This window comes from Candidatus Thiodiazotropha endoloripes (genome assembly GCF_001708965.1).
Classification (GTDB): Bacteria; Pseudomonadota; Gammaproteobacteria; order Chromatiales; family Chromatiaceae; genus Thiodiazotropha; species Thiodiazotropha endoloripes.
The window spans coordinates 575,219-632,889 of the sequence record NZ_LVJW01000006.1 but is presented as its reverse complement, the minus strand read 5'-3'; the positions used below and the strand labels follow the sequence as shown (position 1 = coordinate 632,889).

General features: G+C 52.9%; 56 protein-coding genes and 1 tRNA gene (2 of these 57 running past the window's edge). 28 read left to right on the top strand and 29 right to left on the bottom strand.

The genetic code is table 11. The annotated features are described in order from the left end of the window. Window positions 1–229 carry the end of a DNA-directed RNA polymerase subunit alpha gene (locus A3193_RS13455; protein WP_069003731.1) on the top strand. The gene continues 770 nt to the left of window position 1, outside the view, so 229 of the gene's 999 nt are visible here — the last part of the coding sequence; its start codon lies beyond the left edge, outside the window; it ends in the stop codon at window positions 227–229. A gap of 51 nt (window positions 230–280) precedes the next feature. Then, window positions 281–682, top strand: a complete 402-nt coding sequence (gene rplQ, locus A3193_RS13450) for a 50S ribosomal protein L17 (RefSeq protein ID WP_069003732.1) — start codon at window positions 281–283, stop codon at window positions 680–682. Between the two features lie 115 nt (window positions 683–797). Here the strand turns inward: rplQ and A3193_RS13445 are convergent, their stop codons facing one another. Further along, window positions 798–1,454: a cytochrome b/b6 domain-containing protein gene (locus tag A3193_RS13445; protein WP_071932360.1), complete on the bottom strand. Its 657-nt coding sequence runs from the start codon at window positions 1,452–1,454 to the stop codon at window positions 798–800. A 178-nt stretch (window positions 1,455–1,632) separates the two neighbouring features. On the opposite strand from A3193_RS13445, the gene A3193_RS13440 reads away from it, so the two are divergent. After that, window positions 1,633–2,187, top strand: a complete 555-nt coding sequence (locus tag A3193_RS13440) for a TrmH family RNA methyltransferase (RefSeq protein WP_069004130.1) — start codon at window positions 1,633–1,635, stop codon at window positions 2,185–2,187. A gap of 378 nt (window positions 2,188–2,565) precedes the next feature. Here the strand turns inward: A3193_RS13440 and A3193_RS13435 are convergent, their stop codons facing one another. From A3193_RS13435 to A3193_RS21040, 7 genes are all read right to left on the bottom strand, one after another. Continuing rightward, on the bottom strand, window positions 2,566–3,168 hold the full coding sequence (locus A3193_RS13435; RefSeq protein ID WP_069015070.1) for a histidine phosphatase family protein: 603 nt from the start codon (window positions 3,166–3,168) through the stop codon (window positions 2,566–2,568). Window positions 3,169–3,185: 17 nt separating this feature from the next. Next, complete coding sequence (gene ampE, locus A3193_RS13430; protein ID WP_069003735.1) at window positions 3,186–4,070, bottom strand: regulatory signaling modulator protein AmpE; 885 nt, start codon at window positions 4,068–4,070, stop codon at window positions 3,186–3,188. A gap of 378 nt (window positions 4,071–4,448) precedes the next feature. After that, window positions 4,449–4,997: a 1,6-anhydro-N-acetylmuramyl-L-alanine amidase AmpD gene (gene ampD / locus A3193_RS13425; RefSeq protein WP_305782037.1), complete on the bottom strand. Its 549-nt coding sequence runs from the start codon at window positions 4,995–4,997 to the stop codon at window positions 4,449–4,451. Next, window positions 4,994–5,371, bottom strand: a complete 378-nt coding sequence (locus tag A3193_RS13420) for a CBS domain-containing protein (protein ID WP_305782036.1) — start codon at window positions 5,369–5,371, stop codon at window positions 4,994–4,996. The genes ampD and A3193_RS13420 overlap by 4 nt, the downstream gene beginning before the upstream one ends. Before the next feature lie 32 nt (window positions 5,372–5,403). Continuing rightward, on the bottom strand, window positions 5,404–5,754 hold the full coding sequence (locus tag A3193_RS13415; protein WP_068989885.1) for a P-II family nitrogen regulator: 351 nt from the start codon (window positions 5,752–5,754) through the stop codon (window positions 5,404–5,406). Window positions 5,755–5,772: 18 nt separating this feature from the next. Continuing rightward, window positions 5,773–6,534 carry a DUF1538 domain-containing protein gene (locus A3193_RS21045; RefSeq protein WP_069003738.1) on the bottom strand — a complete coding sequence of 254 codons (762 nt, stop codon included), beginning with the start codon at window positions 6,532–6,534 and terminating at the stop codon, window positions 5,773–5,775. Next, window positions 6,531–7,262 (bottom strand): DUF1538 domain-containing protein, encoded by a 732-nt coding sequence (locus A3193_RS21040; protein ID WP_069003739.1) that lies wholly within the window; start codon window positions 7,260–7,262, stop codon window positions 6,531–6,533. The genes A3193_RS21045 and A3193_RS21040 overlap by 4 nt, the downstream gene beginning before the upstream one ends. Window positions 7,263–7,874: 612 nt before the next feature. Between A3193_RS21040 and A3193_RS13400 the strand changes: the two genes are divergently transcribed. The 3 genes from A3193_RS13400 to nadC all read left to right on the top strand — a co-directional run bounded on the left by A3193_RS13400 (window position 7,875) and on the right by nadC (window position 11,561). Continuing rightward, window positions 7,875–10,220 carry a DUF1631 domain-containing protein gene (locus A3193_RS13400; RefSeq protein ID WP_069015069.1) on the top strand — a complete coding sequence of 782 codons (2,346 nt, stop codon included), beginning with the start codon at window positions 7,875–7,877 and terminating at the stop codon, window positions 10,218–10,220. A 154-nt stretch (window positions 10,221–10,374) separates the two neighbouring features. Next, the gene (locus tag A3193_RS13395; RefSeq protein ID WP_068989894.1) at window positions 10,375–10,722 is read left to right on the top strand and encodes an FKBP-type peptidyl-prolyl cis-trans isomerase; all 348 of its coding nucleotides are present in this window, start codon (window positions 10,375–10,377) and stop codon (window positions 10,720–10,722) included. Next, the gene (gene nadC / locus A3193_RS13390; protein ID WP_069015068.1) at window positions 10,719–11,561 is read left to right on the top strand and encodes a carboxylating nicotinate-nucleotide diphosphorylase; all 843 of its coding nucleotides are present in this window, start codon (window positions 10,719–10,721) and stop codon (window positions 11,559–11,561) included. The genes A3193_RS13395 and nadC overlap by 4 nt, the downstream gene beginning before the upstream one ends. Window positions 11,562–11,602: 41 nt before the next feature. On the opposite strand, the gene A3193_RS13385 is transcribed toward nadC, so the two are convergent. The 4 genes from A3193_RS13385 to A3193_RS13370 all read right to left on the bottom strand — a co-directional run bounded on the left by A3193_RS13385 (window position 11,603) and on the right by A3193_RS13370 (window position 14,046). Continuing rightward, window positions 11,603–11,839, bottom strand: coding sequence for a hydrolase (locus A3193_RS13385; RefSeq protein WP_068989900.1), 237 nt, complete (start codon window positions 11,837–11,839; stop codon window positions 11,603–11,605). Between the two features lie 482 nt (window positions 11,840–12,321). After that, window positions 12,322–12,621, bottom strand: coding sequence for a TusE/DsrC/DsvC family sulfur relay protein (locus A3193_RS13380; RefSeq protein WP_069003743.1), 300 nt, complete (start codon window positions 12,619–12,621; stop codon window positions 12,322–12,324). 217 nt (window positions 12,622–12,838) lie between these two features. Then, on the bottom strand, window positions 12,839–13,540 hold the full coding sequence (locus A3193_RS13375) for a HugZ family pyridoxamine 5'-phosphate oxidase (protein ID WP_069003744.1): 702 nt from the start codon (window positions 13,538–13,540) through the stop codon (window positions 12,839–12,841). Window positions 13,541–13,731: 191 nt separating this feature from the next. Next, a complete protein-coding gene (locus A3193_RS13370) occupies window positions 13,732–14,046 on the bottom strand; it encodes an MTH1187 family thiamine-binding protein (protein WP_069003745.1) in 315 nt (104 codons plus the stop codon). 809 nt (window positions 14,047–14,855) lie between these two features. On the opposite strand from A3193_RS13370, the gene A3193_RS13365 reads away from it, so the two are divergent. The 11 genes from A3193_RS13365 (at window position 14,856) to clpB (ending at window position 29,888) form a co-directional block, all read left to right on the top strand. Further along, window positions 14,856–15,674 carry a mechanosensitive ion channel family protein gene (locus A3193_RS13365; RefSeq protein ID WP_069015067.1) on the top strand — a complete coding sequence of 273 codons (819 nt, stop codon included), beginning with the start codon at window positions 14,856–14,858 and terminating at the stop codon, window positions 15,672–15,674. Window positions 15,675–15,724: 50 nt separating this feature from the next. Further along, window positions 15,725–16,555, top strand: a complete 831-nt coding sequence (locus A3193_RS20970) for an OmpA family protein (RefSeq protein WP_069003747.1) — start codon at window positions 15,725–15,727, stop codon at window positions 16,553–16,555. A 355-nt stretch (window positions 16,556–16,910) separates the two neighbouring features. Next, window positions 16,911–17,597 carry a response regulator transcription factor gene (locus tag A3193_RS13355; protein WP_068989922.1) on the top strand — a complete coding sequence of 229 codons (687 nt, stop codon included), beginning with the start codon at window positions 16,911–16,913 and terminating at the stop codon, window positions 17,595–17,597. Beyond that, the gene (locus tag A3193_RS13350) at window positions 17,598–18,998 is read left to right on the top strand and encodes a FecR domain-containing protein (RefSeq protein WP_069015066.1); all 1,401 of its coding nucleotides are present in this window, start codon (window positions 17,598–17,600) and stop codon (window positions 18,996–18,998) included. A gap of 146 nt (window positions 18,999–19,144) precedes the next feature. Continuing rightward, complete coding sequence (locus A3193_RS13345; RefSeq protein WP_083218179.1) at window positions 19,145–21,805, top strand: CHASE2 domain-containing protein; 2,661 nt, start codon at window positions 19,145–19,147, stop codon at window positions 21,803–21,805. A gap of 243 nt (window positions 21,806–22,048) precedes the next feature. Beyond that, a complete protein-coding gene (gene ilvD / locus A3193_RS13340) occupies window positions 22,049–23,896 on the top strand; it encodes a dihydroxy-acid dehydratase (RefSeq protein ID WP_069015065.1) in 1,848 nt (615 codons plus the stop codon). A gap of 47 nt (window positions 23,897–23,943) precedes the next feature. Beyond that, window positions 23,944–24,408 (top strand): hypothetical protein, encoded by a 465-nt coding sequence (locus tag A3193_RS13335; RefSeq protein WP_069015064.1) that lies wholly within the window; start codon window positions 23,944–23,946, stop codon window positions 24,406–24,408. An 85-nt stretch (window positions 24,409–24,493) separates the two neighbouring features. Then, on the top strand, window positions 24,494–25,201 hold the full coding sequence (locus A3193_RS13330; RefSeq protein WP_069003751.1) for a Crp/Fnr family transcriptional regulator: 708 nt from the start codon (window positions 24,494–24,496) through the stop codon (window positions 25,199–25,201). A gap of 148 nt (window positions 25,202–25,349) precedes the next feature. Further along, entirely contained in the window at window positions 25,350–26,507 is a 1,158-nt protein-coding gene (gene purK, locus A3193_RS13325; protein WP_069015063.1) for a 5-(carboxyamino)imidazole ribonucleotide synthase, read from the top strand. Next, a complete protein-coding gene (gene purE / locus A3193_RS13320; RefSeq protein WP_069003753.1) occupies window positions 26,504–27,010 on the top strand; it encodes a 5-(carboxyamino)imidazole ribonucleotide mutase in 507 nt (168 codons plus the stop codon). Before purK ends, purE begins: the two co-directional genes overlap by 4 nt. Before the next feature lie 283 nt (window positions 27,011–27,293). Next, entirely contained in the window at window positions 27,294–29,888 is a 2,595-nt protein-coding gene (clpB, locus tag A3193_RS13315; RefSeq protein WP_069015062.1) for an ATP-dependent chaperone ClpB, read from the top strand. A 226-nt stretch (window positions 29,889–30,114) separates the two neighbouring features. Here the strand turns inward: clpB and coaE are convergent, their stop codons facing one another. The 8 genes from coaE to A3193_RS13275 form a co-directional block, all read right to left on the bottom strand. Beyond that, the gene (coaE, locus tag A3193_RS13310; protein WP_201258716.1) at window positions 30,115–30,711 is read right to left on the bottom strand and encodes a dephospho-CoA kinase; all 597 of its coding nucleotides are present in this window, start codon (window positions 30,709–30,711) and stop codon (window positions 30,115–30,117) included. A gap of 5 nt (window positions 30,712–30,716) precedes the next feature. Then, a complete protein-coding gene (locus A3193_RS13305) occupies window positions 30,717–31,592 on the bottom strand; it encodes a prepilin peptidase (protein ID WP_069015061.1) in 876 nt (291 codons plus the stop codon). Window positions 31,593–31,629: 37 nt separating this feature from the next. Then, the gene (locus A3193_RS13300) at window positions 31,630–32,859 is read right to left on the bottom strand and encodes a type II secretion system F family protein (RefSeq protein ID WP_069015060.1); all 1,230 of its coding nucleotides are present in this window, start codon (window positions 32,857–32,859) and stop codon (window positions 31,630–31,632) included. Between the two features lie 3 nt (window positions 32,860–32,862). Then, window positions 32,863–34,578, bottom strand: coding sequence for a type IV-A pilus assembly ATPase PilB (gene pilB, locus A3193_RS13295; protein WP_069015059.1), 1,716 nt, complete (start codon window positions 34,576–34,578; stop codon window positions 32,863–32,865). A gap of 366 nt (window positions 34,579–34,944) precedes the next feature. Next, window positions 34,945–35,328, bottom strand: coding sequence for a pilin (locus A3193_RS13290; RefSeq protein WP_069015058.1), 384 nt, complete (start codon window positions 35,326–35,328; stop codon window positions 34,945–34,947). A 369-nt stretch (window positions 35,329–35,697) separates the two neighbouring features. Then, the gene (locus A3193_RS13285; protein ID WP_069015057.1) at window positions 35,698–37,044 is read right to left on the bottom strand and encodes a sigma-54-dependent transcriptional regulator; all 1,347 of its coding nucleotides are present in this window, start codon (window positions 37,042–37,044) and stop codon (window positions 35,698–35,700) included. Then, window positions 37,041–38,684 (bottom strand): two-component system sensor histidine kinase NtrB, encoded by a 1,644-nt coding sequence (locus A3193_RS13280; protein ID WP_069015056.1) that lies wholly within the window; start codon window positions 38,682–38,684, stop codon window positions 37,041–37,043. The genes A3193_RS13285 and A3193_RS13280 overlap by 4 nt, the downstream gene beginning before the upstream one ends. Further along, on the bottom strand, window positions 38,677–38,925 hold the full coding sequence (locus tag A3193_RS13275) for a PP0621 family protein (protein WP_069015055.1): 249 nt from the start codon (window positions 38,923–38,925) through the stop codon (window positions 38,677–38,679). Before A3193_RS13275 ends, A3193_RS13280 begins: the two co-directional genes overlap by 8 nt. 180 nt (window positions 38,926–39,105) lie before the next feature. On the opposite strand from A3193_RS13275, the gene A3193_RS13270 reads away from it, so the two are divergent. Further along, a complete protein-coding gene (locus A3193_RS13270) occupies window positions 39,106–40,716 on the top strand; it encodes an NAD+ synthase (protein WP_235615001.1) in 1,611 nt (536 codons plus the stop codon). Between the two features lie 262 nt (window positions 40,717–40,978). Next, a complete protein-coding gene (locus A3193_RS13265) occupies window positions 40,979–41,317 on the top strand; it encodes a P-II family nitrogen regulator (RefSeq protein WP_068989963.1) in 339 nt (112 codons plus the stop codon). Window positions 41,318–41,420: 103 nt separating this feature from the next. On the opposite strand, the gene A3193_RS13260 is transcribed toward A3193_RS13265, so the two are convergent. Next, on the bottom strand, window positions 41,421–42,191 hold the full coding sequence (locus A3193_RS13260) for an outer membrane protein assembly factor BamD (protein WP_069003762.1): 771 nt from the start codon (window positions 42,189–42,191) through the stop codon (window positions 41,421–41,423). A gap of 134 nt (window positions 42,192–42,325) precedes the next feature. On the opposite strand from A3193_RS13260, the gene rluD reads away from it, so the two are divergent. From rluD to A3193_RS13220, 8 genes are all read left to right on the top strand, one after another. Then, window positions 42,326–43,324 (top strand): 23S rRNA pseudouridine(1911/1915/1917) synthase RluD, encoded by a 999-nt coding sequence (gene rluD / locus A3193_RS13255; RefSeq protein WP_083218763.1) that lies wholly within the window; start codon window positions 42,326–42,328, stop codon window positions 43,322–43,324. Beyond that, complete coding sequence (gene pgeF, locus A3193_RS13250) at window positions 43,314–44,054, top strand: peptidoglycan editing factor PgeF (protein WP_069015054.1); 741 nt, start codon at window positions 43,314–43,316, stop codon at window positions 44,052–44,054. Before rluD ends, pgeF begins: the two co-directional genes overlap by 11 nt. A 141-nt stretch (window positions 44,055–44,195) precedes the next feature. Continuing rightward, window positions 44,196–44,714 (top strand): glycine cleavage system transcriptional repressor, encoded by a 519-nt coding sequence (locus tag A3193_RS13245; protein ID WP_069003764.1) that lies wholly within the window; start codon window positions 44,196–44,198, stop codon window positions 44,712–44,714. Between the two features lie 3 nt (window positions 44,715–44,717). Then, window positions 44,718–45,242, top strand: a complete 525-nt coding sequence (def, locus tag A3193_RS13240; RefSeq protein ID WP_069015053.1) for a peptide deformylase — start codon at window positions 44,718–44,720, stop codon at window positions 45,240–45,242. A gap of 95 nt (window positions 45,243–45,337) precedes the next feature. Further along, window positions 45,338–45,997 carry a lysophospholipid acyltransferase family protein gene (locus A3193_RS13235; protein ID WP_069003766.1) on the top strand — a complete coding sequence of 220 codons (660 nt, stop codon included), beginning with the start codon at window positions 45,338–45,340 and terminating at the stop codon, window positions 45,995–45,997. Window positions 45,998–46,125: 128 nt separating this feature from the next. Beyond that, window positions 46,126–47,451, top strand: a complete 1,326-nt coding sequence (locus A3193_RS13230; protein ID WP_069003767.1) for a UDP-glucose dehydrogenase family protein — start codon at window positions 46,126–46,128, stop codon at window positions 47,449–47,451. A 302-nt stretch (window positions 47,452–47,753) separates the two neighbouring features. Continuing rightward, on the top strand, window positions 47,754–48,449 hold the full coding sequence (locus tag A3193_RS13225) for a GNAT family N-acetyltransferase (RefSeq protein ID WP_162272431.1): 696 nt from the start codon (window positions 47,754–47,756) through the stop codon (window positions 48,447–48,449). Between the two features lie 227 nt (window positions 48,450–48,676). Next, window positions 48,677–50,986, top strand: a complete 2,310-nt coding sequence (locus A3193_RS13220; protein ID WP_069015051.1) for a Tex family protein — start codon at window positions 48,677–48,679, stop codon at window positions 50,984–50,986. A gap of 31 nt (window positions 50,987–51,017) precedes the next feature. Here A3193_RS13220 and A3193_RS13215 read toward each other — a convergent pair whose 3' ends face one another. Beyond that, complete coding sequence (locus A3193_RS13215) at window positions 51,018–51,647, bottom strand: LysE family translocator (RefSeq protein WP_069003770.1); 630 nt, start codon at window positions 51,645–51,647, stop codon at window positions 51,018–51,020. A gap of 259 nt (window positions 51,648–51,906) precedes the next feature. On the opposite strand from A3193_RS13215, the gene A3193_RS13210 reads away from it, so the two are divergent. Beyond that, window positions 51,907–52,182 carry a hypothetical protein gene (locus tag A3193_RS13210; protein ID WP_069003771.1) on the top strand — a complete coding sequence of 92 codons (276 nt, stop codon included), beginning with the start codon at window positions 51,907–51,909 and terminating at the stop codon, window positions 52,180–52,182. A 154-nt stretch (window positions 52,183–52,336) separates the two neighbouring features. Here the strand turns inward: A3193_RS13210 and A3193_RS13205 are convergent. The 7 genes from A3193_RS13205 to A3193_RS13175 all read right to left on the bottom strand — a co-directional run. Then, window positions 52,337–52,413: transfer RNA gene (locus tag A3193_RS13205), tRNA-Pro, on the bottom strand. A 69-nt stretch (window positions 52,414–52,482) separates the two neighbouring features. After that, the gene (locus A3193_RS13200; RefSeq protein WP_069015050.1) at window positions 52,483–53,451 is read right to left on the bottom strand and encodes a polyprenyl synthetase family protein; all 969 of its coding nucleotides are present in this window, start codon (window positions 53,449–53,451) and stop codon (window positions 52,483–52,485) included. Between the two features lie 67 nt (window positions 53,452–53,518). Then, window positions 53,519–54,334 carry a bifunctional DNA-formamidopyrimidine glycosylase/DNA-(apurinic or apyrimidinic site) lyase gene (mutM, locus tag A3193_RS13195; RefSeq protein ID WP_069015049.1) on the bottom strand — a complete coding sequence of 272 codons (816 nt, stop codon included), beginning with the start codon at window positions 54,332–54,334 and terminating at the stop codon, window positions 53,519–53,521. Beyond that, window positions 54,327–54,803 carry a hypothetical protein gene (locus A3193_RS13190; RefSeq protein WP_069015048.1) on the bottom strand — a complete coding sequence of 159 codons (477 nt, stop codon included), beginning with the start codon at window positions 54,801–54,803 and terminating at the stop codon, window positions 54,327–54,329. The genes mutM and A3193_RS13190 overlap by 8 nt, the downstream gene beginning before the upstream one ends. A gap of 16 nt (window positions 54,804–54,819) precedes the next feature. After that, window positions 54,820–56,151 (bottom strand): GldG family protein, encoded by a 1,332-nt coding sequence (locus tag A3193_RS13185; protein ID WP_069003775.1) that lies wholly within the window; start codon window positions 56,149–56,151, stop codon window positions 54,820–54,822. After that, on the bottom strand, window positions 56,151–56,876 hold the full coding sequence (locus A3193_RS13180; protein ID WP_069003776.1) for an ABC transporter permease: 726 nt from the start codon (window positions 56,874–56,876) through the stop codon (window positions 56,151–56,153). Before A3193_RS13180 ends, A3193_RS13185 begins: the two co-directional genes overlap by 1 nt. Then, on the bottom strand, window positions 56,873–57,671 hold the 3' portion of the coding sequence (locus A3193_RS13175) for an ABC transporter ATP-binding protein (RefSeq protein ID WP_069015047.1). Its footprint extends 113 nt past the window's final position; only the last 799 of its 912 coding nucleotides appear in the window; the start codon falls outside the window, past its right edge — the gene reads right to left on this strand; it ends in the stop codon at window positions 56,873–56,875. The genes A3193_RS13180 and A3193_RS13175 overlap by 4 nt, the downstream gene beginning before the upstream one ends.

Sequence of the window (57,671 nt, the reverse complement as noted above, 5' to 3'; positions counted from 1 at the left end):
AGACGATCTGGAATTGACCGTTCGTTCTGCAAACTGCTTGAAGGCAGAGAATATTTTTCTTATCGGTGATCTGATTCAGAGAACTGAAGTGGAACTGCTCAAGACACCTAACTTGGGTAAGAAGTCACTGACTGAGATTAAGGATGTGCTCGCACGTCGAGGTCTGTCACTGGGTATGCGCCTGGAGCACTGGCCGCCAGAGAACATCGAGGAGCAGCTTGCCCACTGAGGTAGGTCGCTATTAACCGTTAAACAATTTTGAATTTGGGAAAGTCGACTCATGCGTCATCGCAAATCAGGACGGCAGCTAAATCGTAACAGCAGCCACAGGAATGCCATGTTCAGAAACATGGCGGTCTCTTTGATCAATCATGAGTTGATCAAAACGACTGTGCCTAAGGCAAAAGAGCTTCGTCGCGTAGCTGAGCCACTCATCACCATGTCCAAGACAGACAATGTTGCCAAACGTCGTCTCGCCTTCTCACGCCTGCGTGATAAGTCAGCGGTAGGCAAGTTATTCGCTGAACTTGGCCCAAGATACCAGTCCCGCCCTGGTGGCTATGTCCGCATTCTGAAGTGTGGCTATCGTCCAGGTGACAAGGCGCCAATGGCTTTTGTGGAGCTGGTTGATCGTCCGATCGAAGAGCCTGTTGCTGAGGAAGAGGTCGCTACTGAAGAGTAACGACTGAGCTGCTGGCAGCAGAGTTGAAAGACCCACGCTGAAAAGCGTGGGTTTTTTTGTGCCTGACGTTTTTTATTAACAAATCAGGTGGTTCGCTGCGGTTGTTCCAAGAGGGCTATTTTTTTATGGTCTTCATGAGGTCGTTCAGATCAACACTGCTTGTGCCGGGCTCTGAAGGTTTCTCTGAATGTTGAAAGATCCGATGGCCATTAATCATGCCGGATATATCGGATCCACTGCCTCCGAGATCGTGTGCGAAAACCGCAAGGATATGCAGCAGGCTGAACCAGGCAATGATCACATAAGTCAGGTGGTGCAGGTCCGCCATGACGATACCGAAGAGAAATTGCTGTTCATTGAGCAGTGCGTAACCACTGATCAGGCTGAGTAACAGAATAAAGAACAATCCGAGATAGATGGGTCCCCAGAATGGATTGTGGCTGAACCAGTTGGGCAGAGGTGCTTTCCCCAGGGTCAGGTAGAATTTGGCAACCTGCCAGGCCTGTGACAAGCGGTGGGCATCCGGCTCGCAATCGCTGATATGGTCTGTTCCTTTGCCAAACAGCAACAGATAGAGTCTGATCAGAAAGCCGGGGAGCAGGAGCGCACCGAACAGATAGTGTATATCCTGGTTGATGGTGCTCAGAGTGGTCTGGATGGATAGGAGATAACCACTGCCGATCAGGACCAGTGTGGAGACCCCCATCAGCCAGTGGGAAATCCTGAGCCAGCGGCTCCAGACGGAAACACGGGTTACGCTACTCTTTTGCATGGTTACTCCGAGCGGGGCAGATCAATCTGATATCTTACGCTGGATGGCTACTTTAGATTGATACTTTTGGTAAGGTTATTTGTCGGCAGTAAAGTGGAAATTGACTCATTTGAGCTCTGCAGCAGTCAACAGCTCCTAGTATGATTGGGTGGAAGTCTATTTTGCATTGATAAATAACATGTTACGTCAAAGAAAGAGTAAACGGGAAAAACGTGAAGCCAGGGATCAGGCACTGCTGCGCTATACCAAGCAGCGTCAACGCAACGTGCTGGCCAAGCCGGGCGTCAATGACTTTATTCTGGTTCTGGATCATATGAAGGCGGGATTCAATGTAGCCAAGATATTTCGCAGTGCTGAAGCTTTTGGCGCTGCCGAGGTCCATTTGATCGATATCGGCCCATTCGATCCCTCTCCGGGTAAAGGGGCCTTCAAAAAGGTCCCGGCAAAGTTCTACGACAGTTTCGAGCAGAGCTATCAGGAGCTGGTGAAGCGGGATTACAAGATTGTTGCATTAAGCGGTGATTGTGAGCATCTGTCGACTGAGTCCGTACTGGATAGCAAGACCGCCTTCGTGCTGGGGCATGAGGAGTGGGGGCACAGTTTTGAAATGGCTGACTATCCAGATATTCGCTGTCTGGCGATTCCGCAATTCGGTCAGGTTGAGAGTCTGAATGTGGCTGTCGCCGCCTCAATCATGATGTATGAGTACATACGCCAACACCCTTCGAGATAAGCGACTCGATGAATGTTTCAGAGTGGTTGGTATTAGCCGTACGATTATCGGTCGGGCAGCTCAACACTCTTTGTAGAAAGAACGGTAACGACAATGGCTGTCAGTGCAGCGAGTAATAACCAAGACATAGGTTGCCTCCTCTTTTGTCTTGAACCGGTACATTGCCGGTTGATTTGTAGTGTGTTGTTAAGACTAGGGTATAAAATTCGTTGTTACTGAGACTTGTAACTTATTTGTATTAAAGAAAGCTTAAAAAAGGTGAGACTTTGTTCACAAAATTTTACGCTCTAGATTCTCCCAGTGCTTGTCTGGATGCCCAGGATCTTGCGAGTACTTGGAAGATAGCGGCAAGATAGCGTGAAATAGTCTCGATTTAGCTTAATATAGGCTCGTTTTGCCAATGAACATAATGGTGGGAGGGCGCTCGGTTTCAATCTTAATTCGGGAGAGACTGGCCGTGCCAATAGAGAAGCGGTACATGGAACCCAGCGGGGCATCCAGCAGATTAGCCAGGATGGAACGAATCACCCCGGCATGGGTGATCAGCAGGATGTGTTGACCCGAATTCTCCCTGACCGCCTGGTTGTAGGCCTGGGAAACCCTTTGACTGAAATTTTCCAACGGCTCGGCGTTCTGCGGCCGATGCCCTATGGGGTCGTGATAAAAGCGCTTCATCTGGTGCGGGTCCTGGGCGCGCAGCTGATCCCCGGAAAAGCCCTCCCAGTGACCAAATCCAACCTCCTTGAGTCGGTCATCATATGAGAGAGCAATATCCATTTGATCGCTGAGCTCAGCTGCAAATGCAGCGCAGCGTTTGAGCGGTGAGCTGATGATGGCCTGCCATGGCCTTTGCCCGGATACCGCATCACGCATCTCCTGCCAGCCGGTTTCACTCAGAGGGTCATCGATCTGTCCCCGATAACGTCTACCCCCGACGGGTTCACCGTGACGTAACAGATCAATGGTTGTTGTCTCACTCATCGGCGTAAAACAGAGAATCAGATCAGGCCGGTAAAGGTGAGAAAGGCGAGGATCACCAGAAAAACGATCAGGCTCCTCCAGATCAAAGCCATGGCGGCTTTCGGCAGGTAGGTATAGAGATGGGCTCCGGCGTAGGCTTCATCCAGTAACGTGGTCAGACGCATGGCGCCGCTTCCGGTGCAGATCAGGGTGCCAGCGTTACTGTCGCTGAATTCACTCTGCCGGCTCTCCTGGTAGCTTCTCCAGCCGTACAACGCATCCTCAAAACTGCCGGCGATAGCATAGCAAAAGGCGGTGATTCTGGCTGGTAGCCAGTCCAGTATGATGACCAGTTGCCTGGTGTTGAGTTTGAAATCGATATCCTGTGCGGCCTGGTCCGATTGAGGCATCCATGTTGCCAGTCGGTAGAGGATGGCGCCGAGCGGGCCGAGTAGGATGAACCAGAAAAGCACAGCTACCGTTCTCCGGTTTGCTTGTTGCAGTGCCGCTTCAGCAACAGCCTGTGAGCGGGCAGGCTCGCTGGTGGGTGGCTCATCTTCGATGATCTCCCGGGCGATCCGCCTCGCTTCACCATCATCGGCTTCCGCCGTCTCGACATACTGGTTGATCTGGCTGTCCAGATCCTGTGGTCCCAGGGCGTAGAGCAATACCCCGATGGATAACAGCAGGCTGGGTAAACCCAGTAAACTGTCGGCGAACAGATGTTGCAGCGCTGCGATTGCCAGCAGGGGTGGGAGCAGCAGTAACAGCAGACCTATGATGCCTTGCTGCATCCATTCAGGCAGGTTTTGCTGCTGGTGCCACTGACAATACCGGGTGAACCAGCGATTGCTTCTCAGGTGGCGGTGCTCAAGTAAAAATCGCTCTGCTATCAGGCAGATAAGAATGATCGTCAAGGTCATTGCGAGAGTTTCACCGAATCAGCTGCAAGTTTCAACCTGGAATCAGCAGTTGGACAGGTTGAAGTGTGCGCTTGTGGGGGTAGAGGGCAAGGCGTCATGACACGCAATAACCCGCTATTGCAAGGAGTTGCAACGCCGTCATGCGCCGCCACAAGCGTGCAATTCGCCCTGTAGCGTGACTCACCCAGCGAGGGATACCCTTTATCGAACACTTTTTTCATCTCATTCAACAGCTTGGTAACAGAATGGAGCGGTCAACTGCGGAATCTAGGTTCAAATTATCCCCAACGGTTCATCTCGGTTTCATTGATGGATGTCTGCTTGGATCTGTAGAGGTGGTCCGCTTTCTTATTCAGCATGGAATATCCGTGCTTTCTCTCAAGAATGCAATAAGCGGAAGTAGTTTTGCCAATCGAACATCGGACCGGGATCGGTCTTACGTCCAGGGGCAATCGCTGCGTGACTGGTGATCCGCTCCTGAGTGATGTTCGGATAGATCGCCATGATCTGTCGGGTCGCTTCCACCAGGCTGGCGTATTGGGCATCGGTGAAGGGTTGCTCATCACTGCCTTCCAACTCGATTCCGATGGAGAAGTCGTTGCAGCGTTCGCGCCCACAATAGTTGGATTCACCGGCATGCCAGGCCCGATGGTGCAGGGGAACATACTGCACCTGGGAGCCGTCCCGTCGGATCAGCAGGTGGCAGGATACTTTGAGACTGCTGATCTCCTGGAAGTACGGATGGGCATCCGCATCCAGGCGATTCATGAACAGATCATCAATCCAATCACCGCCGAACTCCCCCGGTGGGAGACTGATGCTGTGGATCACCAGCAGGTCAATGTCGCAATCGGCGGGGCGCTGATCCTGGTTTGCGGAGTTATGAAACTGAGCGCCGTCGAGCAGTCCAGTCTGTCCGTGCTTCAAGATTGATCCGCAGCAGATGGAAAACCTTTCAGGACCATATCGGCATAACTGACGATACCGATCACTTCGCCATGCTCCACGACCGGCGCCCGGTTGAGTTCAAAGCGGCCAAACAGTCTGGCGCAGTAGCGGATGTCCATATCAGCCGATACCGTGAAGGCTGGTTTGCTCATGATCTCGTAAATATTCACCCGTTCCGGAGCCCGGTCTTTTGCCAATACCTGTCGTGCGATATCCGATAGGGTGACAATACCGAATTCATCGTTTTCATCACGCTTTTTGACGATCAGTGACTTGGTTTCCACGTAGTTCATCTTCTCCAGGGCGCTTTCAACGGTATCCATCCCTTCAACCAAATCAAAATCATTCTTCATTACGTCTCGAACTCGGACTAGTTTGCGATCGGTCATAATTCCTCCTCGACCACTTGTGAAAGTGAGGCTATCTGATGGCTGACACCGACAGCATCCTCGATGTCGATCTGAAAGGCGATGCCGCTGCCTGACTGGTTATCGAACTCTCCGGCCTCGGAGATCTTTTCCAGAATCGTCCGGCTTAGATGCTCCTCCACCAGCAGCAGTAGAACATCCCGTTGTGTATCCAGGGTCAGGCCGAGGAAGGTTTTCGACTGCTCGATACCTTCACCCCGTGCGTGGTTGATGACGGTTGAACCTGTCGCCCCGGCGGAGCGCGCAGCCTCAAGCACTTTTTCCGTGGTGCTGTCTTCTACCAGGGCGATGATGAGTTTGAAGTGCATCTCAATACCTCGTGTGAATCATTGACGACTGCGCCACTCACTGAGCTGGGCGTAAGCCATAACGGACATGATGGGAAACAGACTGGCAAAGGCGATCAGACCAAAGCCGTCAATCAGTGGGTTACGTCCAGGTATGTTACTGGACAGGCCAATCCCGAGAGCAGCGACCAATGGAACGGTCACTGTGGATGTGGTTACGCCACCGGAATCGTAGGCCAGGGCGATGATGGTACGGGGGGCGACCATGGTTTGAAAAATCACCACCACATAGCCGGCGATGATGTACCAGTGCAGGGGTGTACCGGTGATGATCCGATAACTGCCGAGCGAAATGCCGATCGCGACCCCGATGGCCACTGCAATCCTCAAGCCCCATTGACTGATCGCCCCGGCGGATACCTGGTTGGCCTTGATTGCAACGGCAATCAGGGAGGGTTCCGCAATGGTGGTGGAGAAGCCGATACTGGCGGCAAACAGATAGACCCAGAAGTAGTGGTGCCACTGAACTGTCTCTCCGGTAGTCGGGACATTCAACAACTCAGGCGAGGTGAGCTGGCTTGCCATCAGTTCACCCAAGGGGAAGAGGGCAAGATCAAGACCCTCAAGAAACAACGCCAGACCGAACAGCACCATCAGGAAACCAATCCCGATCTCCTTGGCATTTTTCAGTGGCCTGCGCAATACGAAGATCTGGAAGCCGAACAGGATCGCGGCAATCGGCAGGATGTCCAGCACAGTGCCTACCAGGACGTTGAGAAAGTGTTCGATACCTGCAGTCATAACATGATTCCGTAGAACATGACGAATATCATTGGTGTCAGGGAGGCAAATGCAATCAGACCGAACCCATCCGTCATCGGGTTGCGCCCTTTGATACTGGAAGCCAGGCCCACACCGAGAGCTGTCACCAGGGGAACGGTCACGGTGGATGTTGTGACACCTCCTGAATCATAGGCGATACCGATGATCTCTTTGGGTGCAAAGGCGGTCATGATCACCACACCGATATATCCACCGATGATCAGGTATTGTACCGGCCAGCCTTTGACGATCCTCAGGACACCCAGCACGATGGCGAACCCTACTGAAAGGGCCACGGTATAGCGAAGTCCCTGGGCATATTCGTGCATGGCCTCGATGGAGTCTTCGATCATGCCGCCATTCGCAGCAATTTTTGCCGCCTCCTCAGCAATCTTGATCAGTGCGGGTTCCGCCACTGTGGTACCGAATCCAAGCGCAAAGGCAAATATCAGGAGCCAGCTGAGGCTGCCTTTGCGGGCAAAGTTCCAGGCCATCGTCTCACCGAGGGGAAAGAGACCCAGATTCAGGCCTTCGATGAACAGGCTCAAACCCAAAAGCACCAGAACCGTACCGATCAACAATGAACCCAGGTTGGGAATCGGTTGTTGCAGGACCACCAGCTGGAAAAAAGCGATAACGATGAAGATCGGCAGAAGATCTCGAAAACTGCTGATAAGTGATGCGAATAGGCGCCGGACTGTATTCATATTATTCGGGCCGGTTACTATGAATAGTTGGTTGTTATTGTTTCATGACTGGTGATAGCCCCAGTTCACTGATATTGAACCATACAATAGATTGAGTTGAGCATCTATTACATTAAGATTGCATTCGACTGGCGTCCACTGGAGATCGGTTGGCCCGGTTGGAACGATCATGCAAAAGGTGAAACGTTAATAGATACTGATGGGTGACAGGTGAAGAGATTGAGTCGATGCAAGGGTCTGGTCATGGGGTTGAGACAGTACCCTGGGTTAGGGGTTAACTTCCTGAATATTTGAAAATTAGTCCAAAAAGGGGTTGATAATGGAATTAATTTCCCAAAATCTTCCATTATTGATCAAATACCCATGCTGAGCTTTAGTCTGTATTATCTTTGCCGATATGTAGCAAACTATTGATTGGACAGACACTTGGTGCTAGTTTTTGAATAGTGTATCCAATGGTGATGTGGAAAGGCCCCAAAATGATCATGGTTCTTTTGTGAGGCTTTTCTCAGACGCTTATCTTTTACTGTCATAGCCTCTTATTAGGTGCAGGCTAAAGGGAATTTGTAAGCATTTGCTTGGGTATGTGTAGGATTTTTCAAGTGATTTTAGATGCAAAGGCAAGACAACATTATTACATTCGGCTCAGCTGTGCCTCATCAGAAAAACATTTCGCTGGATGCTAACGGGCGAAGGGTTTCGTCTGAGTGCCGAAATCTGGTCATTAAGGCCATCCCCAAGTTAATGAATGATTTGTTCGAGAATCTGGACGATTCTCTCTATGAAATGGCGAACAAATCGGATAATAACGCACTGCAGAACGTCTATTTCGATTCCATGAGGGAGCTGCGCAAACAGCGCGCAGGAATCGATCGCGCCTTCACCCAGGAGTTGCTCAGCATCTACGATCGCTATTGGCAGACCGGTGAGATCCATATCAATCAGCCAACCCTGGATGAATTGAGCCGGGACTCAGAGATGTCGCTGGTGGAAAATGACGATCTGGAAGAGTCTCTGGCGATAACCAATATGGTCAGTAAATCGGAAAGTCGGTTTACCCGGGAACTCTATGCCATGGGGCAGCGTTTCGCATATGTCATGGGTGGTGGCAATATCAATGAGCAGATCGCCCAGCGATCGCCATTGGAACCCGGTGTTGTCTGCAATGCATTTCAGTTCGCAATGTCGAATGTGCCGGTTGAGCTGCCGGTCAAGCTGGTCGTTTACAAACTCTTTGACCGCCATGTGATGCACTATATCGGTGGTCTGTATGATGAAGTCAATCTGTTGCTGGGCCGCGCCGGTGTGATACCCAAGTTGACACCGAAAGTGCGTCGCAACCCGATTGCTCCCAGCATGCGGGGTGATGCGGGTGAGAGCTACATGGCCAGTGACTCATCCTATGTTTCAACCTCTCCACCTTCCGCCTACCCTGAGAGTCAGATGAGCTCGAGCGGTAGTGAAGTGCAGGCGGAGGTGTTTGCCACACTGCAGCAGTTACTGGGCACACGTCGTGCCAGCAGCGGAAGCAGTATGCTGACATCCAGCCTGATGCTGACCACGCCGAACGGTAATATCCCGGTGGTGGATACCGGCGAGTTGCTTGGTGCCCTTTCAGCAATCCAGCAGTCCAATGTGGTGATGTTACCGCAAGGCAAACGAATCGATCGAACCCTGACTCCGGAAGAGATGCGGACCCGTCTGGTAACTGATCTGAAGATCGCAAAGGATGGGCAGCTGACCCGCTCCCTGGGCGACGCGGATAACGATACCATCGATGTCATCTCCATGCTGTTTGAGTTCATCCTCGATGACTACAGCCTGCCCGATGCGATGAAAGCCTTGATCAGCCGTCTGCAGATACCGATGCTGAAAGTGGCAATCATCGACAAGAGTTTCTTCAGTGAAAAGGTGCATCCGGCGAGAAGATTGTTGAACTCACTGGCCCAGGCGGCAGTAGGCTGGAATGATACCGGTGACCGGGTCAACGACACCCTCTACACCAAGATCGAATCGACCATCAAACGGATCCTGAATGAGTTTCATGATGATCCGGAACTGTTCGCCGAATTGAATGATGAGTTCTCCAAATGGTGGGAGAAGGAGCAGCGCGGGGCACAGATCGCTGAAAAGCGCACCAACCAGATCACCCGGGGCAAGGAGCAGCTGAAGTCTGCCAAGCAGATTGTCTCCGAAGAACTCAATACACGGTTACGTACCCAGAAGCTGGTACCACAAGCGGTGATGTCGATCCTGGAAGATGGCTGGAAGGATGCATTGCTGCTGATCTATCTGCGCGAAGGTGATCAGAGTCAGGACTGGACCGAGGCGCTGGAGATCGTCGATCGGTTGTTGTGGAGTGTACAGCCGAAGTCCGAGTATGGTGAACGGCAGCAACTGCTGCGTGGGATACCGGAACTGCTGCGCAATGTACGTGAGCGTCTGAATAGCATCTCCTTTGATCAACACAAGATGGCACGCCTGTTCAAAGAGTTACAGAATTGCCATATCCAGGTGCTGCGGGGCGGGGATGGTAGTCAGATGAATACCTCCGGTACCCAGCCTGTCAGTCAATATGAGATTCACTTCCCGGACAGTCAGCTGACCAGCGATGACAACAGTCAGCTGATGGAGATGGCGGATGAGGCAATATCCGACACTGATGAGTTTTCAAAAATGGCCACCGAACTTGAACCGGGCATGTGGCTTGAGATGGCGGATGGTGCCAGCAAAGTCCGTGTTAAACTCTCCTGGAAGAGCAAGGTGACGGATACCTATATCTTTGTTAACCGCAAGGGTATGAAAGCTATGGAGCTGACATCTGCCGGCGTGGCCAAGCAGTTGCGTGAAGGCAAAGCCAAAACGGTTGAAGTCTCATCCACACCAATCATGGATCGAGCACTCGATGCCATGCTCAGCGCGCTGAAGAATACCGACGCTTCATCCGCTTCAGCCTGAAGCAGGAATCATTCTGATAATCGATGGATCTGACTGCAGTCAGCAGGCGGGCATGCTTTGGCTGAAAGTAATATAATGGGGTCCGCCAGAGCGGGTCGGTCGATTGGAAACAACAAGCCCTGGTTAAAGATTTCCTAAACAATGAGAGAGAACAATGAGTGAAAAGATCACCGATTCCGGATTGAAAATTGAAGACTTAGTTGAGGGTGATGGCCAGCTTGCAGAGTCTGGTCAACGTGTCTCTGTACACTATACCGGCTGGTTGCTGGATGGGGATAAGTTTGACTCCTCAGTCGATCGGAATCAGCCGTTTGATTTCGCCTTGGGCAAAGGCATGGTGATCCGTGGTTGGGATGAAGGGGTTGCCGGTATGAAGGTAGGCGGTAAGCGCAGGCTGACCATCCCTCCTCAGTTGGGTTATGGCGCGCAAGGTGCCGGTGGTGTGATTCCGCCCAATGCAACGCTGGTATTCGATGTGGAACTGCTTGCCATATCCGGATGAATCTACACAGCAATCACTTTCTGATCAGCGGCCAGGTCAGTCAGGCGCTGGCCGAGGATCTGGGCAGTGGTGATCTGACTGCCGCCCTGTTGCCAGCAGATGCGGTTACCCAGGCTCAGATCATCAGTCGGGAACAGGCTGTGATATGCGGGATTCCCTGGGTAAATGAAGTTTACCGGCAACTGGATCCGGCTATCGGGCTGGAGTGGTTGGTTGAAGATGGTGAGATGGTCACTGAGAATCAGCAGTTGTGCCGGCTCAGTGGTAACACCAGGGTATTGCTGAGTGGTGAACGTTGTGCCCTGAACTATCTGCAAAGCCTGTCGGGAACCGCAACCCTTGCCAGAAGTTATGCAGAGGCAGTATCCGGCATTGATGTGCGGATTCTGGATACACGCAAGACGGTGCCGGGACTGCGCCAGCAGCAGAAGTATGCGGTCCGTTGTGGTGGCTGTCATAACCACCGGGTGGGGCTGTATGATGCCGTGCTGATCAAAGAGAATCATATCCGGGCTGCCGGATCGGTCGATGCCGCGTTAGCCCGATCCAAGGAGCTGGTGCCGGATGGGGTGTCTGTCGAGATCGAGGTGGAGACGCTGGATGAGTTGCAGCAGGCGCTCAAGGCGGGTGCTCAGCGTGTGTTGCTGGATAACTTTACGCCCGAACAGTTGCGTGAAGCAGTGAAACTGGCGGGTGGGCGTGCAAGGCTGGAGGCCTCCGGCGGCATCAATTTAGCTACGATAAGAGAGATCGCCGAAACCGGAATCGATGATATCTCGGTTGGCGCTCTGACCAAGGATATCCGTGCCATCGATCTGTCGATGCTGTTTGAGCAGTAGATTCTGGCAATGGATTGGTGTTAGCAGGCCCTGGTGGGGTGTCAGACCTTCTCGTCAATCAGGGTACCGAGAGTTTCGTCAGCCGCTTTTAAGGTTTTTACCTGGGCCTTGACCAGATTGGCTTGCTGCTGCATCTCCACCATTGAGCGGGAGAGATCCTTGGGATTCGATTGTTGAACCTGATTGGCACTGGCAATATCAGAGGCCACACGGCGCATTCCCTGAAGGCCTTTGTGGATGCCCTGCAGTGCTGATCCAGTGATTGAATTGATGCCCATAACTACAGCAAACCCTAACAATTTCGGTGTTCCCTACCTGCTTAGTTGGCAGTTTTTTACAATTCTTTAATAGTTTCATTCTCAGGCGTGACCGATACCCCCATGTTTATGAATTCACTTCCTGTATGGGGCTGTTTTAAACGTCCGACTAGCAATCAGTTCTACTTATGGATTGCCGGGAAGCCCCGGTTGGTAGCGGCCAGATGGCATCGCTTGGCCGGTATTGTAGGGTGTCTTGATTCCCAGTTGGCTGGCGTTCGGGATAGCCATGGAGAGGGTTACTGCGTGAATTACTGGACCGGACCGAGTTGGGTAAACAGTGCCACTGCGAACCGTCATATCCCACTGGTCTGGCTTTGCACAGAGTCCACTGCTGTGGGATTCGAGAAGATGCTGCTGTATCTTCAGCTGAGACGTTTATGGGTTACGCTGAGATGGAAGGGAGGCAAGCTCCCTTATTAACGGCCTATGACAGGGGATGTCTAGACACAACCGGTAGGTTTGGGCAATCCACCATACTTGGTAATCGGTTTCATCGGTCCTGTCAGCCACAGTTGAAACATCGCTTTCTTGTCCTCACCCAGATATTTGGAGAACTTACGGATCGGTGGGACAACATTGAATTCATTGTAATATTCTCTGGCTTTCAGGATCTGCTGCCACTTCTCGTCGGTCATCTCAAACTCATCCTCCTGCGCCATCGCCTTGGCAATTTCAGGTGTCCAAGCATTCATATCGGTGAGATAGCCGTCCCCATCTCGTTCTGGAATTTGGGTATTCATCTGTCCTGCTCCTATTACCAAGTGAAAAGGTAGGTTATTGCTTGGTGAGGAGTTTAAAGGTAATCAGGCTTGTTTATCTACCCCAAACTTTTTACGGGTTTGTCTGGGTTGTGGGCTACCAGGCAGGGTGGAATCCGATAACAGCCCGGCGTCTCGCCTTATCTTGGGGACAGGTCAAGCCTCTGATAGCACGAATTTGTATGAGGCAGTAGACGATTCAGCCAGTTTCAATCATCTGCAGGAAATCGTCCACACTTTCGCAGGCCTGCTGGGCGTGTACACGCCGTAAGTTGTCACCATCCCGGATATCCAGCCCCATGGGATCTGCACCAACGGCTTCCACCCCAGCCGGGTTGCTCGGGAATCCCCGTTTCCCAAGGTATTGAATCAACAACTGGTGGTTATGCGCGTTCAGCTGATAGAGTGCTTCCGCCTCATCCGAGGTCGAATAGGCACAGCTTGGTTCGATTCGGCTGCTGTCAAACCAGCGCGCTGAGCCGAATCCGCCAATAAAATAGTATTGCTCAACGCTGAGCTTATAAAAGTTGAAGTTGAGCTCCTTGTGATATCGACGGGCAGTGGGATAGTAACGGAAATAGCGCTCTGATGCGGCGGTGGAGTTGAGTGGTTCTGCCTTGGTCAGGCAGGTCAGTCGCGCCAGTTGCTGCACATCGCCGTTTCCGCATTCACTGAGTGTCATTGAACAGTGAGGGTCGCTCTCCAGATTTCTGGTATGTTGGGCCAGATGGGAGATCAGCAGCAGCATGTTACCCTTTTGGTCTCTGCAGGTCGGCAGTAGCGAACCGAAAGGATAGCCTGGGAATTTAATCGAGTGGGTGGACAATAGACCGCTAAAGCTCTCATTCCAGAGCCGCTTGATACTCTGCAGCAGATCTTCTGATGATGTTTCGTTGTTCATCTTATTCTCGTTTTCTTAGCCGCAATCCATTGACAGATTTGTATCCTGAGTAAACTGGGAATCCCGGATTTATGACAACCGGGGCAGTTTACCTTGGTTTTCTGATCGGCCCGGTTTTTTCAGTAATCAGAACAAACAGGGCTCACCCTTAAAGTTGGAAATGAAAAAAATGGGGCTGGGTGGTCATCAGTTCAGGTATTTACCTCTCCGATATGTTTCCGGATAGAACCTGGTTTGCTCTCCATGCGATTCGCCTTGCCGCTTCTGATATCCATTTTTATTGCGCTGTAGATGCGATTGCAACCTGCCGCGCTGAGTTGTTGTGTGGCTCTTTCAACGATTTCCAGGGCCTGACTGACATTGTCGGTTTCGATCAAAGTGCCCATTGCGGTCAACTGGTAGCTGACACCGCTCTCCCTGATCATTTCAATTACCTTGCTGACTTCCCGGCTGACGCTCTCCCCTTGGTCGAGGGGAAAAATACTAAATTCGAGTAATACTGACATTAGCCAATCCTGCTGCCTTAGCGTGTGTTAACAGGCCCTAATTCAATTCATTTAAGCTTATGAACCTGGCGACCGAATCGTTCACTTTCAGCCACTCTGTCTCTCTCTGCAGTGAGTGTTCCAGCAAACAGCCCAGGCTAGCCAACCACAACCTCTCTCCAATATTAGTCACAATGCTAGGGGCTTCAAGCATGCCCTGATTGTGGGCTAGTTGGTAACCAGGTCAATAATGTACATAAAAAGTGGTTTATTTCATTCATTGTACGTGAATTTTCGTTATCCCCTAACCCGTCTCTTCGCCCCACGAACAGGGTGTCTGCCGGCCATTGCTTTTAAGCAGGAATCAAGTCGTTGCTTTTTAACATTGCCTATTGATTTGGCAGTCAGAAAGAGAGAGGTTATTAACCCGCCCCGCAATTGTATACCTGGCAATCGGACATCTTGTTTCCTGGGCACAAAAACCGCATTGAGCAAGATTTACCGCTGCAGCAGGATTTGTTCACCAGCAGCAGTTGTCTGGTTAAGCCGGTATGAGGATCGCAGGTTATGTCGTTTCAGAGTGAGTTTACAAATCTTAACAGCCGGCAGCTTTATTCGAAATGAGTGATTGCATAAGCTGCTTCATCAAGAGCGGTTTCTGCTTATTGAAGATGGTTGCGTCTGAATGCTTTGGAATAACCAGTTATTCTCATGGGAAATCCACAGCCGATTATTTGTTAACAAATAGAGGCTGAAGGGGCGGGGTGGTCAACAATCCTGTCGTTAATATCGATTTGATCTAACAACGAAAACAGTTTGGGAGAGAAAACGTGGATATCTCATTAGATACATTACTGAATACTTATGTCATTCCCTGGGGCACGAAGTTCATTATGGCGGCGCTGGTGTTTATCATCGGCCGCTGGATTGCCAAGGCATTGACCAAGGCCATGCAGAAGCTGATGACCAAAAGCGATGTCGATCCGATGTTGGTCAGCTTTCTGGGCAATATCGTCAATGCGGCACTGCTGGCTGTTGTGGCGCTGGCGGCGTTGGAGCAGTTGGGCGTCAATACCACCTCCGCACTGGCCATTCTCGGTGCTGCCGGCCTCGCCGTCGGTCTGGCTCTGAAAGACTCGCTCGCCAGTTTCGCTGCGGGAGTGATGCTGATCATCTTCCGTCCATTCAAACTGGGAGATTTTGTTGAGGCTGGCGGTGTTTCAGGTGTGGTAGAGGATATCCGCATCTTCCACAGTGTACTGAAGACCGGTGATAACCGGGAGATCACCATGCCCAATGCGCAGATCTACAGCGGCACCATTATCAACTACTCAGCCCGTGAAACCCGTCGCATCGATCTGGTGATCGGGATTGGTTATGAAGACGACATCAAACAGGCCCGCGATCTGTTGACACAGATTCTATCGGCTGATGAGACGGTTCTCAAAGACCCCGAACCAACCATCATGCTGTTGGAGCTGGGTGAGAGCAGTGTCGATTTCGCAGTTCGACCCTGGGTTAAGAGTGGGGACTACTGGACTACCAGAGCAGCGCTACTGGAAGCCATAAAAACCCGCTTTGACCAGGAAGGTATCAGTATCCCCTATCCACAAAGGGATCTGCACATGATTCAGAAGAGTGCTGCCTGATATTCAGTACTCAATTTAGGACGGATGAATCGTATAAAGAGGAACATTCTATGAAGATTAGTGTGAATCGTACTCTGATTTTGGCTATGACAGGCTTGCTGTTCAGCGGCTCACTGCATGCCGAGAAGGGGTTGGCTTACAATCCGACTGGTAACGTCTGGCGGACCAGTTCAGGTGAGTGCTGGACAACATCCTATCGGGATAAGGCGACGCAGGAGAGTGGCTGTTTCGGCGAGCCGGTGGTCGCGGTCAAAGAGGATCAAACCGAAGCAGACAGTGATGGCGACGGTGTGGTTGATTCACAGGATAAGTGTCCAAACACCCCCGCCGGGGTCAAGGTTGGTGCTGATGGATGTCCTCTGGATAGTGACGGTGACGGTGTCATCGATGCTGAGGATAAATGTCCCGATACAGCCCAGGGTCTTCAGGTTGATGCCATGGGTTGTGAAGTGGACAGCGATGGTGATGGCGTTGCGGATAGTCAGGACAGCTGTCCGAATACCCCGTCGGGTGCGACGGTCACTGCTGATGGGTGTGCTGTAAAAATCGTCTTGCAGAATATCCAGTTCGAGTTAAACAGTCACCAGATCATCGGAGCGTACAGCCAGGTCATCGAAAAGGTAGCCACCTCGTTGAAGTCTCGAAGTGATATCAAGGCATTGACGGTGGTTGGTCATACCGACTCCTTGGGTAGTGCGGATTACAATCAGTCCCTGTCGGAAAAACGTGCGCAAGCGGTTGCAGATGCCTTGGCCGCACAGGGAGTCGACCAGGGAATGATGACGGTCAAGGGGATGGGGGAGAGCTCTCCTGTCGCTGATAATGAGCGTGCCGAGGGAAGAGCGGAGAACCGTCGGGTCGAGTTAAAACTGGCCAACTGATCCGTCTGGTGAAGTGTGGCCCTGATGGTACAGATTCCAGTATCACGGGGCCTTTCGCCATGGCGGAGTATCATCTTTTGCCAGAGTGAAGGTAAAAAAGTTAAGGATAGGGAAAATATTAAACTATTCGCTGGCCGTAAGGCTGGATCCATGTCTGAGTGCTGATTTGTTGTTTCATTGAATAGGAATAGCGAATAATATGACAGAACGGTTTAATTTTGGTTGATGTTTGGACGACTTGTATGGGGCTGTAGATTTTTGGATATGGCGGCATCAGGGTGTTTCCCAGCGCCTATAGTCGTTTCGTGATACGTCAGAGGGTCTCGTCGGCGTATTGCCTGAGTGGGAGTAGCTTATGCGAATAGCCTATTTAGAAGACGACAAAGTGCAATCGGGTGTTATGAAGGAGTGGCTGGAGGCTGAAGGATATGTCTGCCGGGTATTCGATAATGCGGACGCTTTTATGCGTGAACTGCGCCATGAAACATACGATTTATTGATTATGGATTGGGAGTTACCCGGCAAGAGTGGTGTCGAGGTGCTTTCATGGGTCAGAGGAGAGCGGGAGTGGGATCTGCCGGTTTTTTTCATCACTCACAGGGATGGTGAACAGGATATCATCGAGGCCCTGGACAAAGGTGCCGATGACTATCTGGCCAAGCCGGTTAACCGTGAAGTCATGTTGGCAAGAATCAAGGCCCTGGTCAGGCGACACAGCGGGCGACGGGATCTCATCCGGATTTCCAATTTCACTCTGAATAAAGAGAACAAAACCCTTACGCTCAAGGATGTACCGATTGAAATGACTGAAAAGGAGTTTCAGCTGGCATGGATGTTGTTCACCAATATCGGGCGACTGCTTTCCAGAGACCACCTGTTAGAGAGTATTTGGGGATTCGGTCCAGGGTTGATGACTCGTACCGTCGATACCCATATCAGCCGTTTGCGCAGAAAGCTGGGCTTGACTCCGGAAAACGGCTGGCGATTGAAAGCGGTATATCATCAGGGATATCGACTCGAGCAGCTTGAAGACGAAGGGTGAATGGTTGTTGGTTTAGTTATCCGGAAAAAGGCAGTACCGAACCTGATCGGTATGGTATTGCCATTTGATATGTTTTTTATCAGTCGAGCTTCAATACTACTTCTCTTGCTGTTGTCCACACTCTCGACCACGGTCTGGTCGGAGGATTGGATATACAAGTTGCACGAAGGTGAGAACCTGACCCTGGTTAAGGAGCGTTTTCTCAAGCCTGAATTCACCGCCTGGCAGTTGCAGGTCTACAACAGCATAGAGAAGGACAGGGAGATTCCGGTTGGCACCGAGATCCGGGTACCCATCGACTGGATGAGGGACCAGCTTGCCGGTGTTGAGGTCAGCTATGTCTATGGTGGTGTGTTCATCCTCCGCCGAGGGGATGAGGCTGAAAATGAGGCTCTGAAAGGCGATATTCTTAAAGCCGGAGATCGCATTAAAACGGCTGAAAGGTCTGCCGCTTCCCTGCGCTTTGCGGATCAATCCGTGCTGCTTATCGGTGAGTCCAGTGAGGTCGTCTTTGATGCACTCTCTTCCTATCAGGGAATTGGAATGTTGGATACCCGTATCAGATTGCAGCGTGGTCGGGTGGAAAACCGAATCACCCCATTCTCGCGACCGGAATCCCGCTATGAGATACACACCCCTGCCGCAGTAACCGTGGTCCGAGGCACTGACTTCAGGGTTTCATCGGATCTGGCCGATGATGTGACACGGAGTGAGGTCACCGAGGGTGAGGTTCGGGTGACTGCTCAAGGGAGATCGGTTTTTGTGACCCAGGGTGAGGGGACCCGGGTGGTATCCGGAGAGGCGCCGGCTGAACCGCGCAGATTGCTGCCGGCACCGGATATGACTGAATTGGATCTGACCCGGGTTGATGGCGGTCTGTTGCTGGAGTGGCCCGGGTTATCGGACGCTGTCAGCTATCGCTATCAGTTGAAGGATAGGGATCAGGTGCTGGTGGCGATCGGTATCAGTCAAGCCCCATATGTGGAACTACCCCTGCAACCTGCGGGTGAGTACCATCTGCTGCTCCGTGGTATCGATGAGCTGGGATTGGAAGGTATGGAGGGAGAGACTCTTTTCCATCTGCATTTGCAGAAAGTGGTTGAGATAAAACCATCATCCGCACCAGTCGCTACCACTCAGTTGATGCCGCCAAAGTTTTCCCCCCATGGTATCTGGTTTCAGTGGAGCGCCGTGGCGGATGCCTGGGGTTATCGTTTTCTTTTTGCCCGGGATCCGGGGTTGAGCGATCTGCTTTTTGAACGGCTCTCTTTCGATACCGGCTTTGAAATGGGTTACCCTGGGCCTGGGCGGTACTTTGTCGCGGTTGAGGCCTTGGCGGAAAACGATGCAGAGAAGAAGTGGTTATCAAATAGCTATGTCATAGACATACCAGTCAGGTAGTGAGAGATTTCAAGGGATTGTGACAAACACCGGAAACAATGTGCTTGATGACTAACCTCGTCATGATTGGATTGAGCGAATCTTTGAGGGATGATTCGATCTATCTGTTTAAGCAACCGGCCGTGTAACGCTCTTCACATATTACTATGCAGATCACAGCGAACAGACCATCGGAACAGCGAGCCCACCGGGGATTGCCTGAACCGTTCAGAAGCGCCCTGATACTGGCGTTGTTTACCGCTCTGTTTGCCGCCAGCGGTTGGTTGCATCGTTGGGATCTGTTGCTTTATGACTTGCAGATGGGGGTGAAAACCGTTGCCCCGTCCGATGATATTGTCATTGTTGCGATCGATGAAAAGAGCCTCAGGGCACTGGGCAGATGGCCCTGGTCCCGACGGGTGCATGCGGAGCTGGTGGATCGCCTGACCCAGTCGGGAGCGAAGGCAATCGTCTTCGATATCCTGATGGCGGAACAGGACAGAACGGATCCACAGGCCGATGTTCAGTTGATTCAATCCGTCGCCGCCAGTGAACGGGTCTTCATGCCGGTGATTACCGAGCAGAATCGCCAGGGTGGGATGCTGGTTGAGTCGATGCCACTGCCGGCGCTCTCCAACGTGGTGGCCGGTCTCGGACATGTCCACATCGATCTGGACGCTGATGGTATTGCCCGAGGTGTCTATCTGTATGAAGGGCTTGGCCAGGCCTATTGGCCCCAATTGATGTTGAGTCTGCTGAATTGGCTCAATCCTGAGCAGTATCCGCTGGATAATAAACCGCTGCCTAACCAGCAACACAATGTTCACCTGATCCGAAGGCACACCCATCGGCTGATCCCCTTTACCGGTCCCGCAGGTCACTACAACCGTTACTCCTACAGTCAGGTGCTGGAGGGTGACTATATGGCCGATATGTTTCGTGACCGGATCGTGCTCGTCGGGGTTACGGCTACCGGAATCGGCGATGCCTTGCCGACCCCATTGTCGGGTTACGGCGTACCCATGCCCGGGGTGGAGATCAACGCCAACATTCTCGATAGTCTGCGGCGTAACGAAGCGGTCACCCCGGTCAGTTTTCTGACCCATCTGCTGGGTAGCACCCTGGTGGTGATGTTGCCGTTCCTCTTCTATCCCTTCTTTCCAACCCGCGCGGCACCTCTGGTATCAGTGGCTCTGGTGATGGGGTTCGTTTTGGTGAACTGGATTCTGTTGAGAGGTATGGAGATCTGGTTTCCTCCCTCTGCCGTGCTGCTGGGTCTGACACTGAGCTACCCGCTGTGGAGTTGGCGGCGTCTCGACCAGGCGGTGCGCTATCTGAATGAGCAGCTGGAACGGATCCACCGGGAGCAGAGTCTGTTGCCGGTACACCTGCCGGCGGGCGATATGTCGACGGCGATGCAGTTTCTCTCCCGCTTGATGCCATTACAGGGCTGGGTTGTCTACGATGCACGCAGTGGAGAGCGATTGATGGGCGGTGGTGAGGCATTGGGTGAGCCTCTTGAAGCGCTGGGCAAGGAGGGGTGGCAGAGGTCCGGTGCGGAGCTCTGGACCATGATTGAACGCCCGGAGGGGCATTGGCAGCTTGGCTTGAGTTGGCCGCGCAATGCGGTGCCAGAGGGACGGGCGTTGGGATTGGTGAGTGATTTTGCCTATCAGTTCTCGGAGAATCCCCAGACGGATCAAGGTGGGGTTTTGGAGCGTGTGGAGTTGCGGCTTCGCCAGATGCGGGTGGCTACCGCCAGAATCCAGCGATTCCGTAATCTGATTCGTAATGCAGTCGGGCAGATGGACGATGGGCTAATGGTGATCAACAGTCACGGTCAGGTGGTGATGTCCAACCCGCGCAGTGCCTTCTACCTGGGCCACGAAACCGATCAGGAGCTGCTGGGTGAGGATGCCTATAAGTTGCTGAAGGTATTGGAGGTGCAGGGTGGGGAGTCCTGGGAGGAGATCTTCAAAAAAGTGATGCTGGCCGATGAGCCGGTACGCTTCGAGGCGATACGCCGACCCGATACCGAGTTGTTTGTACAACTCAAATCTCTGCAGGGTGTGGAGGCGGATACCCATGGGATGATCGTCAATCTCTCCTATATCGGTACCCTGAAGCGTTCTGAGCGTACCCGGGCCAAGATGCTCAATTTTCTCTCCCACGATATACGCTCTCCAATCACCTCGCTGCTTTCACTGACTCAGTCACAGCAGAAGCGCCAGGGCAGTGCTGAAGTTCTGGCTGAAGAGATCGAGCCTCTGGCGCGCCGTTCGCTGAAGTTGGCCGATGACTTTCTGCGCCTGGCCAGGGCTGAAGCCGCGGAAGTGGCTTCATTCATCGATACGGACTTTGTCAGCGTCACCTGTAATGCACTGGATGAGATCTATATCAAGGCCAAGGAACATCAGATCACCTTCAAAAGTGAGTTCAGTGATGACGAGATCTGGTTGTTGGGTGATCCTAGCCTGCTTGAACGGGCGCTGTTCAACCTGATGGAAAATGCGGTTAAGTTTTCACCCGCTGAGAGCCAGGTTACGGTCAAGGTCTATCGGGATCAGGGTTCGGTGATCTGTGACATCATCGATCAGGGGGCGGGCATACCGGAGGATCAGTTACAGGAGATCTTTCTGCCCTTCATTCAATCCTCACTGAATCTGCTGTCCGATATTCGCGGGGTTGGTTTGGGACTGAGTTTCGTCAAGGTGGTGGCCGACAAGCACCATGGTAAAGTCGCCGCGCGGAATAATCAGCAGAGTGGCGCCACCTTCTCGCTGAGTATTCCCTGTGAGAATGAATCCCCTCTTCAGGAGAGCGATTAAGTCTCTACCCATATCCATTCCCTGTTTACAGATTCCAAAGCTGCCCTGGAGCCTGGTTAGCTGCTGCAGGGAAGGGGGCTCCCATCTGCGCATGTCGTCTCTTGCTCAAAGGCGTGAAAGAGCTGTTGTGTGTGTAGCTTGATTGGCGGATTGAAAATGAGCTCAAGTCATCATTGGGGTTTGTTTGCGCACTCTGAAAACAGGCATAATAGTCGTTTGAAACGCTAACTGTCGGAGCCTGAGATGCCACAATATCGTTCACATACCACCACCCATGGCCGCAACATGGCGGGTGCCCGCGCCCTCTGGCGGGCTACCGGTATGACAGATGACGATTTTGACAAACCGATCATCGCGGTAGCCAATTCATTCACCCAGTTTGTACCTGGACATGTTCACCTGAAAGACCTGGGTCAGTTGGTGGCCCGGGAGATCGAGCAGGCTGGAGGGGTTGCCAAGGAATTCAATACCATTGCGGTGGATGACGGTATCGCCATGGGACATGGGGGCATGCTCTACTCGCTACCCTCCCGGGATATCATTGCGGATTCTGTGGAATATATGGTCAATGCCCACTGTGCCGATGCCCTGGTCTGTATCTCCAACTGCGACAAGATCACGCCCGGAATGCTGATGGCTGCGTTGCGCCTGAACATCCCCACCGTGTTCGTCTCCGGCGGACCCATGGAGGCGGGTAAGGTTAAGCTGCAGGGCAAGGAGCTCCACCTGGACCTGGTGGATGCCATGGTCTCCGCTGCGGATCCCAATGAGAGCGACGAAAACGTGGCTCAGATTGAGCGATCCGCCTGCCCTACCTGTGGTTCCTGTTCGGGCATGTTCACCGCCAACTCCATGAACTGTCTTACCGAAGCCCTGGGGCTGTCACTTCCCGGCAACGGTTCTCTGCTGGCCACCCACGCGGACCGGGAGCAGCTGTTTCTCGAAGCGGGAAGACTGGTGGTCGATCTGGCCAGGCGCTGGTATGAACAGGATGATGCATCGGTTCTGCCGAGGGAGATTGCCAGCTTCCAGGCGTTTGAAAATGCCATGAGCCTGGATATCGCAATGGGGGGATCCACCAATACGGTGCTGCATCTGCTGGCAGCAGCCCATGAGGGTGAGGTGGATTTCACCATGCAGGATATCGATCGTCTGAGCCGTTCAGTGCCGAATCTGTGCAAGGTGGCACCCGCCACTCAGCAATATCACATGGAGGATGTGCATCGGGCAGGCGGGGTAATCGGAATCCTCGGTGAGCTGGACCGGGCCGGGCTGATCAAACGGGATGTGCCCACCGTCTATGCAAAGAGCCTTGCCGAAGCGCTGGACAGCTGGGATGTGATCCGTACCGAAGAGGAGAGGGTTCACAGCCGTTATCTGGCGGCGCCAGGTGGTGTTCCGACCCAGGTGGCATTCAGTCAGCAAGCCCGCTGGCCTGGCCTCGATCTGGATCGAAGTGCCGGCTGTATACGTGATTTGGAACACGCCTATTCGAAGGATGGTGGTTTGGCTGTGCTGTTCGGTAACCTGGCTGAACATGGCTGTATCGTAAAGACCGCCGGCGTGGATGAGTCGATCCTTAAGTTTTCCGGTCCGGCACGAATTTTTGAGAGCCAGGAGGCAGCGGTCGAGGCCATTCTGGCTGACAGGATCAATCCCGGTGATGTGGTCATCATCCGCTATGAGGGCCCGAAAGGCGGCCCTGGCATGCAGGAGATGCTCTATCCAACCAGCTACCTGAAATCGAAAGGTCTGGGTAAACAGTGTGCGTTGATCACCGATGGCCGGTTTTCCGGTGGTACCTCAGGGCTCTCAATCGGTCACTGTTCACCCGAGGCCGCTGAGGGTGGCAATATTGGCTTGGTGGAAGAGGGGGATCTGATCGAAATCGATATTCCCGCAAGAACCATTCAGGTGGCACTCGACGATCAGCAGCTGACACAGAGACGTGAACAGATGGATGCACGCGGTGGACAGGCCTGGAAGCCAGTCTCACGTCAGCGGCAGGTATCCACAGCGTTGAAGGCCTATGCGGCATTGACTACCTCGGCTGCCCGTGGGGCGGTCAGGGATCTCTCCCAGCTGGATTAGTGTTAACAGGCCCAGCCATTCACCGGCTTTGGAGTTGTTTACAGGCCATGGTGTTTTCACAGCGTAACGATCACTTGATTGCAAGGCGGTCTGCCGCTGTTGGGCTGTGTGTTGCGTTTAATCTCATGCTGGCGGGCTGCAGTGGTGGCGATCCGACCGCAACCGATCCTGAACTGATCTTCAAAGATGCATTTGAGACTCCATACGACCAGGTAACCCTGCTTGATGAGGGAGGCACCATGGTCCGGGGTTTCAGTGCCTGGCTTAAATTGGCCACTGAGCTGACAGATCTGAGACTGCGCAGAAGCGGTGAGTATGACTATGTGGCGTGTGGGGAACCAACAGAGTGGTTTTATCAAGTCAGCGGTGATGAGGCATTGGTGGTCAACCAGGGAGAGCTGACCTGCCAAAGGTTTACCGAGAAGCGTTTCGATTTTGACAATGGGCGATGGCTGGTTAGCGACAACAGTCGTGGCATCTTCTATTACCGGGTGTGGAAACTGAATCACTGATTCCGATGCCTGACGAGTTAAATTGATGGTCGGGTTTATCGTGATACAGAGGTTCAATCCTGTCGTACAAACTGGAGGCTGGTTAGTGGAATACGATCTCAAGCAATGCTATCTGTTTGCGCATTTGGATGATCAACAGTTCGCGGTGGTAGAGCAGATGGCTCACGGGGCAAAGCTGAGGGATGGGCAGCTCTTTTTTCAGGCTGGAGATCCAGCAACGCACTTCTTTCTGGTGGTCAGTGGCCAGATCAAACTGACACGGTTGTCGATGCAGGGTCAGGAGAAGGTGATCGAGATCATTACCCCGGGGCAGACCTTTGCCGAGGCGCTGATGTTCGGTGAACAGCCCGACTATCCCGTCAATGCCCAGGCGATGGGAGAGACTGAGCTGCTGGTTTTTGAGAGTGAACCCTTCAAGGAGATCCTAAGGGGTTCGGTGGAGACCTGTTTCCATCTGCTGGCCGATTTGAGTCAGCGCTTGCGGATGCTGATCCGCGAAATCGATAATCTGACCCTGCAGAGCGCCAGTTGTCGGGTGGCCAGTTTTTTGTGGAATCGCTGGTGTCTGGTGAAAAGCCAGGGAGATTCATTTGAGCTTCAAGCGCCGAAAGGGGTCATCGCATCCCGGCTCTCCGTGACACCGGAGACCTTTTCCCGCATTCTGCACAATTTTTCCGATCAGGGGGTGATCCGGGTGGAGGGGAGTCGTGTGGATGTCCTTGATGATGAGAGGCTGCAGGCCTACACAGCCAGCGATGGTAAGTTGACCCAGATTCCATCCGATAAGGGGTGAAGCCGGGTTTTTGTATCGGTGGGATCAGCCTGCTAGCAGGCTCAGTTAAGGGTTGATCGCAGCTTTTTCCCTCGATTTTTGAGACATTCCCGGTGTTGGCCGGTTATACTGTAACGTTTTCTCACCCAAATATGAGTTAGAGCGAATCATGAAGGATAGTTTTCCCTTTCCGGTGGCCCGTATCGGTGTGATAGGGGGAGGTCAGCTGGGTCGCATGATGGTCAAGGCGGCGAAAAGACTGGGCTGTACCTGCGTCGTGCTGGATCCCTATCCAGGTTCACCTGCCGGACAGGTGGCCGGACACCAGATCATCGGCGGCTATCATGATCCAGCCAAATTGAGAGAGCTGGCAGAGTCCTGTGATGTGGTGACCTATGAGCTGGAGAACACCGATACCGAGACTCTGCGTCAACTGGAGCTGGAAGGGAATAAGATCAACCCTGCGCCTGGCCTGCTTTCCATTCTGCAGGACAAGCTGACACAGAAGCAGTTTCTCAAGGATGCGGGTATCCCGACTTCTGAGTTCGTTGAGATGGCAGAAGCCAGTCTGGCCGATTGTGAAGCCTTTGGCTTTCCATTGGTGCAGAAGGCCCGGCGTGGAGGCTATGACGGTCGCGGTGTGGCGGTGATGATGGATGCAGCAGCCTTCAGCTCTCATCTGCCGGTAGCTTCACTGATCGAGCGTTTCGTGGAAGCGGAAAAAGAGCTGGCGGTGATGGTGGCACGCAATGCCGATGGGGATTGTGTGGCCTATCCGACGGTGGAGATGTGCTTTCGTGCGGGAGAGAATGTGCTGGATCTGTTGCTCTGTCCAGCCAAGGTGGATCCCGCAATCGCTCAGCAGGCTGAGGATCTGGCGATCCGTACCATCCAGGCATTCGACGGGGTTGGTGTGTTCGGGGTGGAGATGTTTCTCTCCCGGGAGGGGGAGTTGCTGGTCAATGAGATCGCTCCACGGACACATAATTCCGGTCATCACACCATTGAGGCTTGTGTGACCGATCAGTTTGAACAGCATCTGCGTGCCGTCCTCGACCTGCCTCTAGGTTCCACAGAGCTGCTGGCTCCGGCGGCCATGATCAATCTGCTCGGCGCCCCTGACGCTGCCGGCAGACCGGTCATCAAAGGCATGTCCGAGGCGCTGGCTATCCCTGGGGTATGCCTGCATCTCTACGGCAAAGCGGAAGTAAAACCATTTCGCAAAATGGGCCATGTGACGGTTATCGACCAGGACCTGGAGAGTGCCCGCCGGAAAGCCGAGCAGGTGCGGGATTTAATTGAAATTAGTGGAGAACAGCATCCATGACAAAACCCATAGTTGGCATCATTATGGGCAGTGATTCCGATCTGCCGGTCATGCAGGAGGCAGCCAAGCAACTCGAGGCGTTTCAGATACCTTTTGAAATGACCATTGTGTCGGCTCACCGAACACCTGCCAGGCTCTATGAATATTCCCAGACCGCCGAGCAGCGCGGCCTGAAGGTTGTCATTGCCGGTGCGGGCGGCGCCGCCCATCTGCCCGGCATGGTGGCCTCGATCACCTCCCTGCCGGTGGTCGGCGTACCGGTCAAATCCTCTGCCTTGAGTGGTGAGGATTCACTGCTCTCGATTGTGCAGATGCCTCCCGGTGTGCCGGTGGCCACGGTAGCAATCAATGGGGCAAAAAATGCTGCCATCCTGGCCGCTCAGATGCTCGGCACAACCGATATGGAGATCCGTGAAAAGGTTCGGACTTACAAGGCTGACCTGGAAGCGATGGTGATGGGCAAGGTGGAGGTGATGGAGAGCCAGCAGGATTCTCAGACCTGATTTGCAGAATAGCCAGGCCGCTAATGGACGCAAAGGACCGCGATAAGCCGCAAATGGAAATCCGTTGTTGTAGCACTCCTGGTGGGAGTGGCTGGCGTAGATGATTTCAGTATTTGCGCTGATCGGCGCCCTTTTGTGGTTAACGAATCCGGCTTCAGTGATTGCCACAGACTCAGTCAGGTAAAAAAAGCGGCTGCAACTGACTGATAAGCAATCAACTTGAAAAGTTGGGGTTTCTCCCCAATCTATTGGGTATTCAGAACAGATTTTGGAGTAATACCCCATGCGAATGGATCGTTTGACCAGTAAGTTCCAGATGGCGCTGGCCGATGCCCAGAGCCTGGCTGTCGGCCAGGATCATCAGTTCATCGAGCCGGTTCACCTGATGAGCGCCATGCTCGACCAGGATGGCGGCACGGTTCGCCATCTGTTGGCTCAATCCGATGTCAACGTCAATCAACTGCGCTCAAGTCTGAGTGCGGCCACCGAACGCCTTTCCAGAGTTGAAGGCGCCGCTGGAGATCTGCATATCTCCAACGATCTGGGCCGCTTGCTCAATCAGACCGATAAGCTGGCGCAACAAAGAAATGATCAATACATCTCCAGTGAGTTATTTGTGCTCGCCGCCGTCGAGGACAAGGGTGAGCTTGGGGAGATGTTACGCAATGCCGGCGCCGCCAAGGAGGTGCTGGAACAGAGTATCGAGAAGATGCGTGGCGGTCAGAACGTGGATGATCCGAATGCGGAAGACCAGCGTCAGGCATTGGAAAAATATACCATCGATCTCACCGAGCGGGCCGAACAGGGCAAGCTCGATCCGGTCATCGGCCGGGACGATGAGATTCGTCGCACCATTCAGGTACTGCAGCGTAGAACCAAGAATAACCCGGTACTGATCGGTGAGCCCGGTGTGGGTAAGACCGCAATTGTCGAAGGTCTGGCTCAACGCATCATCAACGGTGAAGTACCCGAGGGGTTGAAAACCAAGCGCCTGCTCTCCCTCGATATGGGGGCGTTGATTGCCGGGGCGAAATTTCGTGGTGAATTTGAAGAGCGACTGAAAGCCGTGCTCAACGATCTGGCCAAGCAGGAGGGGCAGATCATCCTCTTCATCGATGAGCTGCACACCATGGTGGGCGCTGGTAAAGCGGAAGGTGCGATGGATGCGGGCAATATGCTGAAGCCGGCTCTGGCGCGGGGTGAGCTCCACTGTGTGGGCGCCACCACCCTGGATGAGTATCGTCAATACCTGGAGAAGGATGCGGCACTGGAACGCCGCTTTCAGAAGGTTTTGGTGGAAGAGCCCAGTGTGGAGGATACCATTGCCATACTGCGGGGGTTGAAGGAGCGTTATGAGGTCCACCATGGTGTGGATGTCACCGATCCGGCGATTGTTGCCGCGGCAACCCTCTCCCACCGCTATATCACCGATCGTCAGTTACCGGACAAGGCGATCGATCTGGTGGATGAGGCGGCCTCACAAATCCGCATGGAGATCGACTCCAAGCCGGAGGAGATGGATCGTCTGGAGCGGCGTCTGATTCAGTTGAAGATTGAGCGTGAGGCGCTCAACAAAGAGTCTGATGAAGCTTCGAAAAAGCGTCTTGCGGATCTCGAATCCCATATCGAACGGTTGCAGCGGGAGTTCTCCGATCTGGAGGAGATCTGGAAATCGGAGAAAGCGGCCCTGCAGGGTACCACCCACATCAAGGAGTCGCTGGAGAAGGCCCGGCTGGAGCTGGAGACCGCCCATCGTGCCGGAGATCTGGCGCGTATGTCCGAACTGCAGTATGGAAGGATTCCTGAGCTTGAGAAACAGCTCGATATGGCCACCCAGGCCGAGATGCAGGAGATGAAGCTGCTGAGGAACAAGGTCTCCGAGGAGGAGATCGCCGATGTGGTCTCCAAGTGGACAGGTATTCCGGTCTCCAAGATGCTTGAAGGTGAGCGGGACAAACTGCTGCGCATGGAAGAGGAGCTGGGTAAGCGGGTGATCGGTCAGGAGGAGGGGGTAAGAGCTGTCAGTGATGCGATTCGTCGCTCCAGGGCAGGACTTGCCGACCCCAACCAGCCGAATGGTTCATTTCTCTTCCTCGGCCCAACCGGAGTGGGTAAGACCGAGCTGTGTAAATCCCTGGCGGAGTTTCTCTTCGACACCGAAGAGGCGATGGTACGTATCGATATGTCCGAGTTCATGGAGAAACACTCCGTGGCGCGTTTGATCGGAGCGCCTCCCGGCTACGTGGGCTACGAAGAGGGTGGCTATCTGACCGAGGCGGTACGTCGCAGGCCCTACTCGGTGATTCTGCTCGATGAGGTGGAGAAGGCCCACCCGGATGTCTTCAATGTGCTGTTGCAGGTACTGGATGACGGTCGGCTGACCGATGGTCAGGGCCGTACAGTGGATTTCCGCAATACGGTGATCGTAATGACCTCGAATCTTGGCTCCCAGATCATTCAGGAGATGGCCACCGAAGAGCAATACGATGCCATGAAGGCATCGGTGATGGAGACTGTGCAGCAGAACTTCCGTCCCGAATTTATCAATCGGGTCGATGAGATCGTTGTCTTTCATCCTCTGGGGGCTGAGCAGATACGCGCCATTGCCAGTATCCAGGTGGACTATCTGCGTCAGCGTTTGGCAGACCATGAGATGGTCCTGAGTGTTACTGATGAAGCGCTGGATCGCCTGGGGCAGGCTGGATTTGATCCTGTCTACGGGGCACGACCCTTGAAACGGGCGATACGTCAGCAGCTTGAGAATCCACTGGCGCAGGAGATTCTCTCGGGTCGATTTGGGCCAGGGGATACGATTGAAGTGGATGTGTCAGGTGACGGATTGAGCTTTCGAAAAAGTCACAAGATGAATGTTGCGTGATACACGAGGTAATAACCACTAGCAGGTATTTACCCGCGAGTTGAATCCACCAGATCCCATGCCTATGCGTGGCAGTATGATATCGTGCTGGATGACTGGGGATGGGGCTTATTCAAGCCGCCTTTGGTGGGGCATGGCCCCACCCTACGCCCTGAATGAAACTGTAGGGTGGGGCCATGCCCCACCAAGCCCCTTCGATTAAACTCGATACTAATCTGGTTAATCGTTAAGACTTCGAAAGCACTAAGTAGGCTTGATGCATTCGTTCGGTTGCTTTGGTCAACGCAGCCAGGTCGCCATTATTCTCAATGATATCGTCAGCACCCTCCAGTCGGGTCTGACGATCGACCTGGCTGGCGAGGATCTGGGCGATTTCTGACTCATCCAGGTTGTCCCGTTGTGCTACCCGTTGGTACTGAAGGGATTCTTCACAATCCACAACCAGTATCCGCTGCGCGATATCCTGTTGCCCGGTCTCAAACAGCAGTGGAATGACCAGTATCACGTAGGGAGCTGTCTGTTGTTCGACCCAATCCTCCATGGCCTGCCTAATCGGAGGGTGGAGGATCGATTCGAGACGTTTTCTTTGCGTCGGGTCGTTAAACACGATCTCTCTCAGGGCACCCCGGTTCAGTCTTCCCTGCTGGTCGATCAGGTGTTCACCGAAGGCGGTCTCTATCTGGGTTAATGCGGGCGAACCAGGTTGGACCATCTGGTGCGCCAGCCTGTCCGCATCGATGACCGGCACACCAAGTGAGTCAAAATGGTTGGATACAGCGCTTTTGCCGCTGCCGATTCCCCCGGTAAGGGCTACTGTCAACACAGGGATTACAAGCCAGACCAGCGAAGATAGGCCTGATTGATCTGAGATCCCCACATCAGACTGATCCAGCCGGCAGCAGCCAGATAGGGGCCGAAAGGAATCGGAATGTTCCGGTCACGGCCTCTGACAACGATCAGCAGAATACCGACGACGGCACCAACCAATGCGGAGAGTAGAATGATTTGTGGCAGATATTGCCAGCCCAGCCAGGCGCCGAGCATGGCCAGCAATTTGAAATCGCCATACCCCATGCCCTCCTTGCCAGTGAGTTTTTTGAATAGCTGGTAGACACTCCACAGCGCCATATAGCCTGCAATGGCGCCGATCACAGATGATTCGAGGTCGGTGAAGAGGCCGTTGATGTTGAACAAGAGACCGAGCCAAAGAAAAGGTAAAGTGATGTTATCCGGCAGCAGTTGCACATCGAAATCGATCACCGTCAAGGAAATCAGACTCCAGGTCAACAGCATCGCTGCGGCTGCTTCCCAGGAAAAACCGAAATGGTAGGCAATCCAGAGTGATAGCAAACCGGTTACAGATTCGATGATCGGGTATCTGGCGCTGATCGGATTCTGACAGTTGGAACAGCGGCCTTTTAACACCAGCCAACTGATAACCGGAATATTCTCCCAGGGACGAATTCTATGCTGGCATTTTGGGCAGTGAGAAGCCGGCGTATTAAGATTGTAGACTTCAGTCTCGTTGGATGATTCGGAAGTGAGACCTTTTAGCTCATCGCAGTCCTTGTGCCATTGTTGTTCCATCATTTTCGGAAGTCGATGGATTACAACATTCAGAAAGCTACCGACAATGAGCCCAACAATTAGGGCTAAGAGCAGAAAAGCCCCACTATTGTTATTTAGAAAATCAATAACAATCACAATATTTTTTACTTTTGTTGTGTTGAAACTGTGCGGATTAGATCGCTGTACCCATCTTGAATATTGGCAGATACATCGCGATAACAAGACCACCGACAAGTGTTCCAAGTACCACCATGATCAAAGGTTCCATCAGGCTGCTCATGGCATCAACGGCATTATCAACCTGTTCCTCATAGAAATCGGCCACTTTGTTCAGCATGTCGTCGAGTGATCCGGACTCTTCACCGATTGATACCATCTGCACAACCATGTTGGGGAAGAGATTGCGTTGTTTCATAGCCAATTGTAGCGATTGGCCTGTGGCGACATCTTCTCGCATCCTCATGACTGCATCGCTGTAGACAACATTGCCGGTAGCTCCGGCCACTGAGTCGAGTGCTTCCACCAACGGTACACCGGCGGCTGACATGGTTGCCAAGGTGCGTGAGAATCGGGCAATTGCAGATTTATTCAAAATCATTCCGATCACGGGTACCTTGAGTAATATCCTATCGATTGTATGGCGTAGTTTTCTCGAACGTTTCCATGTATTGATAAACAGATAAACAGCTATAAATGATATGCCCAATATAATCCACCATTTGTCGCGGACAAAATGAGACATACTCACGACCATTTGTGTGAAAGCCGGCAACTCTGCGCCAAAATTACTGAAAAGTGCTTCGAATTGGGGTATTACAAAGATCAATAGGATTGCTGTTACAATAATAGCTGCGGCTACAATGGCGGCGGGGTAGAAGAGTGCCTTTTTGATCTTGGCCTTAATCGATTCCGTTTTCTCTTTGTAGGTTGCTATTTTGTGTAGGAGTGTTTCCAGTACACCTGCGTGTTCACCGGCTCTAACCAGATTCACAAACAGATCTTCAAAATGCAAAGGGTGTTTTTTCAATGCATCGGCAAGGGCGGTACCACCTTCCACATCGGCTTTGATCGTTAGTACCAGCTCCTGCATCGAGGGGTTTTCATGACCTCGGCCAACAATATCAAAGGCTTGTACCATAGGTACACCAGCAGACATCATAGTGGCAAGCTGGCGACTGAAGACTGTTACATCCGCGCTGGTGATTTTCTTTTTCTTGCTAAAAATTGATACAGGTTTTTTTCTAACCTTGATTGGTGTGACACCTTGCCGACGTAAGTCAGCTTTAACCATATTTGCGTCGGTTGCACGCGCTTCACCAGATAACCGGGATCCTTTTTTATCGGTTCCTTCCCAGGTGAATAAATAAGATTTTATCTTTGGTTTCTTTCTTGGTGGTGCCATTGACTAATCCTTGGTTACCCGATTGAGTTCTTGAAGGCTAGTTATACCCTGCATAACTTTACGCAAACCTGATTGCCGGAGGCTATCTATGCCATCCAGTCGGGCCTGTTCTTCCAGTTGTAGGGAGGTCCCACCTTCCATAATAATTTTACCCATGTTTTCAGAAACGGGCATTACCTGAAAAATACCTACACGTCCCTTATAACCGCCAGTACATAAGTCGCATCCGTTAGGTTTGTAAATTGTGAAATCTGTATTAACTTGCTCTTCTGTGAAGCCTTCCTCTAGCAATGCTTCCTTAGGTACCTCATCTGGTGTTTTACAGTGTTCACATAATCTTCTTGCAAGGCGTTGTGCCATGATGAGGAGTACTGAAGATGCAATATTAAAAGGAGGTACCCCCATGTTGGCTAGGCGGGTAAGGGTTTGTGGCGCGTCGTTTGTATGTAAGGTGGAAAGAACCAAGTGCCCCGTTTGTGCTGCTTTAACTGCAATTTCAGCTGTTTCCAGATCGCGTATCTCACCAACCATGACAATATCTGGATCCTGGCGGAGAAATGCTCTGAGTGCCTCAGCAAAAGTCAATCCTGTTTTTACATTCATATTGACTTGATTGATTCCGGCAACCTGGATCTCAACTGGATCTTCAGCTGTAGAAATATTAACTTCGGGTTTGTTGAGTAAATTAAGTGCTGTATAAAGGCTTACTGTTTTACCGCTACCAGTTGGGCCGGTCACGAGAATCATGCCGTACGGCTTGCTGATAGCGTCAAGAAAATACTTCTGCTGGTCTTCCTCGAAACCTAATGCTTCTATACCAAGTTGTGCACTTGTTGGATCCAAAATACGTAAGACAATCTTTTCACCGTATAGTGTAGGGCAGGTATTTACACGAAAGTCGATAGCACGTTTTTTGGAGAGCTGCATTTTAATACGACCATCCTGTGGTACGCGTTTTTCAGCAATATTCATCCGTGACATTACCTTGATTCGACTAGATAGTCGGTTGGCTAAGTTGGAGGGTGGATTAGCAATCTCTCGGAGCATGCCATCTTGACGATAGCGAATTCTATAGGTGTATTCGTAAGGTTCAAAATGGACATCAGAAACACCTTGATTGATGGCGTCAAGCAGTATCTTGTTGATATAGCGGACTACAGGTGCTTCGTCTACGTCAAGATTAGATTCATCATTTGAAGTATCTTCTTCCCCAGTAGAAATATCCAGATTATCTAGATCTGCATCAAGCAGATCATCCATACCTGTCTCTTGTGCCTCCAGCACCTTTTCAATCATCCTTCCGAGTTTATTCTCTTCAACGAGAATTGCTTCAGAAGCTAACCCTGTATTAAAACGGATTTCATCCAGTCCTTGGTGATTAGTAGGATCAGATACAGCTAGAAAGAGACGATTACCTCGTTTGAATATGGGTAAAGCATGATGAGTACGTATTAGCTTTTCAGGTACTGCATCGCTGGGTATAACTTCTTGATCCAGTACGTTAAGATCAAAAATGGGTACACCGAATCCCCTAGATGCGGATATCGCAATATCTAAACTTTTGAGGATCTTTTTTTCAACTAGATAGGCGACATAGGGGGTCTTTTTTTGCAAAGCCTCGACAAATGTTGATTCTGCCTGGTCTTCTGTGATCAGGCCATCTTGAATGAGGCAGCGCCCTAGACCGCTTAGATTGACTTGTGGTTTGGTTGAAGCCATCCGATAAATACACTTGATATCTTATAGTACTTGTAATGTTTGCGGCAGAGTTTAAATATAGTTTAGATGCAGCTGTGAATATATGTATCACTGTAGGTGGGATGTTAAAGCACGGTTATAAGTAAACTCATTTCATTAAAAAGTGGCAATGCTTTACGTAAGCCATTGATACGCTGACAATATAGCGCTACATTTCTGAGCGCGCAATAGATTATGTAGAGTCCAACTTAACATTGTAAACGCTATAAATAGATTTTATAGTATTTTTTAGATACGTTCTCTTTTATGATTAGTGGAATTAAAAAAGCCCCGAGTAGTTCGGGGCTTTTGCTTAAGAGTGCCGTATGATCTACGACAGTTTATTAACTATTGGCGGCATTCAGCCGGAATGTATCTGTTGTCACTACCCGTGCACACCCATTCCACACCAGTTGGAGTGCTGTTAGGTGTCAGAACGATAGAAACAGCACCTACAGTAGTAGTGGTGGTAGCAGTCAATACGCCAGCGGCGCAAGCTAGAGTAGTGCCTTCAACCGTGCCCACGTTTACACCCAAGCATGTGTCAGCAACGTTAGAAGCCAGGTTTTCGCCTACTGTTGCTTTGGAGCCACTAGCTACGGCGAGTGCCTCGGATACTTGTGCGCGGGTTGTAAAATCCTGATAGGCAGGCAATGCGATGGCTGCCAGGATACCGATGATCGCAACAACGATCATGAGTTCAATAAGGGTGAAACCAGCTTGTTTTTTCATCTTTAACGCTCCGTATGAGTTGGTGCCTGAGTTGTCGGCGTTTTAAAGTAAAACTTTAATCCATGAATTTCGCCGAGTTAATTAGCTAGCAGCAGAATGTGTGCCAACTACGGCTAAATTACTCATCGAACGGCCTGAAAAAATTATAACATGATGATAATTAAGAAAATTATTTATATTTGATCGTTTTCTTGCTTTTATCATAACCTATCTGCGCATCAATTAAGCTCACTGTTTCTTGAGACCCTGGATGTTAGAAAGTGACAGAAAATGTCACTTTAGCCTGATGGCCGATGAACTGTGATTTATTGATAGATGTTGGTGTCTTGATTCCACCAGACCAGAAATGTGAATCTGTTCACGTTTTACCTACTCGATCTCCAGCTTCTCAAGTCGATACCTCAGCGATCTTAGACTCATCCCCAGTTTTTTTGCGGCAGCGGTTCTGTTCCAGCGGGTCTCTTCAAGGGCCTCAATGATCGCTTGTCGTTCCACCTGCTCCATTTTCTCCCCAAGTCCCTGAGGTGTTGTCTGGTTTTCCGTATCAGATACATGGTTCGGCAACAGCAGGTCATCAGTCTCAAGCTTCTCACTATCAAGCAGTGTTACGGAGCGTTCCAGAATATTCTCGAGTTCACGGATGTTTCCCGGAAACGGATATGACTTCAGTTTCTTTACCGCCTCTGTGGTGAGTTTCGGTTTTTTAATGCCCCCATGACGAGCGAGTCGGGTAAGGAAATGCTGGGCAAGCAGGGGGATGTCCTCAGTACGTTCGCGCAAGGGTGGTAAGGGTAATTCGATGACATTGATTCGATAAAACAGATCCTGGCGGAATTCACCTTGCTCAACCAGGGTGGCGAGATCCTTATGGGTTGCACTGATGATGCGTAAATCAATGGGGATCTCCTTCTGTCCACCCACAGGCCTGATCATCTTCTCCTGTATGGACCGAAGCAGTTTTACCTGCATATGTAGTGGTAGGTCTGCGATCTCATCCAGAAACAGGGTTCCACCGTTGGCACTCAGAAAAAGGCCTTCATTATCATGGGTGGCACCGGTAAAGCTGCCCTTTTTATGGCCGAACAGCTCACTCTCCATAAGCTCCTGCGGGATGGCGCCGCAGTTGACCGCCACAAAGGGGTTGTCCGCACGGGGGCCCTGATAGTGGATCATTCTCGCAGCCAGCTCTTTACCAGTACCCGATTCACCGCTGATGTAGACCGGTGCCTGACTTCTTGCGAGCTTTTCGATCAATTTGATGATACGGGTCATGGCTGGGGAGTTACCCAGCATCGGTTCATGGGTGGCTGCTGAATCCTTTTTGACCTGGGTTTTGCCATTTGCCGGTTTGCTGAGTTTGATGGCCTGCTGCACCAGCTTGCGAAGGACCTCCAGGTCTACCGGTTTGGATACAAAATCGAACGCGCCTGCCTTCAGTGCTTCAATCGCAGACTCCATGTTTCCATGGGCGGTGATCATTGCAACAGGGAGCTGGGGGTAGGTCTCATTGATATGGCGTACCAGGTCGATTCCGTTTCCATCAGGCAGACGCATGTCTGATAGACAAAGATCAAATTGTTGCTCTGCCAGTAGTTCATGGGCACTGGCCAGATTGAATACAGAGTGGGCATCAATACCCATACGCAACAGCGTTATCTCCAACAGTTCACAGATATCGGGTTCGTCATCGACAATCAGTGCGGTAGGTTGTGTCATGCTTGTTGTTTCTCTGGCTGCCAGTTTTCAAAGTGTAGGCGGAAGCAGCTTCCGCCGGTTGGGCCCGGGATATACTCCAGTCGTATCCGATTGGTTTCACTTAACTCCTTTGCGATATAAAGACCAAGCCCGGTACCGGTATTGCGTGTTGTGAAAAAGGGTTCGAAGATCTGCTTGGCCACTTCCGGGGCGATACCGGGTCCATTGTCCAACACATCCAGTATAGGATGCTGGTACTCTTTGGTCATGCCGCCAACAATCCTCAGTTGCAGGTTTTTCTTGTCACAATGCTCCCGTGCATTGTTGCAGAGATTACTTACCAATTGACGCAGTTGTTCAGGATCTGCGAAGACTTTGGTCGATACGGGGTCGATCTGCAGGCGAATGCTCTCCTCTTTGAAGCCCTGGTGTCTGATCAGGTCTGAAGTGAGTTTTTTCAGCCAGGGGTCGAGTTGAATAGTGACCTGCTGGCCGGGTTCCCGGCGTGAGAGCTGAAGGACGTTCTCAATCACCTGATTCACCCGGGCTGCATTGGTGGTGATGATTTCAGTCAGTCTCTTGTCGGCAACATTGAGACTCGGGGATTCGCGAAACAGTTGACTTGCGTGACTGATCGCCCCCAGGGGGTTGCGTATCTCATGGGCGATGCTGGCGGTGAGTCGCCCCAGTGAGGCCAGCTTCATCTGTTGCGCCTCACGGGTTACTTGTGAGGTATCTTCAAGAAAAATCAGCATGTCTCCCGCCTCTTCGCCGCTTAGCGCATTGAATTGAGCCTTCAGTTCAGGTCCCTGGCTCTGGCTGCGGAAGGTGAGTTTCTGTTTGCGTTTGGGATTTTGCCGTTTGCGCACAATGTGGGCCAGCTCCGGGGATGCCTTGGCCAGATGGCTGCCGGTGGTGGCTGAGGGCATGCCCAACAGATGCCAGGCAGGGTCGTTCATCATCAGGATTCTGCCTGAGGCATCGATGACAAGGACCCCGGTCTGCATATGTTTTATGACATAGGCATTGATCTTGGCCATGTGGTCCAGTTCGCTGGCCCGTTTCTCGGCCAGGCGCTCACTGGCACGGGCACGGCTGCTCAATACCCAGGTCAGCAGGGCGGTGGCGAAATAGACGGCTCCCAGGAATCCGGCCTGGATAAACTGGGGCGATGCACGGTTGCTCAGGCTGGCGTGGACCTGATCGGTGATCACGGCCAGTGCAGCCAGTGCGGCAAACAGGAGCGATGCCCGCCCCCCCATGATCAGCGCTCCTGCGGAGATGGAGACCGCGATCAGCATGCCCAGGCCTGTCTGGATGCCGCCACTGGCATACATCAGCAGGGTGATCGCCAGAATATCGATGAACAGGGCCAGGTAAGCCTGATGTTCCGGGCCGGGTGAGCGCCTGATGAACAGTAGGGAAGAGAGAATAGTTAATGCGCTATAGGTCAGGATAGTGATGTTAAAGAGTCTGGGATCAGTCGAGCCGATGAAGGCTGGACCACTGTCCGCGTGGAAGAAAAACAGCAGAGTCAGTGAAAGGGTGATTCTGTAGAGCAGGAAAAGCCGCAGTGACCGCCAATGGGATACCGCACCCATCTCCTTACCGGGAGGTTCTGTGATGATGGTTTGCTCAAGCTTCTCCAGCCAGCTATTCATGATCTGTTGGTTTTTTCGACTCAGCAGCGGTCAAATGTTCGTTACTGCAGTAATAGACCCCTTTTTTTTCCACCGCCTCAGTTTTCGGCAGATGCAGCCCGCAATGGGCACACTCCACACTTTCCACCGATTTGACCTCTCTGGATGCGTTCTGCTCGATGGAACGCTGCCTGACAAGGTGGCGAATGATGAGGTAGATTCCCCAGATTGCTAAGCCGAAAAGTATTGTTTTTAGTCCCATACAATCAATTGTTTATGATGTCTGAGACTGAGTCAATCAGGATTGTGGCTGGATCGCTGTTCAGAAGCCGAAGCTAAAAACTTGCAACCGCACTCTCAATGGTCTGGAATGCAGCTTTTTACGCATCGGTTAATACAATCCACAACTCTGGTTAATCATCAAGCTGTCAGGAGTTCCCGTTTGAAGCTTAAAATTCAGATTGCCCAACTCAATTTTCTGGTTGGAGATATCGAGGGCAATGCCAGGAAAATTATCGATCTGGCGCTCAATGATCAAAACGCTGTGGATGCCATTGTCTTTCCTGAGCTGGCGATTACCGGCTATCCGCCGGAAGATCTGCTGTTACGTCCCCATTTCATTCATCGTGTGGAGCGTGCCATTGAGTTGATCTGTTCGGAAGTCAGTCAGCTCTGCCTGGTGATCGGTTATCCCAGATACCGGGATGGCAAGCTGTTCAATGTGGCGGGTGTGGTCAGTGGGGGGCAACTGATTGCGGAGTATGAGAAGCACAAGCTGCCCAACTACAGTGTGTTTGATGAAAAGCGATACTTCGCGCCAGGGCATGAAGCGGTGACCTTCAATCTCAAGGGGGTGCAGCTGGGATTGACCGTCTGTGAGGATATCTGGGAGGCGGAACCCGCCGCCATGAGTCGGGCGGCTGGGGCACAGCTTCTCTTGAACCTGAATGCGTCGCCCTTCCATATCGGCAAGGCACCGGAACGGGAGGAACTGGTTCAAAAACGTGCCATGGATAATGGTATTCCCATTATCTATACCAATCTGGTGGGTGGTCAGGATGAGTTGGTCTTTGATGGCGGTTCCTTTGCCGTGGATGCGACAGGAGATCTGGTTCATCGTGCGGCATTCTTTGAGGAGTCCTGTCCCATCGTGGAGCTGGAGTGTGACTCAGATTCCGTGTCACCGATTCCCCAGCATGTGGAGCCGCTGATGAGTGAAGCCCAGAGGGTTTATCAGGCACTGGTGCTCGGGGTGCGGGATTATGTGGTGAAAAATGGTTTCAATGGCGCCATCATCGGCCTCTCAGGCGGCGTCGACTCCGCTTTGACTCTGGCGATAGCCGCTGATGCACTGGGGCCCGACCAGGTGGAAGTGGTGCTGATGCCCTCCCGTTACACGGCAGATATGAGTAATCAGGATGCGGAGGCCGAGGCAGAGGCACTGGGAGTCGAGTACCGGACCATCCCGATCGAGCCGGCGTTCAAGGCCTTTCTCGAGATGCTCAGCGATGAGTTTGCCGGTAAGCCGGTTGATGTGACTGAAGAGAATATCCAGGCCCGATGTCGGGGCATCATCCTGATGGCGATCAGCAACAAGAAGGGGCGGATCTTGCTGACGACCGGTAACAAGAGTGAAATGTCGGTAGGCTATGCCACCCTCTACGGAGACATGGCTGGTGGTTTTGCCCCGATAAAAGATGTTCCGAAGACACTGGTATACGAGCTCTGTCGCTACCGCAACGGGCTCTCTCCGGTCATACCCGATCGGGTATTGGAGAGGCCGCCATCTGCGGAATTGGCACCGGATCAAAAGGATAGTGATTCACTCCCCGACTATCCGGTGCTCGATCAAATCCTCGAACGATATGTGGAACAGGACCAGGATCCGGCAGCGATTATTACAGCAGGTTTTGACCGGTCGACGGTGGAGCGGGTGATCGGTCTGGTGGATCGAAACGAGTATAAACGTCGTCAGGCACCGCCTGGCGTCAAGATAACCCGACGCGCCTATGGGCGGGATCGACGCTACCCGCTTACCTGGCGTAAGTCCTGAAGCTCAATAATTATCAATGAAATCAGCTGGATGGGGGTGCGGTTTAACCTTCAAATCCTTGTGTTTATAATAACTCGCTGCTCAATACTGTTGGTGAATGTGTCGGGAATTGGAGAGACACTCCGCCGTTGTCAGCCCGAATCCATCAAATATTGAGTTTTATTGCAGCAATTTCCGGGGGGTCGTAGACTCGCTGGTTGGCTCAGCGTTACAATCCATAATTACCTGATGCGAAAGATTATCCTACGAGAGCAGAGTAACAATGAAAAAAGTTGAAGCAATCATCAAGCCTTTCAAACTGGAGGATGTTCGTGAGGCCTTGTCAGAGGTGGGCATTACCGGAATGACCGCCACTGAAGTCAAGGGGTTTGGCCGACAGAAAGGGCATACCGAGCTCTACCGTGGTGCTGAATATGTGGTCGATTTCCTGCCGAAGGTGAAATTGGAGCTGGTGGTAGCCAGTGAACAGGTTCAGGCCTGTATCGATGCCATCACCAATGCGGCTCGTACAGGAAAAATCGGTGACGGTAAGATTTTCGTTTCCCCTGTGGAACAGGTCATCCGTATCAGAACCGGCGAAGAGAATGAAGCAGCGATCTGAGGCGCCTTAGTAGAGACGGTTTGTCTGAATCTATTCAAGGAGACCGGTGGGTTTACTCAATCTGCCGGTTTTTTGTTGTCCAGGGTAGTGGGGAGGCTGTGGGTCACTCCGCCGCTTCACTGGTAGGTTGGGTAAGACGGCCGTTTTCCAGGTTGAGGGCCAATACTCGCTGAGCATCCTTGGCCAACTCCGTAAGGCCGAGACGGGAGTAGGCATCGATCATTATTTCCAGCGCCTCCAGAACCGAGTCTGTGCGTTGGAACTGGGTGACCACCCGGTTTGCGCGGTTAGCTGCGGCCAGATAGGCACCCCGTTTCATATAATATCTTGCAATATGGATCTGGTATTTGGACAGGTTGTTTCTCAGATAGAGCATGCGCTGATGCGCATCGGCCGAGTACTTGCTGTCAGGGTATCGACGAATCAGTTCAGCGAAGTCGTTGAATGAGTCCAGTGCTGCGCCCGCATCCCGCTCCGATGAATCGGTGGGCAGTATACTGCTGAGAAAACTCTGATTTCGGTTATAGTTGGCCAGTCCCTTCATATAATAGGCATAATCCACATAGCGGCTTTGGGGATTGAGTTTTATAAACCGGTCGGAGGCAGCAATGGCGGAGTCGGGTTCGCCGTTTTTGTAGTGGGCGTAGATGATGTCGAGCTGGGACTGGGTGGCATAGCGTCCAAACGGGTAGCGTGCCTGCAGTCCGTTATAGTGTTTGATGGCCAGGTCGTACTCACCATCCAGCATATGGGTTTTGGCTTCAGAGTAGAATTTACTGGCGCTCCAGTTTTTTGTGGGATCGGCCTGCTCCGGCAGTGCACATCCTGTCAGTAGCATGATGAGCAGAATGGTTGAAAAAGTTTTTAAGGTCATGGCCAATCTCTGGATGAAACATGATTTGACGCGTGAGTATAACGGAAAGCCGCAGTTACGGTATAACTTGGGCACCCGCTGCGCAGATTTTCCCAGCTTGCAGGGATCGGTTCCCTTTGATGCAGGTCGTGGCTATGTGCGAAAACGCGACTCAGGATGGTCCTCCAGTGTCCGATCCTGAATCCTTGTCAGAAGTTCCCACACAAACCTTTCTGGTACCCTCTGAACGGGCGGGTACACGCATAGACCAATTGCTGGCAGAGCTCTGTCCTGAATACTCCCGCAGTCGTCTGCAAAGCTGGATCAAACAGGGGTTGGTTGAGGTGGATGGGGCCAGCTGCCGGGCGAAGGACAAGGTAAGAGGTGGAGAGAGTGTGGTATTGCGGACACTGCTCACGGAAGAGGTGTCTGACAGGCCTGAAGCCATGGATCTCGATCTGCTCTATGAAGATGACTCCCTGCTGGTGGTCAATAAACCCGCTGGGTTGGTGATGCATCCGGCAGCCGGGAATCCAAGCGGTACTCTGCTGAATGGCCTGCTCCACCACCACCCGCAGCTGACTGCCATACCAAGGGCGGGAATCGTGCATCGTCTGGATAAGGAGACCAGTGGCCTGTTGGTGGTTACCAAGACTCTGCAGGCCCAACATGGCCTGGTGCAACAGCTGCAGGCACGAAGCGTAAAGCGTGAATACCGGGCGATTGTTCAGGGGAGTATGGTTGCCGGTGGTACCGTCGACAAACCGATCGGTCGCCATCCTGTCAACCGTCTGCGAATGGCGGTTGTCGAGCGTGGCAAGCAGGCAGTAACACACTATCGGATATTGCAGCGCTTTGCTGCACACACCTATCTGCAGGTGAACCTGGAGACCGGCAGGACCCACCAGATCCGGGTGCATATGAGCCATATTCACCATCCTTTGCTGGGTGATCCACTCTATGGCGGACGACAGAAGATCCCCCCAGGCCTGTCAGATGGAGCGGTCGAGATTCTGCAACAGTTCAAACGCCAGGCCCTGCATGCCACCCGCTTGGAACTGATTCATCCCGACAGCGGTGAGCTGATGAGCTGGGAAGCTCCGCCACCCTCCGACATGCAACAGCTGCTGAGGCTTTTGGCTGATGGGGATTGAGCTGATCAAACCGGACTGGCCCGCCTCGTCGCATGTCCGGGCTGGGACCACCACTCGCCTCGGCGGCGTCAGCCTGGGTGACTTTGAGAGTCTGAATCTGGCAGATCATGTCGCGGATGATCCCCATGCTGTAGCTCAAAACCGTGCGCGCCTCGCAGACAGCCTCGGGCTTCCGGGGGAACCATTCTGGCTGACTCAGATCCATGGTTGTCATATTGCGCTTGGTGAGCGGGATGATCCGGGGTGTCAGGCGGATGGGGTTTACACCAGCCGAAGCGGAGTGGTCTGTGCTGTGCTCACCGCAGACTGTCTGCCGCTGCTGCTTACCGATCGCGATGGTCGGGAGGTCTCTGCCGTGCATGCCGGTTGGCGGGGACTTGCTTCGGGTATCATAGAGCAGGCAGTTGCCAGAATGAGTACGCCGGCTGAATCGCTTCTCGCCTGGATGGGGCCGGCGATCGGTCCGGCTGCGTTTGAGGTGGGTGACGAAGTACGTGAAGTGTTCGTTAATCAGGCGACAGAGGATACAGTGGCATTTAAGGCTGGGCGGCCTGGCCACTGGTGGTCAGATATCTACCAACTGGCCCGCCAGAGATTGATCCGCTCCGGTGTGGGGTTCATCAGTGGGGGCGATTACTGTACAGTGGCCGACCGCGAGCGCTTCTTCTCTTATCGTCGTGATGGCGTGACAGGACGGATGGCCTCATTAATATGGCTTGAACCCAAATGAATCAGCTGGCCGCTCCATCTGAGACTGATCAGCTGTTTTCAGTTAAATTGTCCGCTGGCCTTGGCCACGCTCTGGGTAAGCCACGCTAGCGTGTGAAATGCTCGCAGACCAACTGATCTTTACAGGTTGAAAGGGGTTGATATGAAATGGCAGATGTTGACGCTGGTCGGTGAAGATCAGCCCGGAATTGTCGCACAGGTGACCGATGCCCTGTTCCGTGGCGGGTATACCCTGGGTGAGGCATCCATGCTTCGGTTGGGTGGTAATTTCACCATCATGATGATGGTGGATGGAGGACAGAGTGAACAGGCGTTGTCTGCCTGCATTGCACCGGTGGCTGACAAACTGGGATTGAGATTTCATCTGGATCCGATCCATGGCGGACTGCATCAGCACCGGGTGCCCAATTTTCAGGTTCGGGTGAATGGTGCAGACCGGGCCGGTATCGTGGCACAGGTGACCGGATTACTGGCTGAAAGCGGCTTCAATATTCTGGAACTCGATTCGGACGTGGTGGGCAGTCAGGATGAACCTGTCTACATCATGACGATTCAGGGCTACACCGAGGAGACCATCGAAACTCTGGAAGCGGCTCTGGGGCAGCTCGAGACAGATGAGATCGATGTGCATGTCTCAGCCATCGAGACGCTGATTGGTTGAATCATGGCGATACTCGATATATTGAGATTGCCTGATCCCAGGTTGAAAGAGGTCTCGCAAGAGGTTGAGCGTTTTGATGATGAGCTGCTGGCATTCATCGATGATCTGGAAGAGACCCGTCAGGCGGGTCCGGCCGCTGTCGGTATCGCTGCACCTCAGGTGGGCAGACTGCAGAGGGTTGTCATCATCGATTGTTCGACCACCCGCAAACCGGTACCCAATCATGGCCGACTGGTACTGGTCAATCCGGAGATCACCGAGTGGGATGGCTTTGAGCTGGGAAGGGAGGGCTGTCTCTCTGTGCCGGATTACACGGGGAATGTCATTCGCGCCGAACGGATCAAGATGCATGCCATGACCCCTGAAGGTGAACCCCAGGAGTTTGAAATGGAGGGGTATGAAGCGAGAGCTCTGCAGCACGAGGTCGACCATCTGGACGGTATGCTGTTTATCGATCGTCTGGTGAGTCGCAGAACCGACCTGTTTCAGCGGAAGGTCTATCAGAAAGGTGGTAAGAAGCGGAAATAGCCCCGGACAGGCCCTGACCCGGCACTGGATCATGCCAGAGTCACTGTTTGAGTTCATGATGTAGCATGCTGCGATGATTCCACAAGTTTAAGAATATGCTTACCCTACTCCTGGTTGCCCTGTTTCTGTTCTGGTTGAATGGCCGTTGCCGGGATGCCAATGGCGCGGAGTGGGGATCTTTCTGGCTGAATCGCCTGGATGGCTTGAACCGGCTGTTTTGTCATCACTATCACCGTCTTCAATCGGTGCCTGTACCCCTGCCCCGGGAGGGTGGTGCGATCCTGGTCTCAAACCATATCTCCGGACTCGATCCGCTACTGATGATTGCTTCGTGCGATCGGCCACTGAGGTTCCTGATCGCCAGAGAGCAGTACCAGCGATTCGGTATGCAGTGGCTGTTTCGTGCTGTGGGGTGTATTCCTGTGGACCGGGAAAACTCCCCGGAGAAAGCCCTTCGCCAGGCCTTCAAAGCCTTGGCAGAGGGTGAAGTGATCGCCCTCTTTCCCCACGGCAAGATCCACCTGGATAGTGACCCGCCGCGTAAGATAAAACCTGGTGCCGCCCGTCTGGCGGCAAGAGCAAATCTGCCATTGATTGCACTGCATATCAGTGGTGTGGCCGCTCCTGGAGAGGTCATGAGGCCGGTTATCCTGCGCAGTCGGGCTGTGGTCAAACTGCAGGCAGAGATTGATGGCTCAGAGCTTAGCGATGAGGAGTTGAACCATTTGATTGAGCAGGCGCTGGATGGCGATTAGTACGACATATTGAGTCACCGTGGGGCTTAAAGACCGCCAATCCTCGGTATTGAGGGCCTGGTGTGGTTTCCTAAACCGCAAACAAGTATCATTGCCGCCAGTTAATTTTCACTAATTAAGGGATACCGATGAAAGTAACCGTATTTGGATCCGGCTACGTGGGTTTGGTCACAGGTGCCTGCCTGGCTGAGGTGGGCAATGATGTTGTCTGCATGGATGTGGATAGTAACAAAATTGACATGCTCAATCGGGGAGAGATCCCGATCTACGAACCCGGCCTTGAAGCAATGGTTGAGCGGAATGCTCAGGCTGGTCGACTCAGCTTTACAACCGATGTTGCGAAAGCGGTGGATCACGGTCTGTTTCAATTTATCGCTGTTGGTACCCCGCCGGACGAGGATGGTTCAGCCGATCTTCAGTATGTGCTGGCCGTTGCCGAGTCGATTGCCGAGCATATGGATGACTATCGGGTGGTGGTGGATAAATCCACGGTGCCGGTCGGCACCGCGGACAGAGTACGGGAACGCATTGAATCGACCATGCAGGCGAAAGGCAAGCAGGTTGAGTTCGATGTGGTATCAAATCCGGAATTCCTCAAAGAGGGTGCCGCACTGGACGATTTCATGAAGCCGGACCGGATCATCATCGGTACGGACAATCCGCGTACCACCGAGCTGCTGCGGGCCCTCTATCTGCCGTTCAATCGGAATCATGACCGTCTGATCGCGATGGACATCCGCTCTGCAGAGCTGACCAAATATGCGGCCAATGCGATCCTCGCCACCAAGATCAGTTTCATGAATGAGCTGTCCAACCTGGCGGAACGTCTGGGTGCCGATATCGAGCAGGTTCGTCACGGCATCGGTGCGGATACCCGGATTGGCTACGCCTTCATCTATCCTGGCTGCGGTTACGGTGGTTCCTGTTTTCCCAAGGATGTCAGTGCGCTTGAACGTACTGCCAAAGAGGTTGGCTACGATGCGCAGCTGCTGACGGCGGTCGAGGCGGTCAACTATCGCCAGAAACGGGTGCTGTTTGAGAAGATCATGCGCCACTATTCCGATGATGTGAAAGGCAAGACTTTCGCCCTCTGGGGACTCTCTTTCAAACCCAATACGGACGATATGCGTGAAGCCTCGAGTCGGGTGCTGATGGAGTCGCTCTGGGAGGCTGGCGCCACCGTAAGGGTGTTTGATCCTGAAGCCATGGAGGAGTGCCGTCGAATCTACGGTGAACGTGACGATCTGGTCTATTGCGACAACCAGGAAGGCACCCTTGAGAGTGCGGACGCACTGATCGTGGTCACCGAATGGCAGGTCTTCAGAAGCCCGGACTTTGAGCAGATAAAGCAGGCACTGTCGGCACCGGTCGTGTTTGATGGCCGTAATATCTACGATCCAGCCCGTATGAAAGAGTCCGGATTCAGCTACTACGCCATCGGGCGTGGTGATTGATCACAATCCCACCGGGACGGCGCCTCCATTGTGAGGCGCCGACTGGTACACCTCCTCTCCTGCTCCCCGAATAGCCTGTCCAGAGTCGGACATTCAACTCTCTGCCCGAAAAAAACACGACTGAATTAACCTTCAGCGGATTTTTCACCGCATTCGCTCGCAACCACCACCGCCACTCAATCTGGTCTGTGAAGGGAACCCCATGAATTTTCTGCAGTCATATGTTGCAGTGCACAAATTTTTTTGTTTTGCGCTCGACTGTAGCTGGTAGATTATGGAATGGTGTATTTATGGTTAATGTATTGAAATTTAACGATTCATTCCGCGAGATAGTGGTCCTGGAAGGTGCCCGGCGGATCGTATTACGTTTGATTAAAGCCAATGATAAGGCGTTACTGCAGCAGGGATTTGATTCACTTTCAGACGAATCCCGCCTACGTCGGTTCATGGCAGAGAAGCGATCTCTCTCACAGCAGGAGCTGGCTTACTTCACAGAAGTGGACCAGATGGACCACTTCGCCCTGGGCATGGTACTGCTCGATGAGTCGGGAAATGAAACAGAAGGGGTAGCGATTGGCCGCTTCATTCGCCTGGCGGGTGATGCGGAAACGGCGGAAGTCGGTCTGACGGTAGCCGACTCCATGCAGGGGCAAGGGTTGGGTCAACTGTTACTGGAACGGTTGGTCTCGGCAGCCCTCGAACGGGGAATCAAACGTTTCCGTTTCGAGTGTCTTGCGTATAACCAGGAGATAAAACAGCTGGTTCTGAAGGTGTGTAAAGAGGCCGTCTTTCGCTATGACGAAGGTGTCATGATCGCTGAAGCCACCCTGCCGGCGCCATCATGGGTGCCCCCGGTCTACAACCCGCTGGATCTCATGGACGGGCTGGTGCGACAGATGCAGAGTATGTTCTCAGGCGCTTTTAAATATCAGTCGGGTGTGGGCATGGATCTGATGCGACAGGGTCTGGATGTGCCGTTCAAGCTTCGGCACTATTGACGGTGATTAAATCGTTTAACCGGCGGGCTTGCATCAGGCGTTACAACGCCGGGTAGTGGTAAGCAAGAAGCATCACTGCAGGCTGGGTTGCTGCGTATGAGTGCAGACGATTTGCGGATCGGATCAAGATTGCGTAACAGCCTCCGGTTTTTCAGAAAGTCAATATTTCACCTCTCTATCGGCTTTGTTACTATCCCGGCCTCGCTCCATTTCAGCCAGGATGTTAGATGTCAATTTCACAACGTATTGCAGATGAACTGAGTATACGAATCAACCAGGTCGATGCGGTGGTCGGCTTGCTCGACGAGGGGGCGACCGTCCCCTTCATTGCACGCTACCGCAAAGAGGTGACCGGTGGTCTCGATGATACTCAGCTACGCCATTTAGTGGAGCGTCTGAGCTATCTGAATGAACTGGAAGAGCGACGTGAAGCGGTACTGAAATCGGTCCAGGAGCAGGGCAAACTGACCGATCAACTGAAAACGTCCCTGTTGGCGGCAGATACCAAAACCCGATTGGAAGATCTCTATCTCCCCTACAAGCCAAAACGGCGTACCAAAGCGCAGATTGCCCGTGAGGCGGGTTTGGCACCGTTGGCCGAAGCCTTGTTGAATGATCCCGGTTTACATCCCCAGCAAGCGGCGGAGGCCTATCTGAATGAAGAGAAAGGTGTGGCGGATACCGATGCTGCGCTGGATGGGGCCAAACAGATACTCATGGAACAGTTTGCCGAGGATGCGGAACTGGTGGGTAGACTTCGGCAGCATCTCTGGGAGTTCGCTGAGCTCACCTCAAAACTGGTTGAGGGCAAGGAGAAGGAGGGCGCTAAGTTCTCTGACTACTTCGACTACGCCGAGATGATCAACAAAATCCCGTCACATCGTGCACTGGCCCTGTTCAGGGGGCGCCAGGAGGGGGTCCTCAGCCTGGAGTTGGTGTTGCCCGAAGATGACGGATTGAAAGCTGCAGAGATGGGTGTGGCGGAACGGATGATTGCCCGCCAGATGGGGCTGCATGACGAGGGGCGGCCTGCTGATGAATGGCTGAAAGGTGTCGTGCGTTGGGCCTGGCGGATCAAGATCTTTACCCATCTGGATAACAATTTGAAAACCCGTCTGCGCGAGGCAGCTGAAGAGGAGGCGATCAAGGTATTTGCCCGAAACCTGCATGACCTGTTACTCGCCTCGCCCGCAGGTCCCCGTGCCAGCATTGGATTGGATCCCGGCTTGAGAACCGGTGTCAAAGTTGCGGTGATCGACAGCACTGGAAAGGTGGTGGAGACCGCAACCATCTATCCTCATGTGCCGAAAAAACGCTGGCAGGAGTCGTTGAAAACATTGGCGGATCTGGCAGCAAAATTCAAAGTGGAGCTGGTCAGTATCGGTAACGGAACCGCCTCCCGTGAGACCGATCGCCTGGTTGCGGACCTGATCAAACAGCATCCGCAATTACGACTGACGAAAGTGATGGTCAGTGAGGCGGGTGCATCGGTCTATTCGGCCTCCGAATCTGCCGCACAGGAGTTTCCCGAGATGGATGTCTCTTTACGTGGCGCGGTCTCAATCGCCCGGCGTCTTCAGGATCCTCTGGCCGAGCTGGTGAAGATCGAACCCAAATCGATCGGTGTGGGGCAGTATCAGCATGATGTCTCCCAGTCCAGGCTGGCCCGTCAGCTGGATGCAGTGGTCGAGGATTGTGTGAACGCAGTCGGTGTGGATATCAATACGGCTTCAGCGCCATTGTTGAACCGGGTGGCTGGTCTCTCCACCCTGATGGCGGACAATGTGGTGAAGTTTCGCGATCAGCATGGTGCATTCGCCGAACGTAAAGCAATTCTCAAAGTACCTCGCATCGGTGAGAAAGCCTTTGAGCAGTGCGCAGGATTTCTGCGCATCATGAATGGAACCAATCCCCTCGATGCCTCTGCCGTGCACCCGGAAGCCTATCCGGTGGTTGAGCGCATTCTGGCCAGGACCGGGCGAGAGATCTCAGCATTGATTGGTGATTCACCATTTTTGAATAAACTCTCTGCCAGGGATTTTACCGATGACACATTCGGTCAACCCACGGTGGAGGATATCATTCGCGAACTGGAGAAACCGGGTAGGGACCCAAGGCCCGAATTCAAAACGGCGACCTTTAAAGAGGGTGTGGAAAATCTGCAGGATCTTAAAAGCGGCATGGTTCTCGAAGGGGTGGTGACCAATGTCACCAACTTTGGTGCCTTTGTCGATATTGGGGTACACCAGGATGGCCTGGTGCACATCTCCGCACTCTCCGATAAGTTTGTCAATGATACCCGTGAAGTTGTCAAGGCAGGGGATCTGGTGAAGGTCAAAGTCATGGATGTGGATATCCCGTGTAAACGAATTGCGCTGTCCATGCGCTTAACTGATGATGCAAACGCATCACGCAGTGAGCGCAGTAAAAGCAGCAGAACCGAGAAACGCCAGCACACCCCAAGCGCAAAGAAGAGACCATCACAGGCACCAAGAGGCGCGATGGCGGCAGCTTTCGCCAAACTGGGTAAGGTTTGAAAAGGACTCTTACTGTTTAACTACTGAGTACTCAACCGATATCACTGAAAAGCAGATTCAGTGCAAGGGCAATAAATACCAGGCCTGCAATCCGATTGAGGTATTGCTGTGCCTTGGGGGATTGATTGAGCCAGCTGCCCAGGCTGCCGGCAAGAAAGGCGATGACGCCGAATGTCACAAAGGTGATCAGAATAAAGAGTGAACCGAGCAGCATGATCTGTTGTGCCGCCTGGCCCTGCTGCGGATTGGTGAACTGGGGCAGGAAAGCGAGAAAAAAGATGGTCACCTTGGGGTTGGTGACATTCATGATAATTCCGCGTCGATAAAGCTGAAGTGGAGAGAGGCTGACGCTCTCACTACTGGTCAGGCTGTTTTGTGCTGCATTCAGGGAGAGCCAGCCAAGATAACTGAGATAACCGGCACCGATGACTTTTAACAGAGTGATGGCAATCGGCGAGGTTTTCAACAGTGCGGCGAAGCCAAGTGCAACCACCAGTGAGTGTACGATCAGACCGGTGCAGAGGCCTAAAGTCACCAGATAACCTTTAACTCTGCCATAAAGCGCTGACTGTGTCAGGACAAAGATATTATCGGGACCCGGTGCCAGGCACAATACAAAGGATACCGTGATAAATGCATAGGCAGTGGTCAGACTGATCAAAGATTCGCACTCCTCAAAACTGCTGAAGATATCTCTAATGGTAATTCGTTCGACAGCTTCGTAAACGGCGTATCAATTGACAGGTCGAGAAGAGTAAATTCATGCCCATCAATCTTAATGTGGCAGATATGTCGAGCTGTTTGTCCCGGTTGGCAATAAAAAAGTTCACCCTGATTGAATCCACTCTCCCCAACTGTCCGTAAATAAAACTGAACACAGTATGAAATGTTATCAGTTTAAAACTTGTGAGGAGAGCGATATGAAAACCTTGGCAATCACTGCAGCAATGATCTTATCAACCAATCTCTATGCCGGTGCTTTTGATGTAACCGGAGAGAATCATGACCTTTATGATGGCCTACCTGAATCGACAAAACTGCCGACCGCTGTACAGCCCGGGATCGGTGATAATTATGGTAGTTCGATACTCCATTCAGGCAAGGGCTATGCAAAATCCGTCGCCAAGCCGCAGGGTGGTCTTGATGAGGGTTATGGCAGCATTCTGATCGATGTTGGTGTACCGCTTTATTGGTAAATGAGAGCGAGGGTGGGGATTTCTCCACCCGCTTTATGTATTTGTGGACTATCAACCCGGTGTTATCAGTTGGCAAGTGACCGTTTGAATCTGTTTGGCGTGATGAATCGATTTTTCAGTAATAAGCGTGACCACAGGACAGTGGTTGCGTGACTGGTCGGGGTGAGAGGATTCGAACCTCCGGCCCCTGCCTCCCGAAGACAGTGCTCTACCAGGCTGAGCTACACCCCGATGCTTGAACCGATCGATTCTCAAACCGATACAGCAAGCAGCTGATGTTAGCGGAATCGATAGGCTGGTTCAATGGGTTCTGGCGACAGAGTAATCAGCAAGATCCGCCAGTGCCAGACGGTAATCGCTGTCAGGTAGATGGTTCAATGCCTGTTTGGCCAGCTCGGCATGTTGTTGGGCAAGCTGCTGGGTGTAGCTGATTGCATCACTGTTGTGTATCGCCTGCAGAACGAAATCGATCTCTTCCAGGCCACCATTTTCGATGATTGTGGCCAGCCGTTGGCGCTGCTGCTGATCCGACTTTTTCATGGCCTGGATCAGCGGTAGGGTGGGTTTACCCTCAGCCAGATCATCGCCGACATTCTTGCCGATCTCTTCGTTACTCGAGTGATAGTCCAGGGCGTCGTCCACCAATTGAAAGGCGATTCCCAGGTGAAGGCCGTAGTCAGCCAGGGCCTGCTGCTGTTGCACGGAGATTTCAGTCACCACGCCGCCCAGGCGGGATCCAGCCTCGAACAGGGTGGCGGTTTTGCGTTTGATCACTTCCATGTACTCAGCTTCGCTGGTCTCCGGATTATGCACATTCAGCAACTGCAACACTTCACCTTCAGCGATTCGGTTGGTGGCGTGGGAGAGGATATCCATAACCGGCATCTGACCCACTTCCACCATCATTTCGAAGGAGCGGGAGTAGAGAAAATCCCCTACCAGTACGCTGGCTTCATTGCCCCAGACCGCGTTGGCCGTCTCCCGGTTGCGGCGTAGATCTGAGCCATCCACCACATCATCGTGAAGCAGGGTCGCGGTATGGATGAATTCGATGATGGCGGCCAGGTTGATATGTTTGGAGCCAGCATAGCCACAGGCCCGTGCTGCCAGGAGCACGATCATCGGGCGCAGGCGCTTGCCACCACTGTGGACGATATAGGCGCCAATCTGATTGATCAGCACCACATCGGACTTCAGCTGTTGAATGATCAGCTTGTCTACAGCATCCATGTCGTCGGCGATGAGTTGGCGTAGAGCTTTAATATCCATTGCTGGTGTCGGTTGAAACAAACCAGCGCATGCTAGATGAGTGGTCAGGATAAATCAATGGGGGCGCTCAACGCTGACATGCCGCGCAATAGAATGTGGAGCGTTGTGCGATGGTTTTCTGGCGGATCGGCGAGTCGCATCTGGGGCAGGCTTGATCGGTTTTGCCATAGACCTGGAGCTGCTGGGCGAAATAGCCCGGTTCGCCGTCCTCCCGCTGGAAATCCCGCAGGGTGGTGCCGCCCTGGGCGATTGCCGCAGTCAGGGTCTCTTTGATCGCCTCGACCAGCTTCCCATAGCGGGATTCGGAGATTCTGTTGCTTGGTCTGGTGGGGTGAATGGCCGATTTGAAGAGGGATTCGCTGGCATAGATATTTCCAACCCCGACCACAATCTTACTGTCCATAATCAACTGTTTAATGGCTACCCGCCGGCGTTGCCCCTGTTCGTGCAGATAGGCGGTGTTGAAGCCCTCCTCCAATGGCTCAGGCCCCAGGTGAGCGATCAGAGGGTGCTGGGATGGGGGTTGATCGGTCCACAGTACCGCGCCGAAGCGCCGTGGGTCTCTCAGCCTGAGCAGTTTGCCACTGCTTACCTGGAGGTCGAAATGGTCGTGTTTTTGAACGGTGCTTTCCGGAGTGAGGATCCTCAGACTGCCGGACATGCCCAGATGGATGATCAGGGTGCCATGGTGGAAGGTCAGCAGTAGATACTTACCCCGCCGGCTTACATTGAGCAGTTTGCGTCCCTTCAGTTGCTGGGGCAGGTCGGTGGGTATCGGCCAGCGTAGGCGAGGCTGGCGAATCACCACCTGTTTCACCTTTTTCCCGGTGATGTGCGGCGCAATACCCCGGCAGGTGGTCTCGACTTCAGGCAGTTCAGGCACCGGGTTGCTCCAACCAGGCCTCAAGCGGGGCTGTCAGATGGTGGTGGTAGCCATTGCCGATCAGGTGAACCACCCCGTTGTGCAGCACATAGCGCCAACCATTGAGTGGGTCGATATCACCAAAGGAAAATCGCTCCTGGTTGAGCAGCAGCACGATAGCGGGATTCTCCAGGCCGAAAGGGGTGAGGTCCGGCGGGGCGGGAAATCGGTTGAGACTGGCGGTCTGACTGATCGTCAGCAGCTGCTCGATGCGTGAGGCAAGTGCCGGTTGACCATCAATCATCCATTGGTCTTGCTCAAGTCCCATGATTAGATTGTTTGTACCGGTTCGGATGGTGATACTGTGGATCTCTGCTGGGAAAAGTTTACTGAGTGGTGGCATGGATTCAGGCTGGGATTGCCATACCAGCAGGGCCAGCAGGCTGATAATCACCATCAGGATCAGATTGACACGCAGCTTATGGGACATGCTTGGCCACTATGCCTCAGGCCCGGTTTCGGCGCCACACCATCAAGCCGCCAAACGTCAGCAGTAGCAGTGGTGCAACAATCAGTGTGCCGATGCCAATCACCCCGATGGCCAGATTCGACAAGTGTAATTCCCGGTCGTTGGCCTGCTTGACCGGGATGCCAACCAGCTTGTCATCACCCACCAGCCAGCGGCTGAGGGTCAACCCCAGATCCTGGTTGCCCGCATTGCTGAGAAAACTGTTGGACAGAAAATCACCGTCGCCAATCACCATGATGCGTTGTTGCTGCTCGTTGACCTGCCGGGTCAGCGCCACCCCCAGGATCAAAGGTCCCGCCTCTTCTCCAGCGAGAGGATTTCGCTCGATATCCCCCTGCAGGGCGCCGGTTTCGTTCCAGCTCTGATCCAGGGTCTTCAGCAGCGGTACCACCGACCACATACTCTGCTCGGGTATCACCAGGGCTGCGGCCTGGGGAAACAGGGTCAACAGATTGAATGCCCGTGTGGCCTTGTGATCCGGATATCTGGGGACCAGTGCAATTGCCGGATTGTCGATCCCGAGCTCTTTGACATTGGCGTCGACAATGGTACCCGGTAACTGTTTGATGCCTGTCAGCTGCCGCATCAGTAAGTCCCCGGTACGGCTCTCCGGTTCGCTCAGCAACAGTAGATTGCCCCCATCAGCCGCATAGGCTCTCAAGCGGGAAATTTCCACTTCCAGCAGGGGCCTCTGAGGTGAGGGGATGATCAGCAGGGAAGTATTGTCTGGCGGTGTCGGGGTGGTTGCCAGGTCGATGCTGATGACCTGATACCCCTGCTGCTTTAGAGCGTTGCCGAAATCACCCAGGTCATGATTGGCCTGTCCCAGCAGGTCCCGCTCACCATGACCGGTGAGCCCGGCGATCCAGCGGGTATGGGTTTGGGAGAGTCGCAACAGGGCGTTGGTGAACTGCTCCTCATCCAGTCGTTGGATCCGCTCTTCCCGGTTGTTGTAGTTGAGCACTACCTCACCGGAGAGACTGATGCCCTGTCGGCGAGTCTGATCCGGGTGGCGCAAGGGATCTATAAAAGAGAGCTCGATATCGGATTTCAGATGCTGATAGCGAGCAATGAAGCGTGTCAGCTGATCGCGGATTTTGGTCGTTTCCGGTACATAGGCAGTGACTGTCAGCGGACCGGGGATACGTTGCACGATATCGATACTGACCGGGCTCAGGCTGTTGCTGCCCTGATGTGTCCAGTCCCACTGGTTATCATAGCGGCCACTCAGCCAGGCCAGCAGAACCAGGATCGCCAGCATCAGCAGGTAAAAAAGCAGATCATTGAGTCCGATTCTGAGCCAGCCCATTATCCTCTCCGTCTTCTGTCGAGTCGGTGCAGGGCCAGTCCGAGAAAGAACAGGGCGAGCAGCAGGAAATAGGCGATATCACTGAGACGAACCAGCCCCAGCTGCAGATCGAGATAGTGTGAGGGCCAGGCCAGCCAGTGAATGAAGCTGTTGGCCTGAGTATGTTGATCGAGCAGGGAGAGCAACATCAGCATGCCGTAGCTGGCAGCAGCGGCAATACCCGGATTTTCACTCAGAGCGGAGAAGTAGAGGCCGATGCCGGTAAAAGTACCGCTGAGCAACAGCAGGCCAAGGGTGGCAGCCAGCAGCAGCCCCAGATCGAGTTGTGTTCCTGAGGAGAGTGTCAGGCAGAGCAGCAGCGGGATCAGCACCAGCATGGCGAGATATCCGACTACGCCAAAAAATTTACCGGTGAGTATGGACAGATTCGACAACGGGGCACTGCTCAGCAGTGCATAGCTGCCATTGCGAAATGTCTCACTGAAGGCACGGGCGGTCAGAATCGGAGTGATCAGCAGAATCAAAACCGCTGCAAGACCGTAGAGCTGAAGGCTCAAATGGTGGGAGAGTCCCAGCTCCCGGTGCGCTGTCTGCATACCGCTGAATGACTCAAGGGTACCGAGAAACTGCCAGCTCAGCAGGCAGAGAGAGAGTGCCAATGTGCCCCAGGCGAGGGGAGTTCGCATCAGTCGCCGCCACTCGATCCAGGCCAGGGAGAGGCTCATTGCAGTCCTCCGGTGGTGGCTTGCAGAAAGAGCTGCTCCAGGCTTCTGGAGGCTGGTGACAACTCACATACCTGCCAGCCACGGCCAAGCAGTTGTTCAAGACACTCACTGGGACGGTAGCCAGGTTCCAGGGTGATCAGAAAATAGTCGGTATGCATTTGTTCCGCGGTGGCGATGGCCGGCAATGCCGCGATTTCGGACTCCAGGGGGTTCTGTTCCAGACCCAGACGATAGCCGGTCTGTTCAGCGGGTGTGATATCCCCATTGTATACGGTCTTTCCCTGCTGCAGGATAACCACCCGGTTACAGGTGGCCTGGATCTCCGACAGAATATGGCTGGAGAGTATCACCGCCTTGTCTGTTGCCAGCGCTTTGATCAACTCCCTCAGTTGACGTATCTGACCAGGATCCAATCCATCGGTGGGTTCATCGAGAATCAGCAGCTGTGGGTCGTGGATGATCGCTTGTGCCAGACCAACCCGTTGCTGGTAACCTTTTGACAGCTTGCGGATCAGCCGTCTGCCACTCTGCTCCAGACCGCAATGTTTTTTTGCCGCCGATCGGGCTTCACCGATCTGGGCTCGGCTAAGCCCGTGCAGGTAGGCGCAGTCTGCCAAAAACTCATCCACGGTCTGATCCGGGTGTAGCGGTGGGCGCTCAGGCAGGTAACCGATGTTGCGCTTGGCCTGCAGCGGTTGCTCAAGCAGATCGAAGCCGCAGATTTCCACAGCACCGCTGCTGGGTGCAAGGTCCCCGCAAATCATCCGCATGATGGTCGATTTACCCGCGCCGTTT

Bases quoted from the DNA above. Each gene is read 5' to 3' on its own strand.
- rplQ (WP_069003732.1), top strand. From the start codon at position 281: ATGCGTCATCGCAAATCAGGACGGCAGCTAAATCGTAACAGCAGCCAC.
- A3193_RS13445 (WP_071932360.1), bottom strand. From the start codon at position 1,454: ATGCAAAAGAGTAGCGTAACCCGTGTTTCCGTCTGGAGCCGCTGGCTC.
- A3193_RS13440 (WP_069004130.1), top strand. From the start codon at position 1,633: ATGTTACGTCAAAGAAAGAGTAAACGGGAAAAACGTGAAGCCAGGGAT.
- A3193_RS13435 (WP_069015070.1), bottom strand. From the start codon at position 3,168: ATGAGTGAGACAACAACCATTGATCTGTTACGTCACGGTGAACCCGTC.
- ampE (WP_069003735.1), bottom strand. From the start codon at position 4,070: ATGACCTTGACGATCATTCTTATCTGCCTGATAGCAGAGCGATTTTTA.
- A3193_RS13420 (WP_305782036.1), bottom strand. From the start codon at position 5,371: ATGAAGAATGATTTTGATTTGGTTGAAGGGATGGATACCGTTGAAAGC.
- A3193_RS13415 (WP_068989885.1), bottom strand. From the start codon at position 5,754: ATGCACTTCAAACTCATCATCGCCCTGGTAGAAGACAGCACCACGGAA.
- A3193_RS21045 (WP_069003738.1), bottom strand. From the start codon at position 6,534: ATGACTGCAGGTATCGAACACTTTCTCAACGTCCTGGTAGGCACTGTG.
- A3193_RS21040 (WP_069003739.1), bottom strand. From the start codon at position 7,262: ATGAATACAGTCCGGCGCCTATTCGCATCACTTATCAGCAGTTTTCGA.
- A3193_RS13400 (WP_069015069.1), top strand. From the start codon at position 7,875: ATGCAAAGGCAAGACAACATTATTACATTCGGCTCAGCTGTGCCTCAT.
- A3193_RS13395 (WP_068989894.1), top strand. From the start codon at position 10,375: ATGAGTGAAAAGATCACCGATTCCGGATTGAAAATTGAAGACTTAGTT.
- nadC (WP_069015068.1), top strand. From the start codon at position 10,719: ATGAATCTACACAGCAATCACTTTCTGATCAGCGGCCAGGTCAGTCAG.
- A3193_RS13385 (WP_068989900.1), bottom strand. From the start codon at position 11,839: ATGGGCATCAATTCAATCACTGGATCAGCACTGCAGGGCATCCACAAA.
- A3193_RS13380 (WP_069003743.1), bottom strand. From the start codon at position 12,621: ATGAATACCCAAATTCCAGAACGAGATGGGGACGGCTATCTCACCGAT.
- A3193_RS13375 (WP_069003744.1), bottom strand. From the start codon at position 13,540: ATGAACAACGAAACATCATCAGAAGATCTGCTGCAGAGTATCAAGCGG.
- A3193_RS13370 (WP_069003745.1), bottom strand. From the start codon at position 14,046: ATGTCAGTATTACTCGAATTTAGTATTTTTCCCCTCGACCAAGGGGAG.
- A3193_RS20970 (WP_069003747.1), top strand. From the start codon at position 15,725: ATGAAGATTAGTGTGAATCGTACTCTGATTTTGGCTATGACAGGCTTG.
- A3193_RS13355 (WP_068989922.1), top strand. From the start codon at position 16,911: ATGCGAATAGCCTATTTAGAAGACGACAAAGTGCAATCGGGTGTTATG.
- A3193_RS13350 (WP_069015066.1), top strand. From the start codon at position 17,598: ATGGTTGTTGGTTTAGTTATCCGGAAAAAGGCAGTACCGAACCTGATC.
- A3193_RS13345 (WP_083218179.1), top strand. From the start codon at position 19,145: ATGCAGATCACAGCGAACAGACCATCGGAACAGCGAGCCCACCGGGGA.
- ilvD (WP_069015065.1), top strand. From the start codon at position 22,049: ATGCCACAATATCGTTCACATACCACCACCCATGGCCGCAACATGGCG.
- A3193_RS13335 (WP_069015064.1), top strand. From the start codon at position 23,944: ATGGTGTTTTCACAGCGTAACGATCACTTGATTGCAAGGCGGTCTGCC.
- purK (WP_069015063.1), top strand. From the start codon at position 25,350: ATGAAGGATAGTTTTCCCTTTCCGGTGGCCCGTATCGGTGTGATAGGG.
- purE (WP_069003753.1), top strand. From the start codon at position 26,504: ATGACAAAACCCATAGTTGGCATCATTATGGGCAGTGATTCCGATCTG.
- clpB (WP_069015062.1), top strand. From the start codon at position 27,294: ATGCGAATGGATCGTTTGACCAGTAAGTTCCAGATGGCGCTGGCCGAT.
- A3193_RS13300 (WP_069015060.1), bottom strand. From the start codon at position 32,859: ATGGCACCACCAAGAAAGAAACCAAAGATAAAATCTTATTTATTCACC.
- pilB (WP_069015059.1), bottom strand. From the start codon at position 34,578: ATGGCTTCAACCAAACCACAAGTCAATCTAAGCGGTCTAGGGCGCTGC.
- A3193_RS13290 (WP_069015058.1), bottom strand. From the start codon at position 35,328: ATGAAAAAACAAGCTGGTTTCACCCTTATTGAACTCATGATCGTTGTT.
- A3193_RS13285 (WP_069015057.1), bottom strand. From the start codon at position 37,044: ATGACACAACCTACCGCACTGATTGTCGATGACGAACCCGATATCTGT.
- A3193_RS13280 (WP_069015056.1), bottom strand. From the start codon at position 38,684: ATGAATAGCTGGCTGGAGAAGCTTGAGCAAACCATCATCACAGAACCT.
- A3193_RS13275 (WP_069015055.1), bottom strand. From the start codon at position 38,925: ATGGGACTAAAAACAATACTTTTCGGCTTAGCAATCTGGGGAATCTAC.
- A3193_RS13265 (WP_068989963.1), top strand. From the start codon at position 40,979: ATGAAAAAAGTTGAAGCAATCATCAAGCCTTTCAAACTGGAGGATGTT.
- A3193_RS13260 (WP_069003762.1), bottom strand. From the start codon at position 42,191: ATGACCTTAAAAACTTTTTCAACCATTCTGCTCATCATGCTACTGACA.
- rluD (WP_083218763.1), top strand. From the start codon at position 42,326: ATGTGCGAAAACGCGACTCAGGATGGTCCTCCAGTGTCCGATCCTGAA.
- pgeF (WP_069015054.1), top strand. From the start codon at position 43,314: ATGGGGATTGAGCTGATCAAACCGGACTGGCCCGCCTCGTCGCATGTC.
- A3193_RS13245 (WP_069003764.1), top strand. From the start codon at position 44,196: ATGAAATGGCAGATGTTGACGCTGGTCGGTGAAGATCAGCCCGGAATT.
- def (WP_069015053.1), top strand. From the start codon at position 44,718: ATGGCGATACTCGATATATTGAGATTGCCTGATCCCAGGTTGAAAGAG.
- A3193_RS13235 (WP_069003766.1), top strand. From the start codon at position 45,338: ATGCTTACCCTACTCCTGGTTGCCCTGTTTCTGTTCTGGTTGAATGGC.
- A3193_RS13230 (WP_069003767.1), top strand. From the start codon at position 46,126: ATGAAAGTAACCGTATTTGGATCCGGCTACGTGGGTTTGGTCACAGGT.
- A3193_RS13220 (WP_069015051.1), top strand. From the start codon at position 48,677: ATGTCAATTTCACAACGTATTGCAGATGAACTGAGTATACGAATCAAC.
- A3193_RS13210 (WP_069003771.1), top strand. From the start codon at position 51,907: ATGAAAACCTTGGCAATCACTGCAGCAATGATCTTATCAACCAATCTC.
- A3193_RS13200 (WP_069015050.1), bottom strand. From the start codon at position 53,451: ATGGATATTAAAGCTCTACGCCAACTCATCGCCGACGACATGGATGCT.
- A3193_RS13190 (WP_069015048.1), bottom strand. From the start codon at position 54,803: ATGTCCCATAAGCTGCGTGTCAATCTGATCCTGATGGTGATTATCAGC.
- A3193_RS13185 (WP_069003775.1), bottom strand. From the start codon at position 56,151: ATGGGCTGGCTCAGAATCGGACTCAATGATCTGCTTTTTTACCTGCTG.
- A3193_RS13180 (WP_069003776.1), bottom strand. From the start codon at position 56,876: ATGAGCCTCTCCCTGGCCTGGATCGAGTGGCGGCGACTGATGCGAACT.